Genomic DNA, 57,671 nt, shown 5'->3' on the forward strand with positions numbered 1-57,671 from the left:
ACGAACTCGTCGGTGTTGAACTGCAGCGGCTCGCCTTTGCGTTGCGGAATCGCGATCGGCACGATTTCGTCGTTGAAGCGACCGGCCTTCTGCGCAGCTTCCGCCTTGTTCTGCGACAGCGCCGCGAATTGATCCTGCGCTTCACGCGTAATGCCGAATTCGCGCGCGACGTTCTCGGCGGTCGTGCCCATGTGATAGTTGTTATAGACGTCCCACAGGCCGTCGACGATCATCGAGTCGATGAGCTTCGCATCGCCCATGCGGAAACCATCGCGCGATCCCGGCAGCACGTGCGGCGCCGCGCTCATGTTCTCCTGACCGCCCGCGACGACGATCTCCGCATCGCCCGCGATGATCGCGTTCGCCGCCAGCATCACCGCCTTCAAACCCGAGCCGCAGACCTTGTTGATCGTCATGCCCGGAACCATGTCCGGCAAACCCGCCTTAATGACCGACTGACGCGCCGGATTCTGACCGGAGCCCGCGGTCAACACCTGACCCATGATGACTTCGCTCACCTGCTCCGGCTTCACGCCCGAGCGCTCGAGCACCGCGCGAATCACTGCTGCACCGAGATCCGGCGCCGCGATTTTCGCGAGCGAGCCGCCGAACTTGCCGACCGCTGTACGCGCGGCCGATACGATCACTACGTCAGTCATTTCAGTTTCCTTTGGCATCGAATGTTAATGCCGTTTCGTGAGTGCCTATGCGGCTTCGCGCACAGTCGCCATTTCCGCCTGCGCGCCGATCAGCTGTCGCGCTCCAAGACATAACGGCCTGGCGCGGCCTCGATAACGGGATGATCTTTCGACCCGAGCGATGCGCCCGGCTTCACCTGCTCGCCCGCGTTCGCGGCGAGCCATTCCGACCACGTCGGCCACCAGCTTCCCGGATGCTCGCTCGCGGCTTCGAACCACGCGTCCGGGTCGTCGGGAAGTTTGCCGTCGGCGCTGTCGATCTGCCAGAAGCTGCGCTTGTTCTTCGACGGCGGATTGATCACGCCCGCGATATGCCCCGACGCGCCGAGCACGAACGTCTGCGGCCCCGAAAGGATGGGCGCCGAAGCATACGCCGATTTCCACGGCACGATATGGTCTTCGCGCGAACCGTAGATGAACGTCGGCACGTCCAGCTTCGACAAGTCGATGGACTCGCCGCACACGGTCAGCGCGCCCGGCTCGCGCAGCTTGTTCTCGAGGTACGTGTTGCGCAGATACCAGACGCACATCGGGCCGGGCAGATTCGTCGAATCGCTGTTCCAGAACAGCAGGTCGAACGCTTGCGGCGTGCGGCCCTTCAGGTAATTGTCGACGACATAATTCCACACGAGATCGTTCGGCCGCAGGTACGAGAACGTGTTGGCGAACTCGATGCCGCGCATCAGTCCCGCCGGCGCGCCGTTCTTGCCGCCGATCGCCTGTTCGCGCATCTGCACGTGCGCCTCGTCGACGAATACGTCGAGCACGCCGGTGTCGGAGAAATCGAGCATCGACGTGAGCAGCGTCATGGATGCCGCCGGCTCGTTGCCGCGCGCCTTCTCCACCGCGAGCGCCGTCGCGAGCAGCGTTCCGCCGATGCAGAAGCCGAGCGTGTTGATCTTGTCCGCGCGCGTGATGTCCTTCACGACGGCCATCGTTTCGATCACGCCCTGCTGCACGTAGTCGTCCCAGCTCTTGTCCGCGATCGACTGGTTCGCGTTGCGCCACGACAGGATGAACACCTGCTGCCCCGATTCGAGCGCGTAGCGCACGAGCGAGCCTTCCGGCGAAAGATCGAGGATATAGAACTTGTTGATGCACGGCGGCACGATCAGCAAGGGCCGCGCATAGACCTTCGGCGCGAGCGGCTTGTATTGAATCAGTTGCACGAGTTCGTTCTCGTACACGACCGAGCCTTCCGTGGTCGCGATGTTCTTGCCGACCACGAACCGCGATTCGTCCGATTGCGAAATCTTGCCGCGCTGCAGGTCGCCGAGCAGATTCAGCATGCCCTGACGCAGACTCTCGCCCTTGCTTTCGATGAGCGCTTTCTGCGCTTCCGGATTGAGCGCGAGGAAATTGCTCGGCGAGGCCATCGCCGCCCATTGCTGCACGGTGAAGCGGATGCGCTCGCGCGTCTTCGGGTCGCTCTGGATCGCGTCGGCGAGTTCCTGCAGATAGCGCGCGTTCAGCAGATACCACGCGGCGGTGAATGCGAAGGCGGGCGTCGATTGCCACGCGGTGTCGGTGAAGCGCCGGTCTTTAAGCGCCGATGCGTCGATGTTCTGTTCGCTCGCCTGCTTGAGCAGCTCGGTGACATCGCGCGTGTAATCGCTTTGCAGCTGATGCAGGCGCTCGGGCGGAATGGCTGCGGTCGGAATCTTCGGCAAGGTCGGCAAGCCCTGCATCGCCGCGCCGAAACCCGGCATGCTGCTCGCGAGCTTCGCGAATTCCGCGAGGCCGTTCATCTTCGTCATGTCCGGCATCTGCGGCATCTGCGGCATGCTGGCGATGGTCGGAAATCCGTTCGGAAAGGCATTCGGCAAACCGCCGAAACCCGGAAACGGCAAAGCGCCCAATCCCGGCATGCCCGCTTTCGCGCCGTCGGCCGCGTTCGCCGTGAATGCGCTCGCCGCCTGATTCGTCTGCTCAGTGATTTTGGCCCATTGACCGGGATCGGCCACGGATCGCCACGCGTTGAGCCATTGCTCGAACGCCTGCTGTACGCCAGTCGCATCGGCTGATGAAGGTGCCGCGTTGCTGTCGGCCGTACTGGAGCGGGAAGATGAAGAAGAAGTTTTGGAAGCCATACCCGCCTTTGACCTCTGAGTCTCGCAAGACTGATTGTGATGCAGGCATTGCCGGGCGTCTCGACCAGCGCGCAAATATGGGTGCGCCTCAAATGCGCGTGGCAAGAATTGCCTTGCTACGCCGTGCCCGATTGAATGAATTCCGGGAACATTCTTGCTCTAGGGTGTCGAGCATGTCAATGCTTCGTCCCGATTTTGCCGCAGTGCGATATTTTTATAATTATCGTTTTCCCCCATCGGAGAAAAGGCTTCTCCAAGGGGGTCGAAAATCGTCAATCGAATGGCGGACGAATTAATCGGCAAGCCAGATCATTGCTGCCATGCGGCCGGTTATGCGGTCGCGCCGATACGAATAAAACCGCTCCTTTTCCGTGACCGTGCAACGCGTGCCGCCATGAATGCGCGCCGCGTCGAGGCCCAGACCGGCGAGTCGCAGGCGCGCGAGCGCATAAATGTCCGCCATGTATTTGCCTTCGCTGCCTGTCGGCTGGAACGCGGCCGCGGTGGTATCGCGATGAATCGGGTCCGACACGGCGACGAACGCATCCAGCACGTCTTCGCCGACTTCGAACGCCTTCGGTCCGATGGCCGGCCCGAGGTACGCATTCAGTTTCGATGCCGGCGCGCCCGCCAGCGCGGCAACGCGCTCTCCCGTTTTTTCGACGATGCCCGCAGCCAGTCCGCGCCACCCCGCGTGCGCCGCGCCGACCGCGCGGCCTTCGTCGTCGCAGAAAAGCACGGGCAGGCAATCGGCCGTCATCACGACACACACGACGCCCGCGCGATCCGTCACGCTCGCATCCGCGCTGACGGGCTTCGATGCGCCGATGACCGCGTGCGCGTCCTCGACCTCTGCGCTGTGGATCTGCTGCAGCCACGCAGCATGCCGCGCGCCGGTGAGCGCGAGCGCGCGGCGGCGGTTTTCCTGCACGGCGTCGGGCGCATCGCCGGTCGAAAGGCCGAGGTTCAGGCCGCCCGCGCCGGGCGCGCCGCCGTCATAGGGCGCGTCGCTCACGCCGCCTGCGCGCGTCGTCACGAATGCGCGAACGCGCGGCGACACGCGCCAGTCGGGCCACAGGCAATGCCGGGGGTCGAGCGCGTCGCCCGCGCGGGTGTCCGAATCGGTCATGCTTCGTCGTCCTCGTAATCGTCGTCTTCGTCCCAGTCGCTTTCGTCATCGCCGATCTCGTAGACCTGCGCGAAGTCGTCGTCTTCGTCGTCGAATTCGATGTCGTCGTCGCGTCCGAATCCCAGTTCGGCGGAAAGCGTCGCCATGTCGTCGGGCACGTCGGCGCGCCAGTGCACGTCCTTGCCCGTCAGCGGATGAATCAGCCCGAGCCGCCACGCATGCAGCGCCTGACGCGCGAAGCCGTTCGGCAGCGGCGTCACGGAACGCTTGCCGCGCGCGCGTCCGTAGACCGGATCGCCCAGAAGCGGATGGCCGACGTGCGCGCAATGCACGCGAATCTGATGCGTGCGGCCGGTTTCGAGATCGCAATGAATGGCGCTCACGGGCTGGCCCTTCCAGACCGCGCGGTCGATGGTCCGAAAGTGCGTGCGCGCCGGCTTGCCTGCCGCGCTCTGCACGACGGCCATGCGCGTGCGCTCGCGCGGATCGCGGCCGATGGGCGCGTCGATCGTGCCGTCCTCGCGCATGTTGCCCCACACGAACGCGACGTACCGGCGCTTCACCGTGCGCGCCTGCAACTGGCGCACGAGGTCGGTTTGCGCTTCGAGCGTGCGCGCGACGACCATCAGCCCGGACGTTTCCTTGTCCAGCCGATGCACGATGCCCGCGCGCGGCAGACCGGCCGCGGCGGCGCCGTATCGGTGAAGCAGGCCGTTCAGAAGCGTGCCGCTCCAGTTGCCCGCCGCCGGATGCACGACCATGCCCGCCGGCTTGTTGATGACGACGAGCGCGTCGTCTTCATACACGATATGCAGCGGAACCGGCTCCGGCGTGAAGGCAAGCTGCTCGGGCAGCAGGTCCGGCACGAGCGAAATGGTCGCGCCGAGCGGCACGGGCTGGCGGACCTTGGCGCTCGCGCCATCCACGAGCACGCGCCCTTCCTCGATCCAGCCCTGCAAGCGGCTGCGCGAGAACTCCGGGAAGACCTTGGCGAGCACCTTGTCGAGCCGCTCGCCCGCGAGTTCGTCGGGGACGCGGGCCGTGCGCGTATCGACGGCGGATGCCGCCGGGTCCGCGCCGCGCGCCGATTCGGGCAAAGCCGAGTCGTCGGCTGCATCGCATCGGCTATAATCTTTGGGTTGTTCTTTGGTACGACGAGTACTTGAGCGGGTCATTTGAAGAAGATTTACGGGAACATCCCGAAGAACTGTTCCGGTGAAGTAGCGCGTGGTCGATGACTGCAGTGACGTTTCAACGTCGTCGCGCATTCTGGAAGTCGCGGTCGACCGGACGGCAGCCAACGGCACCGAAGGGCATGCCGCGCAAAGAGACTGCACCGGAATCACAGCTGCAAACAGCGAGAATCAGCCAGTAATAGCCAGGACAAGCAAGCACTGATGCGAGCCTTCAACACCATTCATCAATCGATGCGGCAATCGATCAAGTATCTGGCGCTGGCCGCGAGCGTCGCCATCGTCACGGCCTGCCACGGCCTGCCTGAGAAGACCGACGAAACGGCACTCTGGAACAACAACAAATTATATACGGAGGCCCAGGACGCGCTATCCGGCAGCGACTGGGGCAAGTGCGCCAAGTACTTCGAGGCGCTCGAAGGGCGCGATCCGTTCGGCCACTTCGCGCAGCAGGCGCAGATCAACGTCGCGTACTGCAACTGGAAGGACGGCGAGACCGCCGCGGCCGACCAGGCCATCGACCGCTTCATCCGTCTGCATCCGGATCATCCCGAGATTTCCTACGCGTACTATCTCAAGGGCATGATCCACTTCAACGACGACCTCGGTCTCTTCGGCCGCTTCTCCGGTCAGGACATGAGCGAGCGCGATCCCAAGTCGCTGCGCGAGTCGTATGACGCGTTCAAGGTCGTCGTGGACAAATATCCGCAAAGCAAGTTCGCGCCGGATTCCGCGCAGCGCATGCGCTATATCGTGAACGCGCTCGCGTCGCATGAAGTGCACGCCGCCGATTATTACTATCGCCGGGGGGCGTATGTGGCGGCGATCAACCGGGCCCAGCTTGCCATTCGCGAATACAAGAACGCGCCGGCAACCGAGGACGCGCTGCACATCATGATGATGTCGTACCAGCGTCTCGATCAGCCCCAACTCGCCGACGACACCAAGCGCGTGCTCGCCGCGACGTTCCCGGACAGCCCGTATGTCACCGGCAAGCGCCGCGCGGGCTCCGACAAGCCCTGGTATCAGATCTGGTAATCTTCGCGGAAACAGCCGGCGCCTCGCGCCGGCCTTTCGACAAGGGCGTTCGATCGCCCTATTTTTTTGCTCAGAATTTTGACTTTTGGCAACAAAATTTAGCAATCCTCAGATTGCAGTCAGGCATCGAACGCGTGATGGCGCGTCGTCTGAGCATGACAGGTTTTGACAAGAGATCAGCATGGCAACACCCGCTACCGGCGACGAAACGCTGCCGACGACTCATCCGATGCGCACGCAACGCGGCGAATTCCTCGACACGATGGACCATCTGCTGCCGTGGCCGAGCTTGTGCGCGATCGTCGAACGGCACTGTGCAAACGGCGCACAGGACGGCGATGCGCAGCTTTGCGCCGATGCCGTCGAGCGCATGTTGCGCGTGTGCTTCGTTCAGAGCTGGTTCGGTTTGTCCGATCGCGGATGCGCGGACGCGCTCATCGACAGCATCGCGGTGCAGCGCTTCACGCGTATCGATGCCGCGAGCGAACCGGCGCCCGACGCACGCACGATCCAGCAGTTTCGGGATTTTCTGCAGTCGCAGGGATTGGCCAAGCCTTTGCTGGCCGAAGTGAACGGCGTGCTCGCGGCGAACGGCATCCGCATCAAGGCGGGCGTGAGCACGAACGCGCGCATCGTCGCGGATATCGCGGGCGCGCCGGCCGTGGCCGAGAAGCCTCGCCTCAAATCGAACGACCGTCCCGCGAACCGCAGGCCGCAGCAAGAAAAGCCGACCTACGGCGACGCCTACGGCAGTCAGTCGATGCGCTTCCGGCACGCGTCGAAGCCCACGCCATCCGGACCGGACGCCAGCGCGCGGATCGCTCAGGCGATCGCCAATATCGAGCGCATCGCCAACCGCGCTACTCGGCCAGTTCCACTGCCGAACTCGGCGAATCGCTGAAGAACGCGCGCACCACGTCGAGTTCGCGCGTGCGCTTGAACGGCGGCAAACTCTGCCAGATGCGCCGGCCGTAGGGTTTGTCGACGAGACGCGTGTCGCAGATCATCAGCACGCCGCGATCCGTTTCCGCGCGAATCAGACGACCCGCGCCCTGCTTGAGCGTGATGACCGCCTGCGGCAACTGATGCACGGCGAACGGGCTCAGCCCTTTCTTCGTGAGCGCGTCGAGCCGGGCGGCGAGCACGGGATCGTCGGGCGGCGCGAACGGCAGCTTGTCGATGACGACGAGCGACAGCGCATCGCCGCGCACATCGACGCCTTCCCAGAAACTCTGGCTGCCGACGAGAATCGCGTTCCCATACGCACGGAAACGGTCGAGCAGTTCGGTGCGGCTCGCATCGCCCTGAACGAGCAGCGGATTGTCCCAGCCGCGACGCTCCATGACATCGCGCAGGCGCGTCGAAATGCGATCCACCGCGCGCAGCGTCGTGCACAGCACGAACACGCCGCCGCCCGCCGCCTCGATGACCGGCAGCGCCGCTTCGAACACGGCGTCCGTGAATTGCGGCGACGACGGCTGCGGCAGGTTGCGCGGCACGTACAACAGCCCCTGCGACGGGTAGTCGAAGGGACTGGGCAGTGTCATCGAGCGGCGCGCGTTCAGACCCATCTGCGCCGCGTAGTGCGTGAAGTCGCCGCGCACCGACAACGTCGCCGACGTGAAAATCCACGCGCGCGGCACGCCGGCGCGCTGTTTCGCGAAGATCGGCGCAACCGACAGCGGCGTCTCGTGCAACTGAACCGTGTGCGAGAACACTTCGATCCAGCGCACCATCTCGTTCGGCTCCTCCTTCGCGGCTTCCTTCGCAGTCGCCTCGTCCGCAACGACGGCGCGCTCCAGCGGCGTCGGCGGCGTGGTCCAGCCCGAAAGCTGATCCTGCAATTCGCGCGCGCGACGCACCAGCGCCTGCAACGATTCCGCCCGTTCCGCATGCGACGAAAGCGCCGCGGTGAGCGCATCGAGATGCGTCTCCAGCGTGTCGAGCGCGTCGAAGAGCGGGTGATTGTCCGGAAGCTGGCCGAGCGAGAAGCGCGCCGAATCTTCCTTGAACGCGAGCCGCAAGTCGCGCGCGGCGCGTTCCAGCGCGGCGCCGAGTTTCGTCCAGTCGGCGGCGTCGCGGGCGTGGCTCAGCCCTTCGGCGACGGTATCGCGCGCGAGTTCGAGGAATTGCGTCGTCGAAAGCGTGTCGCCGAAGAAGAGCGTCGCGGTTTCGGGCAACTGATGCGCTTCGTCGAAGACGATGGTGTTCGCCATCGGCAGAAGCTCGGCCATGCCGGTATCGCGCAGCATCACGTCGGCGAAAAACAGATGGTGATTCACGACGACCACGTCCGCCTGCTGCGCCTCCTTGCGCGCCTGCATCACGAAGCAATCCTTGTAATGCGGGCATTCCTGGCCGAGACAGTTGTCGCGCGTGGACGTGACCATCGACCAGACGGGCGAATTCTCGGGCACGCTCGCGAGCTCGGCCTTGTCGCCGGTGCGCGTGATCTTCGCGAAGCGCACGATTTCCTGCAGATGCGACGTGTCCTGGCGCGACGGCAGGCGGCCGTTGTCGGCGGTGCGCTCCAGATAGTAATGACAGAGGTAATTCGCGCGGCCTTTGAGCATGGCCACGGACACGGGCACGGCGAGCGCGTCGCGCACGGTCGGGATGTCGCGCTGAAAAAGCTGATCCTGCAGATGCTTCGTGCCGGTCGAGACGATGACCTTGCCGCCCCAGAGCATCGCCGGGACGAGGTACGCGTAGGTCTTGCCGGTGCCCGTGCCGGCTTCCACGATCAGCGTGTTCTCGCCGCCGTCGATCGCCGCTTTCGCGCTCGCGATGCCGACGTCGTCGGCGGGCGGCTCGTCGGGCGCGTGCGGCTTGTCCGATGGCCCGAGCTTGCGCGCTGGACGGCGCTGCGCTTCGAACATCGCGGGCTCGGGCATCGCGCGGCCGGAGGCTTCCATCGCGGCCGCGACGGAGCGCGCCATTTCGATCTGCGATGCGCGCGGCCGGTAGCCGTCGATGGCGCGCGCGAGCAGGCCATCGGCGGAGAAGATCGCATCGAGTTCGACGCGGCGCTTGTCGGTCAGCGCGAACGGCGTGCTCTCGGGATCGGGAGTGGGGACGGGAGTGTTCAAAGGGAGCTAGATCCTGCGGATACTGCGGGTTTCGTGCGATGCGCCGCGCCGCCGGCGGTGCGTACCGCCGGCGAACGCCTGCTTCGGCACGTCGTCAGGCGGTTCAGTGCGGGTCCGTGTCCAACTGCAATTGCAGCAGAAGGATCGTGTCCTTGACCTTGAGCTTGCGCTTTTTCAGGCGGCGCAACTCGAGATCGTCGATGCCGGACAGCTTGCCGATCAGCGTGTCCAGGCCGTGATGCTCTTCCTGCAACTGCGCGATGCGATCGCGAAGCAAAGCGGCATCGACGGCGGATTGTCGGGGTGCGTTCAAGCGCTGCTGCATGCTCGCCTCCTGTCGGCCAGAGCGAGTGCTTCGGCACCCGGCTCCGATCTATCGATCTGGCGCTACTTGCCCTGCTGCTGTTGCTGCTGTTGCTTCAACTGTTCCTGACGCTGCTGTTCCTGCTGCGCCTGCTGTGCTTTTTCTTGCTGCTTGCGCGCGGCTTCTTTCTGGCGCGCTTCCACTTCGGCGCGATGCTGCGCGGCTTCCTGCTGCTTCTGTTCGAAACGCTGCGCTTTCTGGTCGCGTTCCTGTGCTTCCGCAACGCCGCGCGCACGCGCCTCGTCGAGCTTCTTCTGGTAATCCGCCTGCTTCTGGTCGTAGGCCGTCTGGTTGGCCGCGCGCTGCGGCGCTTCGGCCGTGCGCTGCGCGGCGGCGAGCGCGTTTTGCCGCTGCTTGTCGTCGTACGCCTGCTGATTCGCCTTCTCGTTGGCCGCGCGTTGCGGCGCTTCCGCGTCGTATTGCGCCTGCTTCAGCGCGCTTTGCTCATCGCGCTCTTTCGCGCGCTCGGTGCGCTGCTCGTCGTCGAGCGCGAGTTGCTCCTGCCGGATCTGCTGACGCGCCTCGCGCATTTCCGTGCGCGCATTGTCGAGGCAATGATTCACGAAGAACTTGCTGTAGCAGTCGTGCTGCTTCACGCCGTAGCGGTAATCGTTCTCCGACGTGCGCTTGTCGAGCGCCTTCTGACGCCGGTCATAGTCTGCACGCAGCGCCTCGTCCGCTTTGTCGGCGCTGCTGGCGGCCGCATCGAGCGGCTGCGCGCTCACGGCGGTCGACGGATCGATCGGCCTGGCCGTCTGCGCGATTCCCGGCTGCGTCACGAGAGCGACGAGCACGCCGATCGACGATACGGCCACGGCCATCGGCGCGGCCTTTGGAAGGCGAAAATTGAGCAAATTGATGAACGGCAACGTGATAAGGAATCAGGTGCGCGAAGGCGGATAAAGGGCTTGCGCGGTCCCGAAATTCTATCACCGCGCGCCGGAGCGCTCCGGCATTTATGGCAAAATGCCCCGTTCAGCAACCCGGCCCATCGCTCGTCACGGCGCCCGGTGGCGCTTGCGGCGCCGCAGGCCCACGCAGTTCCACGCACGCCGGTCCCCGCGCCGCCGCCGCATCCCTGACGAGCCAGCAGACAGCGCAGAATCATGACGGAAACCGTAGCACTCAAGATCGTACAGCGCATCGCCACCGAACTCACCGTGCAGCCGCGCCAGGTCGCCGCCGCCGTGCAGCTTCTCGACGAAGGTTCGACTGTCCCGTTCATCGCCCGGTATCGGAAGGAAGTGACCGGCAATCTCGACGACACGCAACTGCGCACGCTCGAAGAACGCCTGATGTACCTGCGCGAGCTGGAAGACCGCCGCGCGGCGATCCTGCAGAGCATCGACGAGCAAGGCAAGCTGACCGGCGAACTGCGCGGCGCGATCGAAGGCGCCGACAGCAAGCAGGTGCTCGAAGACCTCTATCTGCCGTACAAGCCGAAGCGCCGCACGCGCGCGCAGATCGCCCGCGAGGCCGGTCTGGAGCCGCTCGCGCAGGCGCTGCTCGCCGACCCGACGCTCGATCCGCAAGCCGAAGCCGCGAAGTTCGTCGATGCCGAGAAAGGCGTCGCCGATACCAAAGCCGCGCTCGACGGCGCGCGCGACATCCTTTCGGAGCAGTTCGGCGAAACGGCCGAGATTCTCGGCAAGCTGCGCGACTATCTGTTCAATCAGGGGCGCGTGATGTCGAGCGTGATGGACGGCAAGGAAGGCGAGGAAGGCGAGAAGTTCCGCGATTACTACGACTACAGCGAAACCATCCGCACCGTGCCGTCGCACCGCGCGCTCGCGCTGTTCCGCGGGCGCAACGCCGGCGTGCTGTCGGTCAAGCTCGGGCTCGGCGAGGAACTGGACGTGCAAGTGCCGCATCCGGGCGAAGCGATGATCGCGCAGCACTTCGGCATCGCGAATCGCGGGCGCGCCGCCGACAAATGGCTCTCCGACGTCTGCCGCTGGTGCTGGCGCGTGAAGGTGCAGCCGCACATCGAAAACGAACTGCTCACGCAGTTGCGCGAAGAAGCCGAGCACGAAGCGATTCGCGTCTTTGCCCGCAATCTGAAGGACTTGCTGCTCGCCGCGCCGGCCGGACCGAAGGCGGTGATCGGTCTCGATCCGGGCCTGCGCACGGGCGTGAAGGTCGCGGTCGTCGATCGCACCGGCAAGCTGCTCGCCACCGACACCATTTATCCGCACGAGCCGCGCCGCGACTGGGACGGCTCCCTCGCGAAGCTCGCGCGGATCGCCCGTGAAACGCAGGCGGAGCTGGTGTCGATCGGCAACGGCACGGCGTCGCGCGAGACGGACAAGCTCGCGAGCGAACTCATCGCGAAGCATCCGGATTTGAAGCTGCAGAAGATCGTGGTTTCGGAGGCGGGCGCGTCGGTGTATTCGGCGTCCGAACTCGCGGCGAAGGAGTTTCCGGAACTGGATGTCTCGCTGCGCGGCGCGGTATCGATCGCGCGGCGTCTGCAGGACCCGCTCGCCGAACTCGTGAAGATCGAGCCGAAGGCCATCGGCGTCGGCCAGTATCAGCACGACGTGAATCAGCGCGAACTGGCGCGCTCGCTCGATGCGGTCGTCGAGGACTGCGTGAACGCCGTCGGCGTCGATGCGAACACGGCGTCCGTCGCCCTGCTCGCGCGCGTGTCGGGACTGAACGCGACGCTCGCGCGCAATATCGTCGACTATCGCGATGCGAACGGGCCGTTCCCGTCGCGCGAACATCTGCGCAAGGTGCCGCGTCTCGGCGACAAGACGTTCGAGCAGGCCGCGGGCTTCTTGCGCATCAACAACGGCGAGAATCCGCTCGACCGTTCTTCGGTGCACCCGGAGGCGTATCCGGTCGTTCAGCGCATTCTCGCGAAGATCAACAAGCACGTCGGCGATGTGCTCGGCAAGCGCGAAGCGCTCTCGGGCCTTTCGCCGGCCGAGTTCGTCGACGATCGTTTCGGTCTGCCGACCGTGCGCGACATTCTCTCCGAGCTGGAAAAGCCGGGCCGCGATCCGCGCCCCGAATTCAAGACCGCGACGTTCCGCGAGGGCATTGAGAAAATCTCCGATCTCGCGCCGGGCATGGTGCTCGAAGGCGTCGTGACGAACGTCGCGGCGTTCGGTGCGTTCGTCGATATCGGCGTGCATCAGGATGGCCTCGTGCACGTATCGGCACTGTCGACCAAGTTCATCAAGGACCCGCACGAAGTCGTGAAGGCGGGCCAGGTCGTCAAGGTGAAGGTGCTCGAAACCGATGTGAAGCGCCAGCGCATTTCGCTGACCATGCGTCTCGACGACGACTTCGCGCCGGCATCGACGGGCGGCGGCGCGGGATCATCAACGCGCGGCGGGCAGGATCGCCGCTCTTCCGGCGGCGGGCGCGATGCGCGGTCCGGTCAGCGCCGTGAGCAGGAACCGGCCGGCGCAATGGCCGCTGCATTCGCGAAACTGAAACGTTGAGAACGTACGCTGGCAAATAAAAAACCCACGCTTCGGCGTGGGTTTTTTATCGTTGGAACGAAACGCGCAGGCGCTCAGATCTCGATCTTCGTCCCCAGCTCCACCACACGATTCGCGGGAATACTGAAGAAGTCCGTCGGCTTCGCGGCGTTCTGATGCATCCACGCGAACACGCGCTCGCGCCACACCGACATGCCCGGCAGCTCCGTCGGCACCACCGTTTCGCGCGCCATGAAGAACGACGTGTCCATCAGTTCGAAGGTCATCGCGTGCGTGCGCGTGATCTGTTCGAGGACCGCCTTCACGTCGGGCGTTTCGTTGAAACCATACGCGGCCTTCACGAGAAACAGCCCGCCCGAAACATCCTTCACTTCCAGCCGATGCGCGTCGTCCACATAAGGAATGTCGCGCGTGATGAAGTTGAGGAAGATGGTCCGCTCGTGCAGCACCTTGTTGTGCTTCAGGTTGTGCAAGAGGCTCACGGGCACGAGCGAATCGCTGCCCGTGAGATAAATGGCCGTACCCGACACCCGATGCGGCGGATGCGCAAGCAAACCTTGCAGGAACGGCATGAGCGGGATACCGTCGGCGGCCGTGCGATCCTTCACGATCATGCGGCCCTTGTACCAGGTCATCAGCAGGAAGAAGAGCGCCCCGCCGATGCACAGCGGCAGCCAGCCGCCCTGCTCGATCTTCAGCAGGCTCGCGCCGAAGAAGCCGATATCGATCACGAGAAACACGGCGATCATCGCGCCGACGAGAAAGCGGTTCCATCCCCACAGATTCGTCATCACGACGGACACGAGGATGGTGGTCACGAGCATCGTCGCGGTCACGGCGAGACCGTAAGCGGCGGCCAGATTCTCCGAGCTTTTGAACCCGACCACGATGCACAGGATGATGAAGAGCAGCATCCAGTTGACGAGCGGAATATAGATCTGCCCGATCGCCAGTTCCGACGTATGCAGGATTTTCATGCGCGGCACGTAGCCGAGCTGAATGGCCTGACTCGTCAGCGAATACGCGCCCGAGATCACGGCTTGCGATGCGATCACGGTGGCGATCGTCGAGAGAATCACGAGCGGCAGCAGCGCCCAGTCCGGCGCGAGCAGAAAGAACGGGCTTTCGATGGCCTTCGGCGAATGCATCAGGAGCGCGCCCTGCCCGAAATAATTCAGCAGGAGCGACGGCATCACGAGCCCGTACCAGCCGCAACGAATGGGACTGACGCCGAAGTGACCCATGTCCGCGTAGAGCGCTTCCGCGCCCGTCAGCACCAGCACGACCGAGCCCAGCACGATATACGCCTGCAGCACGTGCTCGGCCATGAACGAGAACGCATAATACGGATTCAGCGCGACCAGCACGCCCGGCGCGATCGCGATGTGATAAGCGCCCAGCCCGGCGAGCGTCACGAACCACACGAGCATGATCGGTCCGAAGAGCTTGCCGACGACGGCGGTGCCATGACGCTGGATCCAGAACAGCATGACGAGGATCACCATCGTGATGGGGATCACGTAGGGAGAGAGCTTCGGCGCGGCGATCTCGAGACCTTCGACCGCCGATATCACCGACATCGCCGGCGTGATGACGGCATCGCCATAGAACATGCATGCGCCGAAGATGCCGAGCATCATCAGCACACCGGACAGACGGCCGGGATCTTTCACGCTGCGCAGCGCGAGCGTCATCATCGCGAACACGCCGCCTTCGCCGTTGTTGTCGGCGCGCATGACGAAGAGCACGTATTTGACGGCCACCACCATGACGATGGCCCAGAACAGCAAGGAGATGACGCCGAGGATGGAGGCTTCCGAAAGCGCGATGCCGTGGGTTGGGCTAAAGGCTTCCTTCAGAGCGTAGAGGGGACTCGTGCCGATGTCGCCGAAGACGACGCCGATGGCCGCGAGCGCAAGCGATGGCAAAGGCTGTTTGCGCTCTTGCGCGTGAGTCATGTTAGTCATAAAAGCGAGATATCCGTCCAGAGCGGAAGAAAACCGAACGCCATTCTATCTAACGTCGCACGCATAGACGCCCTCTCGTATGTTGCGGACGCGCCACGAGAGACGCGAGTGAGAGTTTAGCATCGTGCCCCGCGGGTGTCGGCGGGATCGCGCGTGAGTTGCATCGCGTTTGCATCGCGTTTGCTTCGAAAGGCCGCCGAAAAGCAAAACGCCGTTGCGTCGAGCGAAACGCCCGGCGCAACGGCGATGTCTCGATGCTTCGATACGTGTTACACGCGGCCGTTTTGCGTGCCGCGCTTGATCCACGCGCCGAGATTATGCGGACGCACGGTGTCCCATTCCTCGAACGGCTGATGAATCCACGGGTTCGTTTCGAGAAACTGCACGTGGTAGTCGGGCTTGACCTTCGAGCACGCCTTGTACCACAGCACCGCCGAGCGCACCGCCGTGATCGCGGGATAACGCTCCTTCAGATGATCCTGCACGCGCGCGAGCGTGACGCCGGAATCGACGAGATCGTCGACGAGCAGCACGTTGCCCGACAGCTCGCCGCGCGTCATCGTGATGTACTGCGCGATGTCCAGGTCGCCCTGTTGCGTGCCCGCCGCCTCGCGATACGAGCTCGTCGCGAGAATGGCGAGCGGCAGGTCGTAGATGCGCGAAAGCTGGTCGCCGACGCGCAGGCCGCCGCGCGCCAGGCACAGGATTTTGTCGAACTTCCATCCCGAGTCGTGCACGTTCAGCGCGAGAAGTTCGATCAACCGGTGATATTCGTCCCAGTTGACCCAGAGGTTCTTGTCGTCGTTACGCGGGTCGGTCATCGCGATCATGGTGAGGCTCTTTCAATTGCGTACTGCGGTTATATACGAAATGTGGCCGCGCTAAGCGGCCACATTCTTTTACAGCGTCCGATCGAAGTCGAAGCTCGGTAGCTCAGACCTTGAACGGATGACGAAGCAGAATGGTCTCGTCGCGGTCAGGCCCGGTCGACACCATGTCGATCGGCACGCCCGCCACTTCCTGCACGCGCGTGAGATACGCGCGCGCGTTCGCGGGCAGGCTGTCCCACTGCGTGATGCCGACGGTGCTTTCCTTCCAGCCGCCGAACGTCTCGTAGACCGGCTCGCAGCGCGCCACTTCCGATGCGCCGCGCGGCAGGATGTCGACCGGCTCGCCGTCGAGCGTATAGCCGACGCACAGCTTCACTTCTTCGAGGCCGTCGAGCACGTCGAGCTTGGTCATGCACAGGCCGGTGATGCCGTTGATCTGGATCGAACGGCGCAGCGCGGCGGCGTCCAGCCAGCCGGTGCGGCGCGGACGGCCGGTGACCGAGCCGAATTCCTTGCCGACGGTGGCGAGCGTCACGCCGACCTGTTCCTGGCGATTCGGATTGTCCGCGTCGTACAGTTCGCTCGGGAACGGGCCCGCGCCCACGCGCGTGCAATACGCCTTCGTGATGCCGAGCATGTAGTTGAGCTTCTGCGGACCGACGCCCGCGCCCGCCGTGGCCGCGCCCGCGACGCAATTGCTCGACGTGACGTACGGATACGTGCCGTGGTCGATGTCGAGCAGCGTGCCTTGCGCGCCTTCGAACAGCAGATTGCGGCCGGCGTGGTTTTCGTCGTAGAGACGGCGGGAAACGTCCGTGACCATCGGCGCGAGACGGTCGGCGTAGCCGAGCATCGTGTCGAGCGTTTCCTGATAGTCGACTTCGGCTGCGCCCAGATATTTCGTCAGCACGAAGTTGTGGAAATCCAGCACTTCACGCAGGCGCTCGGCGAAGAGCGGTGCGTCGAACAGATCCTGCACGCGCAAACCGCGGCGCGCGACCTTGTCTTCGTATGCCGGGCCGATGCCGCGCCCCGTCGTGCCGATCTTGCCGGCGCCGCGCTTGGCTTCGCGCGCCTGGTCGATGGCGACGTGGTACGGGAGAACGAGCGTGGCGGCTTCGGAAATGAACAGACGCTTGCAGACATCGATGCCCGCAGATTCCAGTTCGTCGATTTCCTTGAACAGCGCTTGCGGCGACAACACGACGCCATTGCCGATGTAGCAGGCCGTGCCCGCGCGCATGATGCCCGAGGGGATGAGGCGCAAGATGGTTTTCTTGCCGCCGATGATGAGCGTGTGGCCGGCGTTGTGACCGCCCTGGAAGCGCACGACGCCCTGGGCGTGGTCCGTCAGCCAGTCGACGATTTTGCCCTTGCCTTCGTCACCCCACTGGGTGCCCACCACGACGACGTTGCGCCCCGGGTTCACATTCACTGCACTGGCAGACATGTTGATTCGTTAGCTGGTTAAAAACGCATTTTACCTATGTTCGCGGTCGTTTCCGAGTTTTTCGGGATGCGCTCCGCGATTCGGTCGCCTTTGCGCGATTAGACGCACGAAGGCGAAAGTCCTTGGCCGTCAGGCGCCGGCAGGAGCCGGATTCACGCGCTCCTCGACCGCCCATTGCCCGTCGCGCTCGACGAGCACGCGATCGAACGCGAATTCGTCGAGATCGTGTTCGTGGCCCGGCAGCGCCTGAATGACGACCTCGCCCGCATCGCGCAGCGCCGCGACGGCCGCGCGCAACGGCTCTTCGTGCTTCCACGGCGCGAGAATCGCGCTGCCGCGTGCATCGACGGGCGAAATGCGCGCCACTTCGCGCAGGTCCAGCGAAAAGCCCGTCGCCGGACGCGCGCGGCCGTATGCCGAGCCGACGTCGTCGTAACGGCCGCCGCGCGCAACCGCGTTCGGCACGCCGTCGACGTAAGCGGAGAACATCACGCCGCTGTGATACGCGTAGCCGCGCAAATCGGCGAGATCGATCATCAGTTCCGCGCCGTCCGCCCGGGCCGCGAGGAACGCGAGATCGTCGAGCGCGCGGGCGATCACCGGCAGATTCGGCAGACGCGCACGCGCCATTTCGAGCACGGACGCATCGCCATACAGCGACGGCAGCGCGCGCAGCGCGTCGCGCGGCACGTGGCCGAGATGCGCGGTCAGTTCGTTCAGGCGCGGCACGTCCTTGCTGGCGAGCGCGTCGTACAGCGCTTCTCCGAGCGATGCCGCCGCCGGTTCCAGTTCGAGGAGCGCGGCCAGCACGCCCGCGTGACACAGATCGAGGCGCACTTTCGAGAGCCCCGCGAGATGCAGCGAATCGAGCATCAGTTGCTGGATTTCGAGATCCGCTTCAAGCCCGGCGTGACCGTAGATTTCCGCGCCGATCTGAATCTGCTCGCGCGTCGCGTGCAGCCCGCGCGGACGCGTGTGCAGCACGACGCCCGCGTAGCAAAGACGCGTGACGCCCTGCCGGTTCAAGAGATGCGCGTCGATGCGCGACACCTGCGGCGTGATGTCCGCGCGCAGTCCGAGCGTGCGGCCGGACAACTGATCGACGAGCTTGAACGTGCGCAGATTGAGGTCGCTTCCGCCGCTCGTCAGCAGCGATTCGAGATATTCGAGCATCGGCGGCATCACGAGCTCGTAGCCGTAGGAGCGGAACCGGTCGAGCAGGCGGCGGCGCAGCTCTTCGATCTTGCGGGCCTCCGACGGCAACACGTCGGCGATATTTTCGGGAAGTAACCAGGTGGACATCGATACGTTTCCTGCTTGGTCGCGCTTCGCGGCGCGGGTCGCATGAGCGAATAGGGAAAAGATAGGCTAAATGGCGGATCGCCGCCGGGCGCGCTGTTCCGCGAACGGAATCACGTGGCGATCCACAGCAGGATCAGCCCCAGCGCCATGGCGATCAGCCCGCCGATGCGGATGTGATGCGGCGGCCGCTCGGCGATACGGCGGAACGTGTCGCGCCAGGCCGTGGGAAACACGAAGGGAAACATGCCTTCGATAATCAGCATCAACGCAAGAGCGAGCAGTATCGTCTCGACCATGTCTATGGGAAGAAGGCGCCGCGCGATCGTTCATGCTTCGTGACGCGCGGCGCGGGTGCGTCAGCGTTTCGCCGCGGCAGCGGATGTATCCGCGCCGCCGTTCGGGCTCTTCATGAAACGGAAGAAATCGCTGCTCGGGTCGACCACGATCACGTCGCCGGACTTGAACGTCTTCTTGTAAGCCTCGAGGCTCTGATAGAACTGGTAGAACTGGGGATCGCGGCCATAGGCGTCCGCTGCGATGGCCGCCGCCTTGCTGTCCCCTTCGCCGCGGATGGACTGCGCCTGACTGTAGGCATCGGCGAGGATTTGCTGCTGCTCGCGTTCCGCGTCGGCCTTGATCTTGTCCGCATCCGCCGTGCCCTTCGCGCGTTCGTTCGCCGCCGCCTGCTGGCGCGCCGCGATCATGCGCTTGTAGACCGAATCGGCCACCGCCGACGGAAAGTCGATGCGCGTCATCTGCAAATCGACGAGCTGCACGCCGAACGCGGCCGCCGCGCCTTCCACGGCCTTCAGCGCTTCCGTTTCGATCGCCTGCTGGTTGCCGAGCGCGTCGGTCAGCGAGCGATTCGCGAACGCGCTCGCAAGCGCCGTGCGGGCAAGCGCGATCAGCCGCTCCTGCGCGGTCTGCGTGTTCTTCTCGTTGCTGACGAAGAGCTTGAGCGGATCGGCCACGCGGTATTTGACCACCGTGTTGGCCAGCACTTCGTTCTTGTCCGACGTGGTGAAGCGGTCAGCGCCGCCCTCATCGATGGTGAGCGTGCGCGTATCGATGAGCGTGAGCGTCTGGAACGGCGGCGGCAGCTTGAAGTGCAGGCCGGGGCCGTCGAGACGCGGATTGCTGTCGCCATGAGCGGCGACGACGGCGGCATGCCGTTCGTCGACGGTGAAAACCATGGACGAGCCGATGAACAGCACGATGACGACCGCGACGACGAGCGCAATGATTCGATTCATGTTCGCGCTCCTTACTGCAGGTCGTCTTGACGGCTGCGCGAGCGGAACGCATCGCGCGAGCGTAGCGGATCGCCGCTGGCCGCACTGGCGCCGCTGGCCACGCTTGCGGGCGCTGCCGTCGACGGCGCGGACGCCGCGTTTTGCGAACGCAGCTGCGCATCCGGCGACGTCGCCGCATTCGGCGCGCTCGCCGCCGCGCCATTGGCCGCGTTGCCGGCTGCGTCCTTCGCCTGCTGGCGATTCGCGTCGACCAGTTTGTCGAGCGGCAGATAAATCACGTTATTGCCTGCCTTGCTGTCCACGAAGACCTTCGTGGTGCGCGAGTAGATCTGCTGCATCGTATCCAGGTACATGCGTTGACGAATGACGGCCGGCGCCTTCGAGTATTCCGCGTAGACCTCCTTGAAACGCTCGGCGTCGCCCTGAGCCTGCGTGACTTCGCGGTTGCTGTATGCATTCGCTTCCGCGATCGTCTTCGCCGCGTCCGCCTTCGCGCGCGGCAGCAGTTGATTCGCGTAGGCCTCGGCGGTATCGCGGGCGCGTTCGTTATCCTGCCGCACGCGCGATGCCTCCTCGAACGCCGCCTGCACCTGCGTCGGCACCTGCACGCTCTGCACGGTGACGCCCGTCACTTGCAGGCCGGTGCGGTACGCGTCGAGCGAGCGCTGGATGGCTTCGGCAAGACGCGCGCGCAATGCTTCGCGGTCCTTGTAAAGCAGGTCGTCGGTCATCGCGGCGCCGGCGATTTCGCGGATCGCGGCCTGGCCCGCCTCGGTGACGCTCTGGTCGGGATCGAGACTGCGGAACAGGAAGTCGGTCGGCGACTTGATCTGATACTGCACCGAGAAGCGCACGTCGAGGATGTCCGCCTCGTTCGTCAGAAGCGATGCATCGCGCACATTGCCTTGCGACAGCGCCGCGCCGCGCCCAATCTCGACGGAGCGAACCTGCGACGTATCGACAATATCGTGCGACTGGAACGGGTAAGGCAGCCGCCAGTGGATGCCTTGCGCGACCGTCTGCCGATACTGGCCGAACTGCGAGATCACGCCGACATGCCCGTCCTGCACGACGAACACGCCGCTGCCCAAATAGATGGCGATGAGCACGCCGATGACGATGCCCACGCCGATGCGCGTGCCGCGTCCATTGTCGCGCGGCATGCCGCCGCCGGGCTTGCGGCCGAAGAAACCCGCGATCCGGCGATTGAACTCGCGCCACATTTCGTCGAGATCCGGCGGGCCTTCTTCCTTGCCGTTGCCGCGCTTGCCGTCCTGCGGACGCTTGGAGTCGTTCTTCACGCCATCGCCGTCGCCCCGCCCCCAGCGCGGATCGTTGATCGAAAAGACGGCACGCATGCGTTGCCTGTTAGTCCGCTCGTTGTAATCGTTCACTCGGTGATTCACCATTAGACAGCCGGTTCGATGCCGCGTCGGTAATACGGAGCAGTTCAGTGTCCGTGCTCGGGAACCTCGTGGCCTTCGCGTTCTCCGGCTGGCCGGTGGTCCTCCGGCTGCGCGTTCGCGTCGTGTGTTTCGTTCGGCCCGGACTGCGTGGATTGCGTGGCTTCTGACGTCTGTGCCGGCTCGCCCGTTTCGGCGAATACGCTCGGCATGCTTTCTTCGGATTCGCCTGATTCCGCCGTAGCGATTTCGGCGATGGCGGCGCGCAGCGCGTCGAGTCCCTGACCCGTGCGTGCGCTCAAAAAGACGCGCGAAATATTACCATACTCATCCCTTTCAACCGCGTCGCCGCGGGCCGCGAGTTCGGGCACGGCGTCGATCTTGTTGAAGACGAGAACCTGGCGGATGCCGTCCGCGCCGATGCTCCGCAATACCTCGTTCACCTGATCGATCTGATCCAGGCGCACGGCGCTCGATGCATCGACCACGTGCAGCAGCAAATCCGCGTGGATGGTTTCCTCGAGCGTCGCGCGAAAAGCCGCGACGAGTTGGTGCGGCAGCTCGCGGATAAAGCCGACCGTATCCGACACGACGACATGCCCCGCTTCCTCGCCGAGGAACACGCGGCGCGACGTGGTGTCGAGCGTGGCGAACAACTGGTTGGCCGCATACGCCTGCGCTTTCGTCAGCGCGTTGAACAGCGTGGACTTGCCCGCGTTCGTATAACCGACGAGCGACACCGACATCGTCTGATTACGCTGCCGCTGGCGGCGCTGCGTGCCGTGCTGGCGGCGCAATTTGGCAAGACGCGTCTTGAGCGCCTTGATGCGCTCGCCGATCAGCCGGCGGTCCGTTTCGAGCTGCGTCTCGCCGGGGCCGCGCAAGCCGATACCGCCTTTCTGACGTTCGAGGTGAGTCCATGCGCGAATCAGCCGCGTGGACAAATATTGCAATTGCGCGAGTTCCACCTGCAGCTTGCCTTCGTGGCTGCGGGCGCGTTGCGCGAAAATATCGAGGATGAGACTCGTGCGATCCACCACGCGGCGATTCAACGCCATTTCGAGATTGCGTTGCTGCGCGGGCGCGAGGGCGTGATTAAAAATGACGAGTTCGACGTCGTTCGCTTCGCAGGAAAGGCGCAATTCTTCGACCTTTCCGCTGCCAATGAACATTTTGGCGTCCGGGCTCGAGCGACGGCCCGTGAGCGTAACGGCAGGATGGGCGCCCGCACTTTCTGCGAGCAGACTGAGTTCTTCAAGACTGGCTTCGAAATCGATCTTTCCGAAGTCGATGCCGACAAGCGCTGCGTTGATCAAATTAGATTTGGACAGTTTTTGAAGCGACCGGCGAGTTGCTTAATATTCGCATTGAAATGGCAACAGCGCGCCGGTCGCAACGAGGTTAGGACGATTCAGCGTCCGGGTGGAAATTCACCGGGCGGGCAGGCACGACCGTGGAAATGGCGTGCTTATAGACCATCTGGGTGACCGTATTTCGGAGCAACACGACGTACTGGTCGAACGATTCGATGTTCCCTTGAAGCTTGATGCCGTTGACCAAATAGATCGACACCGGCACGTGCTCTTTACGCAGTGCGTTCAAAAACGGGTCTTGTAACAATTGCCCTTTGTTGCTCATAGCAAACTCCGTGTTTTTTTGCAGGTTAGAAGTATTGTGGACGAAGAAAAAGAGATCCGCCGACAATCGCTACACTATAGCCGATTTTCGTTTCCGCACCAGATCGGCCATCTGGCCAATCGGGCCGAAACGCTTGCTCCGCGCGGCTCTCAGTCCTTGTCCGCGTAAGGGTTCTTGCTCGAACGGAACTCTATTCGCAATGGAGTGCCGGCCAGTCCGAAAGTTTCGCGGAAACGCCCTTCCAGATACCGTTTATAAGTATCGGTAATGGCATCCAGCGCATTGCCGTGCACGACGATGATCGGCGGATTCTGCCCGCCCTGATGCGCGTAGCGCAGTTTCGGCCGAACCGGCCCACGGCGGCGCGGCTGCTGAAACTCCACGGCCTCGATGAGCGCGCGCGTGAGCTTCGGTGTCGGCAGCTTCGCCATCGCGGCGGCGTAGGCGTCGTCGACCGATTTCATCAACGCGCCGATGCCCGTCTTTTCGAGCGCCGAAACGTAATGAAATTTAGCAAAGTCCAAAAACTTGAGCTTGCGCGTGAGATCCGCCTTGGTGCGCTCGCGCACATGCGAATCCAGCCCGTCCCATTTGTTCACGCCGACGACGAGCGCGCGACCCTGCTCCACCACGAAACCCGCGATATGCGCGTCCTGGTCGGAGATGTCCTGCTGCGCGTCGAGCAGCAGGATAACGACGTTCGCATCCGAGATCGATTGCAGCGTCTTCACCACGGAGAACTTCTCGATGGCTTCGAACACCTTGCCGCGGCGGCGCAGGCCCGCCGTGTCGATCAACGTGTATTTGCGGCCTTGCCGCTCGAAATCGACGTAAATTGAATCGCGCGTGGTGCCGGGCATGTCGAACGCAATCACGCGTTCTTCGCCGATCAGCGTATTCACGAGCGTCGACTTGCCGACGTTCGGCCGTCCGACGATCGCGATCTTGACGCCGTGCTGCGCCTTCTCTTCCTCGGTTTCTTCCGGCTGATCGGCATAGGCGATGTCGAGCGCGTCGTTGATCATCTCGGTCACGCCGTCGCCGTGAGCCGCCGAAATCGCGCGCGGGTCGCCCAAGCCCAGCTCGTAGAAGTCCGACGCGACCGCCGTGTACTTCATCCCCTCGGCCTTGTTGACGACGAGGAAGAGCGGCCGTCCCGTCTTGCGCAGATAGTCGGCGATCGACTTGTCCTGCGGCGCGAGCCCGTTGCGTCCATCGACGATGAACACGACGATGTCCGCTTCCTCCACGGCCTGTCGCGTCTGACGCGCCATTTCGTGCAGGATGCCGTCCTTCGCGACCGGCTCGAAGCCGCCCGTATCCACGACGAGATACGGACGCTCGCCGCCGACGCGTCCTTCGCCGTAGTGGCGGTCGCGCGTAAGGCCGGGCAAGTCGGCGACGAGCGCATCGCGCGAACGCGTCAGCCGGTTGAAAAGAGTCGATTTCCCCACATTGGGGCGCCCGACGAGGGCAATCACGGGTTTCATCAGATGTTGTTCACAGTTGAACGCAAGGCGAAGTGCGAAACGTGCGGTGCAGCGTGTTCGCCGCATGCGCTGCGCAAAGACTGCGCTTGTCGAAAATTAGCATGGATTCGGCCTGCCGCTTCGCGGCTCGCGCCGCTGTCAGGCCTTCGGCGCGATGCGCCGCTTGTTGCCGGTCGTTGTTTCCCGCGGGCTGTTGTCGCGCGGCGTTGGCGCGCTTTCTTCTCGTGCCCTGTTGGCCGCCCTGGCTTGTCGAGCGAAACGCGTGTCGCGCTCTCTTATTGCAACGCTGCCCGGGCTGGCGGCGCCGTTCGCTGACGGCGCCTGTGCTGCTCGCGCTCCGGCCCGGCGGGACGGAGCGCCGTGAAGCTTACTGCGGACGGAAGCCGTAGATCCCGCCGTCACGCGTCTGGACGACGAGCGTATTGCCCGCCAGCACCGGCGCGGCCGTGATTTCGCTGCCATCGGTCGGTGCGCGGCCGACGATCTCGCCGTTGTCCACGTTCAGGAAATGCACGAAGCCCTTGTAGTCGCCGACGACGACCGTGCGGCCCAGAATGAACGGCACGCTGACCTGACGGTTTTTCAGCTTGTCGTTCTTCCAGACGGGCGTGCCGTCCGACGCGCGGAAGGCGTTCATGACCGACCAGTCGTCGCCGGCCGCGACAATTTGCTCGTCCTGCGCGAGACCGCTATCGCTCGAAAAATTCCGTTCCCAGACCGAACGGCCCGAGTTCGCGTCGAAGCAGCCGATCTTGCCCTGGAACGTCACCGCGCACGTCTGCGCGCCGACCAGGCCCGGCGCGCCGGTCACGTCGTTGATGCGTTCCACTTCGGTCACGCCCTTCGGATACGACACCGGCGCTTGCCAGTACGCATCGCCCGTTTGCAGGTTGATCGCGGCGAAGTTGCCGCCGGGGAAGCCCGCGAGCACCGCCTGATTGCCGGCGAACGTCATGCCGGCGGCGACGCGCAGGTTCAGCGGAACGGCGCGCAATTGGAAGACCCACTTCTGCTCGCCGGTCTGCGCACTGAACGCGATGACCTTGCCGTCGATGGTCCGCACGACCACGAGATCGTTGCCGACGAGCGGCGGCGAGATGATTTCGCCCGGCGCCGTGGCCGTCCACAGTTGCTTGCCGTCCGGTCCGAGCGCGTACACCGCGCCCTTGAGGCCGCCGACCGCGGTCAGATTGCCGTCGCTGCCGACGCCCGCCGACAGATCGTCCTTGAGCTTCGTGCGCCAGACTTCCTGGCCGGTCTTCGCGTCGATTTTCGCGACGCTGCCGTTCTCGCCCGCGGCGTAGACCGCGTCGCCCACGGCGACCGGCGCGAACAGGTAGCGCCCGGCCTTGCCGACGCTCGCCTTCCACGCCTGGTTGACGTTCAGCACCGGCTTGATGTCGACGAGCGGTGTCGGCACGCGGCGCTCATCCTTGGTCGATGCGCAGGCGGCCAGCAGGACGGTCATCGCACAGGCGAAAGGCACGGCGTAGCGTTTCAAATGAATCATCGGTGGACGCAATATGAATGGGTGGATTCGGTTGACCGGCGCAGCCGCGATTCGCTCGGTGGCGACGCGCGGCGCGGCGGCTTGATGGGCGACATTGCTTCGACGCTCGAACGACGCGCGGCCCGAAGCCGCGGCCGGTCAGCCGCCAAGCGCATCGAGCTTGAACTGGACCAGTTGACGCGTGGCCGTGTCGTTCTTCGGCAAGGTGTCGAGCGCCGTCTTGTACGCGGTGCGCGCGTCGTCGCGCTTGCCTTGCGCCGCGAGCAAATCGCCACGACGATCGGCGATGACGCCCTTGAACGCTTCCAGCGGCGCATCGGCGAGCAGCTTCAGGCCGGCGTCGTAATTCTTCTCGTCGAGCAGCACGAGCGCCATGCGCAGCTTCGCGATCTGCTTGTACTCGTCGTCCTTCGCGTGGTCGATGGCCCATTGCAACTGCGCCTTCGCGCCTGCCGTGTCGCCCGCCGCGTACAGCGCTTTGGCCGCCGTCAGCGCCGACATCTGCGCGTATGCCGTGCCGCCGAACTTGTCTTCCATGTCCGACGCCACTCGCGCGACGAGCTTCTGATCGTTGCCGTTCGCGGCCTGCTGAAGCTGGTCGTAGAGCACCGAAGCCTCGGCCGCCTGATGGCGCTGCCAGTAGTTCCAGCCGTTGAAACCGGCCGCGGCGACGAGCGCCACGAGCACGATCCACGTCGTGGCGTTACCCCATTTGGCCCACCAGGCCTTGACACTTTCCAGCGATTCTTGTTCGTCGTGGTAACTCATCGTCCAGCTATTCCTTCCTGCGTCTCATTGCCCATCGTGCCGTGCGCGATGGCGGGATCGAACCGATTCCCACGATGCGCGTAGCCATTCGACCCGATCGATGCCTATCTTTTAGGCATCCTCGTCGTCGGCGGATGCAACCATCGCATTGATTAGGTATTCGGTCAAGTCTTCCGCCGGAACGTTCACTTGCGCGTTCTTTTGCCCATCGGCCGATTCCTCGCCGATGCGGCGCAGCGGCTTCACGCCGATCGTCCCTTGCGCGAGTTCGTCCTCGCCGAGCACGACCGCGAACGCCGCGCCGCTCGCATCCGCTTTCTTCATCTGCGACTTGAAGCTCGCGGGCGCGCCGTCCGGGCTGCAATGCAGAATGACGTCGAGGCCCGTGTCGCGCAGCCGTTCCGCGACGATGAACGCCTGCTCCGCCGCCTTCTCGCCCTGATGCACGACGTAGACATCCGTGCCTTCCGCTTCCGGCACCAAATCTTCTTCCTTCAGCAGTTCGAGAATGCGCTCGACGCCCATCGCCCAGCCGCATGCCGCCGTCGGCTTGCCGCCCAGTTGCTCGATCAGCGGATCGTAACGGCCGCCGCCCGCCACCGTGCCTTGCGCGCCGAGCTTGTCGGTGACCCACTCGAACACGGTCAGGTTGTAATAGTCGAGGCCGCGCACGAGACGCGGATTGATGGTGAACGGAATGTTGTTCGCCTTGAGCAGCCGCTGCACGCCCTCGAAGTGCTTGCGCGATTCCTCGCCCAGAAAATCGACGAGCTTCGGCGCGTTCTGCGCGATTTCCTGCATCGCCGGATTCTTCGTGTCGAGCACGCGCAGCGGATTCGTGTAGAGACGGCGCTTCGCTTCCTCGTCGAGCGCATCGACGTGCTTTTCGAGATACGCGATCAATTCCTGGCGATGCGCCGCGCGCTCGTCCGCCTGACCGAGCGAGTTCAGTTCGAGGCGGATGCCCGTCAGCCCGAGGTCGTCCCACAGGCGCTGGCACATCATGATGATTTCGGCGTCCGTGTCCGGACCCGCGAAGCCGAGCGCCTCGACGCCGACCTGATGGAACTGCCGATACCGCCCGCGCTGCGGACGCTCGTGACGGAACATCGGGCCGATGTACCACAGGCGCTTCGGGCCGTCGTACAGCAGGTTGTGCTCGATGCTCGCGCGCACCACGGCCGCGGTGTTCTCCGGGCGCATGGTGAGATGCTCGCCGTTGAGCGCGTCGGTAAAGCTGTACATTTCCTTCTCGACGATATCGGTCACTTCACCGATGCCGCGCGTGAAAAGCTGCGTATGCTCGACGATCGGCGTGCGAATGTTCTGATAGCCGTATGCGCGCAGCATCGACTTGACGGTGCTTTCGAAGAAGTCCCACAACGCGGCATCCTGCGGGAGGATGTCGTTCATGCCCTTCACGCCGCTCAGTTTCGCGAGCCGTTTATTCTGTTCAGTCATCTGTATTTATAGTGATGCTGCGGACGTCTCGACGCGCTGGCCGTAAGTGCGCTCGACGTAATCGCTAACGATTTGCTGGAATTCCTGGGCGATGCGCTCGCCGCGCAGCGTCTTGACCTTCACGCCGTCGACGAACACGGGCGCGGCCGGATTCTCGCCCGAACCTGGCAGGCTGATGCCGATGTTCGCGTGCTTCGATTCGCCCGGTCCGTTGACGATGCAGCCCATCACCGCGACGTGCATCTTTTCCACGCCGGGATACTGGTCACGCCAGACGGGCATCGAATTGCGCAGATAGCTCTGAATCTGCGACGCCAGTTCCTGGAACAGCGTGCTCGTGGTGCGGCCGCAGCCGGGACACGCGATGACCATCGGCGTGAACGAGCGCAGGCCCATCGTCTGCAAAATTTCCTGGCCGACGACGACTTCGCCCGTGCGCGCGCCGCCCGGCTCGGGCGTCAGCGAAATACGGATGGTGTCGCCGATGCCTTCCTGCAGCAGCACGGAGAGCGCCGCCGTCGAAGCGACGATGCCCTTCGAGCCCATGCCCGCCTCGGTCAGCCCGAGATGCAGCGCGAAGCTGCAGCGCTTCGCCAGTTCGCGATACACGGCGATCAGATCCTGAACGCCGCTCACCTTGCACGACAGAATGATCTTATCGCGGCCCAGACCCAGTTCCACGGCACGCTCCGCCGAGCCGATGGCCGACTGGATCAGCGCTTCGTACATCACGCTCTGCAGTTCCCACGGCTGCGCGCGGGCAGCGTTTTCGTCCATCATGCGCGCGAGCAGGTCCTGGTCGAGACTGCCCCAGTTCACGCCGATGCGAACCGGCTTGTCGTACTTGACCGCGGCTTCGATCATTTGCGCGAATTGCGTGTCGCGCTTCGCGCCCTGACCGACGTTGCCCGGATTGATGCGGTACTTCGACAGCGTCTCGGCGCAAGCGGGATGATCGCGCAGCAGCAAGTGGCCGTTGTAGTGGAAGTCGCCGACGAGCGGCACCGTCACGCCCATGCGGTCCAGTTGCTCGCGGATATGCGGCACGGCGGCCGCGGCTTCCGGCGTGTTCACCGTGATGCGCACCAGTTCGGAGCCCGCCTGCGCGAGTTCCTTGATCTGGATCGCGGTGCCGATGGCGTCGGCGGTGTCGGTGTTGGTCATCGACTGGACGCGCACGGGCGCGTCGCCGCCGATCGTCACGAGCTGGCCGCCCCAGCGCACGTCGACCGCATGCGACGAACGGCGCGGCAACGGACCGCCGAAGACCGGCTCGGTCGAACAAATCTTGCTGTTGATCAGGGATTGAGCTTCGGATTGCATCGAAAAACCCTTTGGCAACCGACGGCTGCGCTTGTGCAGCGACCGTCGCTTGTTTGAAACCTCAAACGGGCGGCACGGCTCGAACCGTGACGCCCCTCGTTTTCCCGCGCTGAACCGCCGACGCTAACTCTAGCCCGCTCTCGTTGCCGTTTTAGGGCAACGAGAGCCGCGCGACGTTTCCGCGTGCGGCGGAGTACTTCTTGGCATCGACAGGCTGATTGTCGATCGACAGCGATTCGACGCCCTTCGCGTTGCCGACGGTCACCTTGAACGGCGCCTCGCCCTGCACGCGCTGCGTGCTGCCCGCGCGGACGAGCCCGGAGAACACTTCCTTGCCGTCCTTGCCGCGCACGCTGAACCAGCTATCTTCCTTCACCTTGAGTTCGATGGCGTTCGCGCCCGTGCCCGTGCTGCCGACCGTCGCAGCCGGAGCCGCCGTGGCCGATGCCGCCGCAGCAGCAGCCGGTGCACTCTTGCCCGTCGATGCGGGAGCCGGCGCCGCTGCCGACGCGCTCGCGCCTTGCACCGCCGCGATCGTCGACGACGAAGCCGGCAGCGCGTTCGTGCCGAGCGGGCGCGGCATCGGCTGTTCGCCGGGCGCTGCGGCCACTTCCGGCAGCGATGCCTCGCCGGTATTGGCCGCGGCCGCTTCGTCCGGCGTCGCCGTTTGCGACGCGGCGGGCTTCTCGCTCGACATAGTCGCGGAACTCGCGCCGGCTTTCAGGCGCGCCAGCCACGCCGACGAATCGCCGCCGGTATGCCACATCACGAGCGCGGCCAGCACGACGATCACCGCCGCCAGGCCCCACAGCCAAGACCGCTTGCGGCCCGAAGAGTTGCCGAGCGGCACGGATACGCGCCCACGCGGCAAACCCGCGCCGGACGACGCCGGCACCTTCAAATTGTGCTCGACCGGCACGCCGTCACGACGAAACGCCTGCGTGAACGGTGCCGGATCGGCGCCGAGAATCTTCGCGTAGCTGCGCACGATGCCCGCTGCGAACGTGCGGTCCGGCAAATGGCTGATGTCGCCTTCTTCGAGCGCGGCCAGCTTTTGCGGCGAAACCTTCAGACGCGCCGATACGTCGTCGATCGACCACGCCTTCGCCTGCCGAAGCTGCGCGAGACGCCCGCCCACTGCCTGCAGCGAGTCCAGGGGCCCCGCCTGGCGCTCGTCCGATGCCGCCCCGCCGACTCGCGTCCGGGCGTCGCGCTGATCGCCAGAAAGGTCGCCGGTATGACTGCCGAAAGGCGTCGGGTGTTGCGGCTCACTCATCCCAAATTCCTCGTATCGAATCTCTTATATAGCGCGGTTGCGCCGTGAAGTGCAAAAAGCACTGAACGATACAACTGCGGCGCTATGGCAGACCGCTTTATAACAAAATGTTCGGCTTTGCGCGCCCTGTGGAGCGCTGGCTTCGTTCTTGTCTGCGTGCGTCCGGTGCGGCGACCTTGTTCGATGCCGTCAGACCGCCCGCACCTCGATGACCTTGCTTCCCGTGCGGTTCGTGCGTTCCGCGAGCCGCGTGCGATCCTGCACCGCGCCCGCGAGCTGGCCGCACGCCGCGTCGATGTCGTCGCCGCGCGTCTTGCGCACCGTCGTGACGACGCCGGCATCGATCAAAACCTGCGCGAACCGCTTGATCTGCTCGTTCTTCGAGCGCGTCAGGCCCGACTCCGGGAACGGATTGAACGGAATGAGGTTGAACTTGCACGGCACGTCGCGCGTGACGGCGAGCAGTTCGCGCGCGTGCGCTTCCGTGTCGTTGACGCCGTCCAGCATGCAGTATTCGAACGTGATGAAATCGCGCGGCGCGACCTTCAGGTAACGCTGACACGCGGCCATCAACTCGCGCAACGGGTACTTCTTGTTGAGCGGCACCAGCATGTCGCGCAACGGATCGTTCGGCGCGTGCAGGGAAACCGCGAGCGCGACGGGCAAATCCGCCGCGAGCCGGTCCATCATCGGCACGACGCCGGACGTTGACAGCGTGACGCGCCGGCGCGACAGGCCGTAGGCGTTGTCGTCGAGCATCAGGCGCATGGCCGGCACGACGGCGTCGTAATTAAGCATGGGTTCGCCCATGCCCATCATCACGACGTTCGTGACGACGCGCTCGCCCTTGCCCGGCCCGCCGACGTCGCGTCCGAGCGACCTGCGCAGCGCGAACTCCGCCATGCGCAGCTGGCCGATGATTTCCGCCGTCGTCAGATTGCGGGAGAAGCCTTGCTTGCCGGTGGAACAGAACCGGCAGTTGACCGCGCATCCCGCCTGCGACGACACGCACAGCGTGCCGCGCGTTTCTTCGGGGATGAACACGGTTTCGACCGCGTTGCCGTTGCCGACGTCGATCAGCCACTTGCGGGTGCCGTCGGAGGAAACGTGATCGCGGATGATGTCGGGCATCGCCAGCGTGGCGCGGCCCTTGAGTTTTTCGCGCAGCGATTTCGCGAGATCCGTCATGCCGTCGAAGTCGTCGGCACCGAATTGATGGATCCAGCGCTGCAATTGCTTGGCGCGAAACGGCTTTTCGCCGAGGCTGCCGCAATAGGCGACGAGCCCGGCGGCGTCGAGATCGAGAAGATTGACGGTGCTGCTGCTCGTCATGTCGAGTTCTGCCATTTCCAGATTGCGAAGCCCGGACCGGTTTGGTGGTGTGCTCAAACCGTTGTCCGGGACCGTTCGCGCCAATTCCTGCTTTTTAACAACTATTTCTGCGTGCGGCGCGATTGACCGCGCCGTTGGTCCGGCGCGGCGACCAACGCATGTCTCAGGCGTGATTAACGCGAGTAGACGTTCACTGCCGGGAAGAAGAACGCGACTTCCTGCGCTGCCGTTTCCGCAGCGTCCGAACCGTGAACGGCGTTCGCGTCGATGCTGTCGGCGAAGTCGGCGCGGATCGTGCCCTTGTCCGCCTTCTTCGGATCGGTCGCGCCCATCAGGTCACGGTTCTTCAGGATGGCGTTTTCGCCTTCCAGCACTTGAATCATGACCGGGCCCGAGATCATGAATTCCACGAGGTCCTTGAAGAACGGACGTGCCGCGTGCACAGCGTAGAACTTTTCCGCGTCTGCGCGCGACAGGTGAACCATGCGCGACGCAATGATCTTCAGACCAGCGTTCTCGAAACGGCTGTAGATCTGGCCGATAACGTTCTTTGCCACTGCGTCCGGCTTGATAATCGACAGGGTGCGCTCGATCGCCATGAAAAACTCCAAAAAATGAACGGTTTACGGATTAAAACGAATCGACAATTGTAGCACGAAGCAAGGTATGATTGCGATTGAAACCTTACGGCATCGTAAGGATCAAACGATGCGAAGACGGCGATGGCAGACTATATGGAATTCGGCGGCGAGCCATTGAATTCGGCGCGCGCCGGGGTCATATTGGAGCAAAAGACGGCGTTGCAATCACCGGCGCCGAATAGCAGGCACGGAATCGCAGGCGCTGAAACGCTAAGAATGGCTTAAGTCGGCGACCTTATCATCCGCATGTGACGCATTTAACGCATGTTGCCGTTGAACGAACGACAGACAATTGGAGCAAGGAGAAACCATGAACGAATCGCCCTACAGCTTTGGCCGTAACGGCAGTGTCACCTCGGTCGAGGTGCGCAACAAGGTGCTGCGCAATACCTACTGGCTGCTCGCGCTTTCCATGGTGCCGACGGTTCTCGGCGCCTGGGTCGGCGTGGCGACGGGATTCTCGCTGTTCGCCGCCACCAGCCCCGCAATGAGCTTCATCGCGTTTCTGGCCATTGCGTTCGGCTTCATGTTCGCGATCGAGAAGACGAAGGAAAGCGGCATGGGCGTGGTCGTCCTGCTCGGCTTCACCTTCTTCATGGGCCTGATGCTTTCGCGGCTGCTGAGCTTCATTCTCGGCTTCTCGAACGGGCCGCAGCTCATCATGATGGCGTTCGGCGGCACAGGCGTGATCTTCGCCGCGATGGCCACCATCGCCACGGTCAGCAAGCGTGACTTCTCCGGCCTCGGCAAGTGGCTGTTCATGGGCGTGCTGGTGATTCTGCTGGCCGCGTTCGCGAACATCTTCCTGCAACTGCCGGCGTTGATGTTGACGGTCTCCGTGCTCGCCATCGTGATCTTCTCGGCGTACATGCTCTTCGACGTGCAGCGCGTCGTGAACGGCGGCGAGACGAACTACATCAGCGCGACGCTCGCGATTTATCTCGATCTGTACAACGTGTTCACGAACCTGCTGGCGCTGCTCGGCATCTTCGGCGGCAACCGCAACTGATCGGGCAAACGCCTGCTGCAATGAAAAAACCGGCCTTCGGGCCGGTTTTTTTGCGCCTGCTGAAAACGTGCGACGCGTCAGTCGCGCTCGAACAAGGCGATCGATTCGACGTGCGACGTATGCGGGAACATGTTGACCACGCCCGCGCCCTTCATGCGATAACCCGCCTCGTGCACGAGCAGGCCCGCATCGCGCGCGAGCGTCGCCGGGCTGCACGACACATAGACGATGCGCTTCGGCAACGGCCCGTCGCCGCTTTGCGCGATGTCCGCGAGCGCCTTCGATACCGCGAGCGCGCCCTCGCGCGGCGGATCGATCAGGAATTTGTCGAACGCGCCGAGCGCGCGGAAGTCGTCGGCGGTGACTTCGAACAGATTGCGACACGCGAACGACGTGTACCCGTCGACGCCATTGGCCTTCGCGTTCTCGAGCGCGCGCGCCGTCAGCGCCTCGCTTCCCTCGATGCCCACGACCTCGCGCGACACGCGCGCGAGCGGCAGCGTGAAATTGCCGATGCCGCAGAACAGGTCGAGCACGCGATCCGACGGCGCCGGCGCGAGCAGGCTCAACGCACGCGCCACCAGCACGCGGTTGATCTGGTGATTGACCTGCGTGAAATCCGTCGGCTTGAACGGCATGCGGATATCGAATTCCGGCAGCGTGTACGCCAGTTCGCGATCGAGCGGATAGAACGGATACACCGTGTCAGGACCTTTCGGCTGCAGCCAGAACTGGACGTTGTGTTCGTCGGCGAAGGTGCGGATCAGCGCTTCGTCGGCTTCCGTGAGCGGTTCGAGAATGCGCAGCACGAGCGCCGTCACGTCGGACCCCACCGCCAGTTCGATCTGCGGCATGCGATCGCGGATCGACAGCCCCCCCACCAGATGCCGCAGCGGCACGAGCATCGCGGAGACGTGCGGCGGCAGCACTTCGCAGCTCGTCATGTCGGCGACATAGCTGCTCTTGCGCTCGTGAAAGCCGACGAGTACGCCGCCCTTCTTCTCGACGTGCCGCACCGTCAGGCGCGCGCGATAGCGATAGCCCCACGACGGCCCGTGAATCGGACGGAACATGGTCTCGGCGCGCAGCTTCGCCAGATGCTGGAGATTGTCTTCGAGCACGCGCTGCTTGACGGCGATCTGCGCGCGTACGTCGAGATGCTGCATCGAGCAGCCGCCGCAAGTGCCGAAGAACTGGCACTTCGGCTTTGCGCGGATCACGCTCTCGCGCAGCACCTTGACCACTTGCGCCTGCTCGAAGCTCGGCTTCTTGCGGTAGCTCGAATAGCTCACCCGTTCGCCGGGCAGCGCGCCTTCGACGAAGATCACCTTGCCCGGCTCGCCGTCCTCGTTGACCGTGCGGCCGACGCCGCGCGCTTCCATATCGAGCGACTCGATTTCGATTTCAGGCGCGACGAACGAGGGATCGGGCGTGACGGACTTCGCCGGCGCGGCGCGGCGGCGATGCGGATTTTTTCGAGCGGCTTCAGACACCTGCGTACTTCCTGACTGACGTGATGGCAAATGCGAGATTGTAGACGAACGTCACGAAGTCATTGTCCGAACGCGGCGAGATACTCGGCCCAATGCGGCGACGCTTCCTGCGCGAGCGCGTTCTTCACGAAGCTGATTTCGTCCGTGTACTCGTCGGGCGTGAAACCGCCTCGCATCATCTGAAATCGGCAATACATCAGATACGTGTTGACGACGTCGGTCTCGCAATAGTTGCGGATTTCGTCGATCTGGCCGTCGCAATACGCGTCCCACACCTTGCCGCCGTCCATGCCGAGCTTGCCGGGAAAGCCGCACAGCTTCGCGAGCGCATCGAGCGGTGCGTTCGCGCGCGCCTGATACATCGCGAGCACGTCCATCAGGTCGATGTGCCGCATGTGATAGCGGCTGATGTAGTTGTTGAACTTGAACTCGCGGTCGTCCTGGCCGAGGTCCCAGTAGCGCGGCGCGGCGATGCCATGCACCAGCGCACGGTAATGCAGCACGGGCAGGTCGAAGCCGCCGCCGTTCCACGACACGAGTTGCGGCGTGTATTTCTCGATCACGCGATAGAACGACTGAATGAGCGCCGCTTCGCCGTCGGTCGTCGTGCCGAGCGAACGCACGCGAAAGCCGTTGTTGTCGCGGAACACGCAGGAAATGGCCGCGACGCGCTGCAGATGATGCGGCAGGAAATCGTTGCCGACACGCTCGCGGCGCGCGGCGAACGCGTGATCCGCGACTTCGCGGTCGGAGAGGTCGTCGGGTAAATCTTCGAGACGGCGAATGCCGTCGACATCGGGGATCGTCTCGATGTCGAATACGAGAATCGGTGTCATTGAATCCTGCGAAATACGGCGATGCGACGCCCTCGCGGGCGCCGATCAAAGCGTTAAAGCACAGCGTCCTTGCGAACGCCGTTGGATGCGAAAAAGCGTTTCAGCCGAACGAGCGCCTCTTGCTGAATCTGACGCACGCGCTCGCGCGTGAGACCCATTTCGTCGGCGAGCTCTTCGAGCGTCGCGGGCTCGATGTGATTGAGTCCGAAACGTCGCTCGATCACGTGACGATGCTTGTCCGACAGACGCGACAGCCACAGCCGCGTAAGCGATTCCAGTTCGCGATGCTGCACTTCGGCGTCGGGCGACTGGCTCTGGTCGTCCGACAGCAGATCGAGCAGGCTGCTGCCCGGATCGAGATCGAGCGGCGCGTCGAGCGACGCGGTGTGTTCGTTGAGCGCGAGGATGTCGGTGACTTCCTCCGGCGTCTTGCCCGTGAGATACGCGATATCGTCGATGCTCGCGTCACGTCGCTCGGGCGCGACGGCGTCGTTCGAATTGGCGGAATTTTTTTCCAGATGGCGTTTCGCGCGCAGCACCTGATTCAGCTCGCGGATCACGTGCACCGGCAGCCGCACCGTGCGCGCCTGATTCATGATCGCGCGTTCGATACTCTGGCGAATCCACCACGTGGCATAGGTCGAAAAACGGAAACCGCGCGTCGGATCGAATTTCTCGATGGCGTGCATGAGGCCGAGATTGCCCTCTTCGATCAGATCGAGCAGCGGCACGCCGCGATTCAGATATCCCTTCGCGATGCTGACGACCAGCCGCAGATTGCGCTCGATCATCACTTGACGCGCCTCGAACTCGCCGGCCTTCGCGAGACGCGAATAGCGCTGCTCTTCCTCGACGGTAAGCAGCGGCTTCACGCTGATGCGGTTCAGGTAATGCTGAATGGTGTCGGCCGTGAGTTCGGCCTGCAAAAGCGAGCGGAAGTCGTCGGCGTCGGGGGCGGAATCGTTTGCGCTTTCGGCGCTTTGTTCGCTCTTGTCCCGGCTTCCGCCTTCTTCTTCGGAATCGACATCGACCTCGATGTTCTCGGCGTCGTCATCATGGGCCGAAGCGCCGTCTTCCGCCGACACTTGCAAAGGTCGGCTGATCGTCTCAGTCTCGGCTTGCGGCAGGCGGCGCTTCGTTTTCGGCATGATGGCTCGCTTTATTGCGGCGGCAAATACTTCAGTGGGTCAACAGGTTTACCCTGCCGGCGAACTTCGAAATGCAACATCACACGGTCCGAATCGCTGTTGCCCATCTCAGCGATCTTCTGCCCTTTAGTCACCGCGTCTCCTTCTTTTACCATCAAAGCGCGGTTATGTGCATATGCCGTGAGAAAAGTAGCGTCGTGCTTGATGATAATGAGATTGCCGTAGCCGCGCAGCCCATTTCCGGAGTAGACCACGCGTCCATCCGCCGAAGCGTTGACCGCGTCTCCCGCCGCACCGCCGATATTCAAGCCCTTGTTCTTCGCTTCGTCGAACGTACCGATGATCGGACCGCGCGCCGGCCAGATGAACGCCGGCTGCGTGGCCGCGGCCGCGCTGTTGTCGACGCCCGGCACGCTGGCCGCTTCGCCCGGCGCCGCGCCCATGCCCGAACTCGGACCGTAGTACGGCGGCTGCGCTCCGGCGCCCGGCGTTGCGCCGGCTGTCACGCCCGGCTGCTGCGCGCCGCCGAGCGGCTGCGACTGCACCGCGCCGCCGCCGATCGGAGCCGTCGCCACGCCCGGCGTCGCGGCGGCGAGATTCGCCCCCGGAGGCGCGACGCGCACGAGCTGGCCCACTTCGATCTGATTCGGGTTGGTCAGGTTATTCCACGTGGCGATGTCGTGATAATTCTGACCGTTTTCCAGTGCGATCCGATATAGGGTGTCGCCCGGTTTCACGCGGTAATAGCCGGGCGGCGGCGGCACGTTTGCGGCGGCGGCGGCCTGGGCCGCATCGGTGGGAATGGCCGCGCCCGTTCTGTCGACGACCGGCGCCATGTCCATGCGCGTCGAACAGGCGGCCAGCACGGAGAGCGCCAGTACGCAGACGCCGCGCTGCGCCGCCGTCAGGCGAACGTCCGCGCTCCCTTCTCGCAAAGCACGCAAGATACTCATCGGTGTCAAATCACTCCGGATTTTAAAGGTACAAAGAAAACGCGATCCAGCTGCGACTCCCGCCACTGCGTCGCCGAAACGCGCGTGACGAGCGTCAGCACTTGCGACTGCGCAGCCTGCGATCCGACCGGCGCGACGAGCTTGCCGCCGACCGCCAGTTGATCGAGCAAGGCCTGCGGCACGTCGAGGCCCGCGCATGCGATCACGATCGCATCGAACGGCGCCGCCGCCGGCAGACCCAGGCGGCCGTCGCCGTAGTGCAGCCGGATGTTCGGCACGCGCAGCGGCCGAAGATTGAGCTTCGCGCGCTCGGACAACGGCCGAACGCGCTCGATGGAATACACCTCTTTCGCGACCTGCGACAGCACCGCCGCCTGATAGCCGCAGCCGGTGCCGATCTCCAGCACCTTCTCGAGCGTGCGCCCCGCCGCGACGAGTTCGATCATGCGCGCGACGACCGACGGCTTCGAGATGGTCTGGTGATGACCGATCGGCAGCGCGGCGTCCTCGTAGGCCTGAGCGGCGAGCCCCGGATCGACGAACATGTGGCGCGGCACGACCGACATGGCGTTCAGCACGCGCGGATCGGCGATGCCGTTTGCGCGCAGCCGTTCGACCATGCGCTCGCGCACCCGTTCCGACGTCAGCGTCTGCGTGCTCGTCAGCGCGACATTGGGCGCACCTTTACGGGCCACGGCGTTCGCGCTGCCGTTCGCGGCATCGCGCTCGACCACGCGCTGCGCGGTGCGCAATGCGCTCGTGCGCGGATGCGGCGCCTGCGCGGGACTGCGTGCGGTAGTGGGAACCGGTTTCGCGATGCCGGGCGTCGCCTTCGAAGCAAACGCCGGCGCAGATGCCGCCGCGCCGCTCTTTTGCGCACCCGCCGCCGACCGCAACGCGCCCGGCTTGCCCGACGATGCCCCCGCTGCCGGCTTCGCGCGCGACGCATCGGCGCGGCCGGCGGGCTTGCGCGGCTCGCGTACCAGATCCGCGAGCGCCAGCGGGAAGCGCTTGGCGCGCTCGTCGGTCATGAGCGGCGGCTCCCCGCGCGCGCCCATTCGCGCGTCTCGGCCATGAGCCTCGTGTGCGTGAGGTCGAGCTGAAGCGGCGTGATGGAAACGAAGCCGTTCGCCACGGCGTGGAAGTCGGTGCCTTCGCTGGCGTCGAGCGCATCGCCCGAGGGGCCGATCCAGTAAATCGGATTGCCGCGCGGATCGGTCTGGCGGATGACAGGCTGCGAAGGATGGCGCTTGCCGAGACGCGTCACGCGCCATTCGCCGAGCTGGTCGTACGGCAAGCTGGGAATATTGACGTTCAACAACGGATGGCCGGGCATCGGATGCTCGAGGAAATGCGCGACGATTTCCCCCGCCACGCGCGCCGCATCTTCGAGATGCAGCCAGTCGCGTCCGACCAGCGAAAACGCGATGGCCGGAATGCCGAACATGAAGCCTTCGGTGGCGGCGGCGACGGTGCCGGAATACAGCGTGTCCTCGCCGACGTTCTGCCCGTTGTTGATGCCCGACACGACGAGATCCGGCCGGTTATCGAGCATGCCCGTGAGCGCGATATGCACGGAATCGGTCGGCGTGCCGTTCACGAAATTGAAACCGTTGGCCGCGCGATGAATGCTCAACGGCCGCGACAGCGTGAGCGAGTTCGACGAGCCGCTGCAGTTCTGCTCCGGCGCCATCACGGTCACTTCGCCGAGCGGCTGCAAGGCGTCGTGCAGCACGTTGATGCCGCGCGCCAGATAACCGTCGTCGTTGCTGAGTAGGATTCGCATCCGACGATTGTAACCGAGGAAACATGGCGCGCGGACGACTCGCCGGGCTCGTCCGACGCGCGCAACGTGTCATAAACTGCGTGTTCAAAACGAAGGAGACGCTATGCGCGCCGTTCGCTGCAACCAGCATGGATTACCCAGCACGCTGACCATCGAGACGCTGCCCGATCTGCATGCCGAAGCGGGAGAAGTGATCATCGACGTCAAGGCGGCGAGCGTCAATTTTCCGGACGTGCTGATCATTCAGAACAAGTATCAGTTCAAGCCGCCGCTGCCCTTCACGCCGGGCGCGGAACTGGCGGGCGTCGTGCGCGAAGCCGGTGCGGGCGTCACGCGGTTTCGGCCCGGCATGCGCGTGGCCGCGTACACGGCGCAAGGCGCGTTCGCCGAACAGGTGCGCGCGAACGAAAGCGCGTGCATCGCGCTGCCGGATGACGTCGATTTCGCCGATGCCGCCGCGTTCACCATCGCGTATGGCACGTCGTACCACGCGCTCGTCGATCGCGCCGCGCTCAAGGCCGGCGACGCGCTGCTCGTGCTCGGCGCGGCGGGCGGCGTCGGCCTCGCGGCGGTGCAGATCGGCAAGATCGTCGGCGCGCGCGTGATCGCGGCGGCATCGAGCGCGGAGAAGCTCGCGTTCTGCAAGGCGCACGGCGCGGACGACGTCATCGACTACGCGAACGAAGACTTGCGCGAGCGCATCAAGGCGCTGACGGGCGGCGAAGGTCCGGATGTCGTATTCGATCCCGTCGGCGGCGCTTATGCGGAGCCGGCGTTTCGCGGCATCGGCTGGCGCGGGCGCTATCTCGTCGTGGGATTCGCGAACGGAGAAATTCCGAAGCTGCCGTTGAATCTCGCGCTGCTGAAAGGCGCGAGCATCGTCGGCGTGTTCTGGGGCGATCACATGCGCCGTGAACCGCAGCTTGCCGACAAGGACTTCGCCACGATGGTCGACTGGATCAAGGCGGGCAAGCTGCGCCCCGTCGTGACGAAACGCTATGCGCTCGATGAAACGCCGCAAGCGCTCGACGACATGATGAATCGTCGCGTGGCCGGGAAGATCGTGATCGAAATGTGAGGGTCAGACGTCGGGGAGGATCGTGGCCTGCGCCGTATCCACGTCGCGGCGCGCGGCCGGTCTCGCCTGATGTGCTTCGCGCGCGCTCGCGCCCTGCAAGGCGTTGAAGGCGGACATCACGCGGCGCACGGTCAAGAGCCGCTTCCAGAGCCGCTCCCTCAGCGCAGCGGACGGCACCAGCGCAGGCGGCAGCACGACGGCGCCCGGCCCCCAGCCCGGCCGCCATGACCGCGCGAGGCCGCGGCGCATGAAGAGCGTGAGCGTCGGCACGCCGAGCGACGACGCCAGATGCCCCAGCCCCGAATCGTTGCCGATGAACCAGCTCGATTCGGCGATCCACGTCGCGACATCGCCAAGACGCGGCAGCGCGTTGACTTCGTGCCCTTCGCGCGCGACATCGTTCCAGGCGCTCATTTCGGACGGCGAAACCAGAAAGCTGGGCAAGAGTTGACGACGCATGAGCGCGCGCGACAGCGCGAGGAATTTGTCGCGCTCCCACATCTTTTCGGGATGGCTGCCGGTCGGATGAATGGCGACGCGATTCGCGAACCGGCCGCGCATGACGCCGGCCGGCACGACGAGCCCGTTCGAGCGCGTCACGTCGCGAAGCTGCAGCACATGCGTCGAGACATCGACGATGCGCTCCACCATGTGCTTGCTGCCGCTGTATTCGGGAAAACGGTCGAGACTGAGCGTGCGGCCCGAACGGCTGAGCGCCGCGGCGTAGTCGGTCTTCCAGAGCTCGATCACGGTGTCGAAGGCGCCCGTGTGGCCTTCCGGCTTGCGCACGTCCACGCCGGGAAGCCAGTCCGCGAGATGTTCGGCCACCCAGCCGAACACGACCGGCCGATAACCGTTGCGGATGAGATTGTTGACGAGCACGAGCCCGATCAGGCTATCTCCGATTGGCGGCGGCAACGCCACTGCCACCGCACTGCTGGTTTCCAATCTCATTCTCGTCTTGCGCAATCGCATGAAAAGGCGCCGTGCCGGCGATGCAAGCTCGCACAGAAGCAGGAGCCAGACGGGGCCGTGCATCACGATCCCGAACACGGAAAGTCGAGCGGCATATTACAGCAATGCGCGAAGGCTCGCCGGCCGGCCGGCGCTTCGTTGCCAAAAACGACATTGCGCCCGGCGCGAGACGCCTACAGCTTCTCCGTCTCGCCGCTTTTCGGCTGCCACTTCATCAGCCGCCGTTCGACCAGCGCGACGAGTCCATCGAGCACGAGCGCGAACGCCGTCAAGACGAGAATGCCGGCGAACACCGTGTTGATGTCGAAGGTGCCCTCGGCTTGCAGGATCAGATAGCCGACGCCGCGCGCCGATCCAAGATACTCGCCCACCACGGAGCCGACGAACGCCAGCCCGACCGACGTATGCAGGCTCGAAAAGACCCAACTCGTCGCGCTCGGCAGATACACGTAACGCAGCAACTGCTTGCGGTTCGCGCCGAGCATGCGCGCGTTGGCGAGCACGACCGGACTCACTTCCTTCACGCCCTGAAAGACGTTGAAGAACACGATGAAAAACACGAGCGTCACGCCGAGCGCGACCTTCGACCAGATGCCGAGCCCGAACCATACCGCGAAGATCGGCGCGAGAATCACGCGCGGCATCGAGTTGGCGGCCTTGATGTAGGGATCGAGCAGCGCGCTCATCGTCGGGGCGAGCGCGAGCCAGAGACCGACCCCGAGACCGAACACCGTGCCGATGACGAACGCCAGCACCGTTTCGATCAGCGTCACCCACAAGTGGATGTAAATCTCGCCGCCCGTGAACCATTCCCAGATGCGCACGAGCACCTTCTGCGGCTCGCCGAAGAAGAACGCGGCCTTGTTCGCATCGTCGAAATAGAAAGGCGGCAGGAGCGTCGGACTGGTGAGCACGTACCACAGGAAGAAGCACGCGACGAGCAGCAACCACTGCCACGCCGCCAGATTCGTTCGATTCGGGCGCAGCCTATTCCACATGATCGTTCTGCCTCAACTGCTGCTGATAGCCCTTGAGCACTTCCTCGCGCAGCACGCCCCAGATCTGCGCATGCAATTCCACGAAGCGCGGATGCGAGCGAATCTCGGCGACATCGCGCGGACGCGGCAAGTCGATCGTGAATTCGCCGATCGGGTGCGTCCCCGGCCCCGCCGACAGCACGACCACGCGATCGGACATCGAAATGGCCTCGTCGAGATCGTGCGTGATGAAGAGCACCGCCTTGCGCTTGGCAGCCCAGAGATCGAGCAGCTCGTTCTCCATGAGCTGGCGCGTCTGGATGTCGAGCGCGGAGAACGGCTCGTCCATCAGGATGATGTCGGGATCGAGAATCAGCGTCTGCGCCATCGCGACGCGCTTTCTCATGCCGCCCGACAATTGATGCGGATAGCGGTCGCCGAAGCCGCCCAGGCCCACGCGCTTGAGCCATTCCTCGCCGCGCGCATGGGCTTCGTCCTGACGCACGCCCTGGAACACGAGGCCGGCGGTCACGTTGTCGAGCGCGGAGCGCCAAGGCATCAGGGCGTCGGCCTGAAACATGTAGCCCGCGCGCCGGTTGATGCCCTTCAGCGGCTCGCCGAACACGCTCACCGTGCCCGACGAAGGCTGCAACAATCCCGCCGATACGTTCAGCAGCGTGGACTTGCCGCATCCCGTCGGGCCGACGACGGACACGAACTCGCCCGGCGCGATGACGAGATTCGTATCGCGAACGGCTGTGTAGCGGTCCTTGCGGCTTTCCCGCGAGGCGAACGTGCAGGTGACATCCTGTAGCGCGAGCGCGTGAGTCGACGGTGAGCTCATCGCTTACGCCTTGACGGTCGCGAGCGCCTTCTTCACGAAGTCGTTGGTCCACGTCTTGGAGACGTCGATCGGCTTGCCCTTCACGGTTTCGTCGAACGCCTGCAGCGTCTTCAGCGACGTCGCCGGGCCGTCTTCCGGCATCAGCCCGTCCGGCGACATGGCTTCCTTCACGTGCTGCCACGAATCCAGATACAGCGCGCGATCGCCGAGCAGATAGCCTTCCGGCACCGTCGCGATCAATTCCTTGCCCGACGCCGTCTGCAGCCACTTCAGCGCGCGGACCATCGCGTTGGTGAGCGCCTGCGTCGTGTTCGGATTCTTGTTGATGAAACTCTGCGAGGTATAGAGACAGCCCGCCGGCATGTTCCCGCCGAACACGGTTTTCGTATCGGCGAGCGTGCGCGTGTCGGACACGATGCGGATATCGCCCGCGCGATCCAGCTTGGTCATCACGGGATCGAGGTTGGCCATCGCATCGATCTGGCCGGATTGCATCGCGGCGATCGCGCCCGCTCCCGCGCCCACGCCGATGAACGACACATCGCTCGCCTTGAGCCCCGCTTTCGCGAGCACGAAGCTCGCCATGATCGATGTCGACGAGCCCGGCGCCGTCACGCCGATCTTCTTGCCCTTCAGGTCCGCGACGGACTTGTAATTCGGCATCGCCTTCTTCGATACGGCGAGCACGATCTGCGGCGCGCGCCCTTGCAGCACGAACTCGCGGAAATACTGGTTCTTCGCCTGCAAAAGCAGCGTGTGTTCGAACGCGCCGGATACGACATCCGCGCTGCCGCCGACCGCCGCCTGCAACGCCTTCGCGCCGCCCGCGAAATCCGCGATTTCGATCTCGAGCCCTTCGTCCTTGAAATATCCGCGCCGCTCCGCGATGGTGAGCGGCAGGTAATAGAAGAGATTCTTGCCGCCGACCGCGATCGATACCTTGGTCTGTTCCGGCTTGCCTTGTGCAAACGCGAGCGGCAAGCCCGACATTGCACCACCCGCGAGCACGGCGCTGCTCGCGATGAACGTTCTACGTTTCATCGTTGTTCGTCTCCTATCCCCTGCAACGTTCGTTGCCGGATGTTTTTTTCGTTTGCGCGGCGTGCGCGCGCCTAGATGACCTTGGCCGCTCTCAGCCGCGCGATATCGTCAGGATGATACCCAAGCGTTTGAAGTACTTCATCGGTATGTTCACCGAGTTGCGGACCGAGCCAGCGCGTCTCGCCGGGCGTTTCCGAGAGCTTCGGCGTGACGTTCGGCAGCGCGATCTCGCGGCCGTCCTGCCACGGAAAGCGTTGCAGCATCTGACGCGCAATGTACTGCGGATCGGTGAACATGTCGGCGACGCTGTAGATGCGTCCCGCGGGCACGTCGGCGGCGTTGAGCACGGCGAGCGCTTCGTCGATGCTGCGCGTCGCGAGCCAGGCAGCGATGGCGTCGTCGATTTCCTGCGTGCGCGGCACGCGGCCATCGTTGGAGGCGAGCGCGGGATCGTCGGCGAGATCGGCGCGGCCGATCGCGGTCATCAGGCGCTTGAAGATGGGATCGCTATTGCCGCCGATCACGATGCTTCCGTCGCGGCACGGATACGTATTCGACGGCACGATGCCCGGCAGCGACGCGCCCGTGCGTTCGCGCACCATGCCGTACACGCCGTATTCCGGAACCACGCTCTCCATCATGTTGAAGACGGCTTCGTACAGCGCCACATCGACGACTTGCCCCTTGCCGCCGTTCACTTGCCGATGATGCAGCGCCATCAACGCGCCGATCACGCCGTGCAGCGCCGCGATGGAATCGCCGATCGAAATGCCGATGCGTGGCGGCGGCAGATCCGGATAGCCGGTGATATGACGCAGGCCGCCCATCGATTCGGCGATCGCGCCGAAGCCCGGCCGGTCGCGATACGGCCCGGTCTGCCCGTAGCCGGAAAGCCGCACCATCACGAGGCCGGGGTTCTCGGCGGACAGGACTTCATAGCCGAGACCGAGCTTTTCGAGCAGACCGGGCCGAAAGTTCTCGACGACGATATCGGCTTCCTTCGCCAGCCGCCGCACGATCTCCTTGCCCTCTTCCGCCTTGAGATTGACCGTCACCGATTTCTTGTTGCGCGCCTGCACCGCCCACCACAGCGACGTGCCGCCTACTTCGGGATACAGCTTGCGCCATTTGCGCAGCGGATCGCCGCCGTTCGGATCTTCGATCTTGATGACATCCGCGCCGAACTCGCCCATGAAGCGCGCGGCGAACGGCCCGGCGATGAGCGTGCCCAGTTCGAGCACCTTGACACCGGCAAGCGGCCCGGTCGTTGCGGTCATTCTCGTCTCCTTGTGTCGGCTCCGGCGTTGGAGCACCGGCCCGCCTGTTCGATTTGTTTATGTCACGAGGGCCTTGCTTCCTGAGACTTCAGAGCGGCTTGAAGCGTGGCGTGCCGTCTTCGAGCGTCTCGTCGAACATCGCGGCCGGCCGCACCCACAGGCCGCGGTCATGCGGCCAGAGATGTTCATAGACCGTCATTGCTTCTTCGGTCTCGGAATGCCGCGCGACGCCGATCACGCGATAAAGCCCGCCCTTGTAATGCCGATGCGTGGCAAGCGCGAGTGCTTCGGATTCTGTCATGGTCGATTGATCCTGCTGATTCATACGGAACGGCGATCGATCATCGCGCGCGCGATGGTGCCCGCATCGACGTATTCGAGTTCGCCGCCCACCGGCACGCCGCGCGCGAGCCGCGTCACCTTCAGTCCTTTCGACTTGAGCGTCTGCGCGAGGTAATGCGCGGTGGCTTCGCCTTCGTTCGTGAAGTTGGTGGCGAGCACCACTTCCTGCACGATGCCGTCGAGCGCGCGGTTGATGAGCCGGTCGAAGTGAATTTCCTTCGGACCGATTCCGTCGAGCGGACTGAGCCTGCCCATCAGCACGAAATAGAGCCCGCGATACGTGAGCGTCTGCTCCAGCATGATCTGATCGGCGGGTGTTTCGACGACGCACAGCAAGGCCGGATCGCGCTCTTCGTCGAGGCAGACTTCGCAGATGGTCGCCTCGGTGAACGTGTTGCACTTCTCGCAGTGGCGCAGATGCCCGGTCGCGAACAGGAGCGACTGGCCGAGCTTCTCGGCGCCCGCGCGGTCATGCTGCATCAGGTGATACGCCATGCGCTGCGCCGACTTGGGGCCGACGCCGGGCAGCGCGCGCAGCGCTTCCACGAGCGCCGACAGGGCGGAAGGTTGTTTCATGTGTCCTCATGACGCGCCCCGCTCGGAGGCGCGCAGATTTAGAACGGCAGCTTGAAGCCGGGCGGCATCGGCATGCCGGCCGTCATGCCGCTCATCTTTTCCTGCGTGGTGGCTTCGGCCTTGCGCACGGCGTCGTTGAACGCGGCGGCGACCAGGTCTTCGAGCATGTCCTTGTCGTCGGCGAGCAGGCTCGGGTCGATCGACACACGCTTCACGTCGTTCTTGCAGGTCATCGTCACCTTCACGAGACCGGCGCCCGACTGGCCCTCGACTTCGATCAGCGCGAGCTGGTCCTGCATCTTCTTCATGTTTTCCTGCATCTGCTGAGCTTGTTTCATCAGCCCGGCGAGTTGGTTCTTCATCATGGTTCGGCTCCTTCCTGAAAAGCGGATATGCGGATGGCGACAAGCGCGCCGCCACGTACGGCGGCGCGCCTTTTCTTACTGTGCTTGCTGGGCCTGCTGTGCGGACGCGCCCGATGCGAGCGGTTTGATCGAACCTTCGACGATGCTCGCGCCGAAATCGCGGATCAGCGACTGCACGAACGGATCGCGCTCGATCTCCTGCTCGGCTTCCTGCTGGCGTTTCGCGCGTTCGACGGCATCGAGCGCGGCGGCGGTGCGGCGCACCGGGCCGACGTCGACCTTGACCTCGATCGCGCGGCCGAGCTTGTCGGCAAGCGCCGCCTTGAGCTTCGCGACGTGCGAAGCGTCGGCGTACATTTGCACGGCGACCGACAGCGTGACGGAATTCGCGTCGCAGGCGGTCAGTTCGCTATTGAACGCGAGTTGATAAGCGACGCCTTTCAGCGGCAATTCGACGGCGATCGCGGCCCATTCGACTTCGACGCCGAGGGCATCGAGCGGCATGGCGGGCGGCAGCGGCGGCGTATCGATTTTCGGCGCGGCCTTGGGCGCGGGACTGGCGCTAAAGCGCATGTCATCGGGACCGCTGTCGAACGCGGGCACGAAGCCGTCATCGGGCGGCATGAAGTACTCGTCTTCCGACAACGCCGGCGGGTAGTCGTCCGGCGGCATGTCCTCCCACGGCGGAACGACCTTCGCGGCTGGCTTGGGCTGCGGTTGGGACGCGGCAGCGGGCGGCGTGGGCGCATCGCGACGCGGCGTGGGCACCGGGACTTGCACGGCTGGCTTGGCTGCGGGCTTCGGCGCGGCGGGCTTCGCGGCTGCCGGCGCATTGGCCGGAACCGCCGATCCCGCGCGCGCCCCGCGATCCGACGATAACTTCATGCCCGCGCTGCGCAGCACTTGGAGCGCGGCACTTGCACCGCTTCTGCCGGCCGGAGCGGCAGGATTGGCCGGCTGCGCTTCAGGTGAGTTTTGCGATTGATTCGCGGCGTCATCCGCTGCCTGTCGTGCGGCAGCGGGAAGCGGCGCGGATGCGGCGGGCGGAACGTCCGTAGCTTGACTCGGCTCGACTGCGCGCGTCGCGACGACTGGCGGCGCATCCTTGCTCGTTGCGACCGCGCTTGGCGCAGCCGGTTCTTCCGCCCGCGACGGCGTCACGCCAGCCGCAGGTTCAGGCCGATCGGCCGTCGCAACATTCGCGGCCTTCGTGGAAACCGGCGCCTGCGCGACCGCACGCTCCGCCATGGACCCGGCGAGCGCGGCGCTGCGCTGCGCCTTCGCCGCTTGCGGCGCGCTCACGGCGACACCGCCGCCGCCCGGCCCGCCCGCCGGCTCGAACGCCAGCATGCGCAGGAGCGTCATCGTGAAGCCGGCGTATTCGTCGGGCGCGAGGCCCAGTTCGCCGCGCCCCACCGTCGCGATCTGATAGAACAACTGCACGTGCTCGGCGGAAAGCATTTCCGCGAAGCGCCGGATGTCCGCGGCTTCCGGCCACTCGTCCAGCACCGACGACGGCGCGAACTGCGCCCATGCGATTCGATGCAGCAGGCTGGCCAGATCCTGCAGCGCCGTCGAAAACGACAGACTGCGCAGCGCCATCTCATCGGCGATGGCGAGCACGCCTGCGCCATCGCTTGCGGCGAGGGCATCGATCAGGCGAATGAGATAGCTCTGATCGAGCGCGCCGAGCATGCCGCGCACCGCTTCCTCGGTGACCTCGTTCGCCGAATACGCGATAGCCTGATCGGTCAGCGAAAGCGCGTCGCGCATGCTGCCGTCCGCCGCGCGCGACAGAAGCCGCAGCGCCTGCGGCTCGAACGTGATCTGCTCCTGCTGAAGAATGTTCTCCAGATGCGAAACGATATGTCCCGCCGGCATCTGCTTCAGATTAAACTGCAGACAGCGCGAAAGCACGGTGACCGGAATCTTCTGCGGATCGGTGGTCGCGAGAATGAACTTCACATGCGGCGGCGGTTCTTCCAGCGTCTTCAGCATGGCGTTGAAGGCGTGGTTCGTCAGCATGTGAACTTCGTCGATCATATAGACCTTGAAGCGCGCATCGACGGGCGCATAGACCGCGCGCTCCAGCAAGGCGGCCATTTCATCGACGCCGCGGTTGCTCGCCGCATCCATTTCGACGTAATCGACGAAACGGCCCTCGTCGATTTCCCGGCACGCGCGGCACACGCCGCACGGCTTCGACGTCACGCCGGTTTCACAGTTGAGCGCCTTCGCGAAGATGCGCGAGAGCGTCGTCTTGCCGACGCCGCGCGTGCCCGTGAAGAGATACGCGTGATGCAGGCGGCCGCCGTCGAGCGCGTGCGTGAGCGCCCGAACGACGTGCTCCTGGCCGACGAGCGACTCGAACGATTTCGGCCGCCATTTGCGTGCGAGAACTTGATAGGTCATGCGCGAAATTGTATCAGCAACGACTTGGGGCAAACGCCGTTCGGACGGGCGATGCAGCCGTCGGGAAAGCCCTCTTCCGGCGCAATGACGAAGACGCAAACGCGCGCGATGAAGCCGCCGCCCGGGCCGAAGACAATGATAAAGATGGGGGAGAAACTACAGAAGAAAAGCGTGCAGCAGAAAAGCGGAAGGTGACGAGCCCGACCCTCGGCACTGGTGGAAAGCGGCTGTGGCTGCTTCGTTCCCGACCTGACCAGGTTGACCGCGCCACCATGCGAGGAGGCCCGTCACGTCGAATTGTATCACGCCCCGCGCACGGCCCGGAAGCCCGAAGTCAACGCCCTCTTGCGCACCGCGGATTCGCCCTCAGATCGGTGTTGTCGGGCCGCGCTGCCATCGACCTATCGGACATCGGCAACGGATAGCAAAGTAGGCTAAGATGACACATGACTTATCCGTGACCGGCACTTTGCGCCGACAGGCGCCACGGCGTTCGGAGAACGGAGTGAGTTGCACCTGTGCAGCGAAAATCCTTTTCAGTTTTGGTGTATCGTGGCGAGCATTCCAACGCGGCCTCGAATCAATTGAGGTATTCAGACAATGAGCGAATCAATCAAGCACATCAGCGACGCTTCTTTCGAACAGGACGTCGTCAAGTCGGATAAACCTGTCCTTCTCGACTTCTGGGCCGAGTGGTGCGGTCCGTGCAAGATGATTGCCCCGATCCTCGACGAAGTCGCCAAGGATTATGGCGATCGCCTGCAGATCGCGAAGATCAACGTGGACGAGCATCAATCCACGCCGGTCAAGTTCGGCGTGCGCGGCATTCCCACGCTGATCCTGTTCAAGAATGGCGCGGTCGCCGCGCAAAAGGTCGGCGCGTTGTCGAAGTCGCAACTGACCGCATTCCTCGACAGCAACCTGTAACGGCATCGTCCGGCGCCGGCTTTCGCTCCTTCGCGGCGGCCCCGATACGATCGCACCCGCCGATGTTGTCGCGCGACAACATCGGCTGAAAAGCCCCGCCCCCGGCCTTTCCGAGGCTCGCGCGGCGTGTGCTATGCTAGAATTACAAGACTTCAAGAAGTATTAAGTCCTAGAGCGGTTCCGCTCACCTCTTCCCCAAATCTTTCTGTTGCACCTCTTCTCCCTGGCGGGAAATCCGTATGCATTTATCCGAGCTCAAGTCTCAGCACGTGTCTGCACTGATCGAGATGGCCAATGGCCTCGAGATCGAAAATGCGAACCGCCTGCGCAAGCAGGAATTGATGTTCGCGATTCTTAAAAAGCGCGCCAAGGCGGGCGACACGATTTTCGGCGACGGCACGCTCGAAGTGCTGCCGGACGGCTTCGGTTTCCTGCGCTCGCCCGAGACTTCGTATCTCGCGAGTACGGACGATATCTATATCAGCCCGTCGCAGATCCGCCGTTTCAATCTGCATACCGGCGACACGATCGAAGGCGAAGTGCGCACGCCGAAAGACGGCGAGCGTTATTTCGCGCTCGTCAAGGTCGACAAAGTCAACGGGCAGCCGCCCGAGGCCTCGAAACACAAGATCATGTTCGAGAACCTCACGCCGCTGCATCCGAACAAGCCGCTGCCGCTCGAACGCGAAATGCGCGGCGAAGAGAACGTCACGGGCCGCATCATCGACATGATCGCGCCCATCGGCAAGGGCCAGCGCGGTTTGCTGGTCGCATCGCCGAAGTCGGGCAAGACGGTCATGCTGCAGCACATCGCGCATGCGGTGAAGGCGAATCATCCGGACGTCGTGCTGTTCGTGCTGCTCATCGACGAGCGTCCCGAAGAAGTCACGGAAATGCAGCGCTCGGTGAAGGGCGAAGTGATCGCTTCCACGTTCGACGAACCCGCCGCGCGTCACGTGCAGGTCGCCGAAATGGTCATTGAGAAGGCCAAGCGCCTCGTCGAAATGAAGCACGACGTCGTGATCCTGCTCGACTCCATCACGCGTCTCGCGCGTGCGTACAACACGGTCGTGCCGGCATCGGGCAAGGTGCTGACGGGCGGTGTCGATGCCAACGCGCTGCAGCGTCCGAAGCGCTTCTTCGGCGCGGCGCGCAATATCGAGGAAGGTGGTTCGCTCACGATCATCGGCACCGCGCTGATCGAAACGGGCAGCCGCATGGACGACGTCATCTACGAAGAGTTCAAGGGCACCGGCAACATGGAAGTGCACCTGGAACGCCGCCTCGCGGAAAAGCGCGTTTATCCGTCGATCAACCTGAACAAGTCGGGCACGCGCCGCGAAGAACTGCTCATCAAGCCGGATCTGCTGCAAAAGGTCTGGGTGCTGCGCAAGTTCATTCACGACATGGACGAAGTCGAAGCCATGGAATTCCTGCTCGACAAGATCCGTCAGACGAAGAGCAATTCCGAGTTCTTCGACATGATGCGCCGCGGCGGAAGCTGATTCGTCCCGCTGCGTCACGCACGAAAAAGCCGCCTGCATCGTCAGGCGGTTTTTTTTGTCTTTCGCGCGCAGAGTCCTTCGTACAATCCGGTTTATTTCCCCGACCCGCCCGACCGATGGCCAACCTCTTCACCCGCTGGTTCGGCGCGCAACGCCGCGAGCGCGCGCTGCGCAAGTACGCAATCGACGACGCCCTCTGGCAGCGCACGCTCGACGCCTTCCCGTTCTATCGCCATCTAAGCGATGCCGATCGCCAGCGCCTGCGCGAGACGACGAGCCTTTTCATCGCGCAGAAGGAGTTTTCCACGGCGCACGGGCTCGAATTGACCGACGAGATGATCGTCTCCATCGCCGCGCAAGCGTGCCTGCCGGTGCTCAATCTCGACCTCGATCTATATAGCGGCTGGGTCGGCGTGATCGTGTATCCGGGCGAGTTCGTCATCAGGAAGACGGTGGAGGACGAGGCCGGCGTCGTCCACGAGATCGAGCACGATGCGAGCGGCGAAGCGTGGGAAGGCGGCCCGGTCGTGCTCTCGTGGGAAGACACGCAGATGGCCGACGCATCCGACGCGTACAACGTCGTCATCCACGAATTCGCGCACAAGATCGACATGCTCAACGGCGAAGCGGACGGGCATCCGCCGCTCTTTCGCCGCTGGCACGCGCCGCTCGACAACGCCGTGTGGTCCGACGTGTTCGACAACGCCTACGATCAGTTCTGCGCCCGCGTCGATGGCGTGCCGCAGCGGCGCTGGAGCCGTTTCGAGCGCGAATCGCTGATCGATCCTTATGCGGCGGATCATCCGTCGGAGTTTTTCGCGGTGTGCAGCGAGGCGCTGTTCGTCACGCCCGAGGCGTTCGAGGCCGAATACCCGGAGCTGTATCGGCTGCTCGCGCGTTATTACCGGCAGGATCCGGCGGGCGTCGGCGCGCTGGCTGCTTCGTCGGCGTGATCGGAAAAGTGTCAACCGACTGATTTTCTGGCATAATCGCCGTTTTTCGACCCTAGGCAAGTGACTCGCGAAGGCCACCGTAGAAAACGGTGCGGCGGGTTGGCTACCGCCAGATACCAGGAAAGACCATGAAAGAAGGCATTCACCCGGATTACCGCGAAGTCCTGTTCGTCGACATGTCGAACGACTTCCGATTCGTGACCCGCTCGACCATCCAGACGCGCGAAACCGCCGAATTCAACGGCAAGACCTACCCGCTCGCGAAGATCGAAGTGTCGTCGGAATCGCACCCGTTCTACACCGGCCAGCAGAAGATCATGGACACGGCCGGCCGCGTCGAGAAGTTCAACAACAAGTTCGCACGCTTCTCCACCAAGAAGTAAGTCGGGCTTCGAGTTTCAAAGAAAGGGCAGCTTCGGCTGCCCTTTTTTGTCGCTTCGCGTTATTAAGCAAGCGCTTTCGCCCGGCGTTGCGCAATCGGCTCACGGCGCGCGCTCTGCACCCCGACACGACTACAATGCCGGATGCTCCGGCCCCGCTGCACCGTCGTCGCACGTCCCAGCGGCCCGTCCTTCCATCAAGCCTTCTCGCATGCGATCTGTCGTTCGTCTGACCGCCTCCGCCACCAGCGCCCTGCCGCGCTGGCTGCTGCTCGCCATCTGCATCACTTATGCGTCGTTCGGCCTGTTCGGACGCGATCCCTGGAAAAACGAGGACGCGGCAGGCTTCGGCGTGATGTGGACGATGGCCAACGGCGACGCCCGCGACTGGCTCCTGCCGAACCTGCTCGGCAAGGCCGCGACCGGCGACGGCCCGCTGATGTACTGGCTCGGCGCATCGTTCATTCGCGTGCTGAGTCCGTGGGTCGATGCCAGCAACGCCTCGCGCGTCATCACCGGACTGCTCTTCTGTCTCACGTGCGCGTTCGTGTGGTATTCGGCCTATCTGCTCGGCCGGCGCGATGAAGCCCAGCCCTTCAAATACGCGTTCGGCGGCGAGCCGGAACCGCGCGACTACGGCCGCACGCTCGCCGACGGCGCGCTGCTCATTCTGCTCGCCTGCTTCGGCCTGGCCGAGCGCGGCCACGAAACCACGCCGCAGCTCGCGCAGTTCGCCGGCACCGCGATGCTCATCTACGGCCTCGTGCGCAGTCTCGACAAGCCGGTACACGGCGCGCTCGTGTGGGGCACGGCGATCGGCATCGTCGGGCTGTCGAGTTCGCCGGTGCTGGTGTTCGCGCTCCTGCTCTGCACGCTCGCGATGACCGTCATCGTGCGTCAGGTGCGCGCCGCGCCGCTGCTGATTTTCGGCTTGCCCGTCGCGGTCGTGCTGATCGCCGCCTGGGTGCTGCCGACGCTGCATTTCTTCCCCGACGACGGCGAATGGTGGTTGCGCCAATGGTGGCGCAACAGCTTCCACACGTTCACGGGGCCGCCGTCGCTGGAATTCGGCTACGCGATCAAGAACCTGCCGCTCTTCACGTGGCCCGCGTGGCCGCTCGCGATCTGGGCGTTCGTGAGCTGGGGCGGCATGCGCCGCTCGCCGCACGTCGCGGTTCCGCTGTCGATCATCGGGCCGCTGCTCGTGCTGGTCGTGCTTCAGGCGCACGAAACGAACCGGCTCTTCATGCTGCTTCTGCCGCCGCTTTCCGTGCTCGCGACCTTCGCGCTGCCGACGCTCAAGCGCGGCGCGATCAACGCAATCGACTGGTTCGCGATGCTGAGCTTCACGATCATCGGCTCGCTCGTCTGGCTCGTGTGGACGGCCGGCATGATCGGCTTTCCCGCGCCGATGGCCCGCAATCTCGCGCGCCTCGCGCCCGGCTTCCATCCCGAGTTCAAGCTGATCTCGTTCATCTGCGCGGTGGCGGTGACGGTCTGCTGGTTCATGCTGGCGCGCTGGCGTCTCACGCGTCATCCGAAGGTGCTGTGGCGCAGCGTCGTGCTGTCGAGCGCCGGCACCACGCTGATGTGGGTGCTGCTCATGACGTTGTGGCTGCCGGTGGTCAACTACAGCCGGACGTATCGCGATGTCGCGGAGCAGATCGCCGCGCACCTGCCGCCGGACTACAACTGCATTTCGCCCGTGCGTCTCGGCGATGCGCAGATCGCCACTTTCGCGTATTTCGGCGGCATGCAGTTTGCGTTCGACGAGGATTGCGACGTGATCCTGCGTCAGGATCGCGCGGATTACGGCGATCCGTCGTCGATATCGGCGTACCAGTGGAAGCTCGTCTGGGAAGGCCGGCGCGTCGCCGATCGCGACGAGCGCTTCCGCCTGTACGTGCGCATCGAGCGCCCGGTTCCGCCGGCGAAGAAACCCGTGCGCCCGAGAAGTCTGCGCCGGCCGCAGTAAAGGACATGACCACGATATCTCCTCTTCGCAGCGGCACGACCGGCATGTGGAGCGACGTGCGCAGAATCGCGTCGCTCGCGTGGCCGGTGCTGATCGGCCAGCTCGCGGTTATCGCGTTCGGCGTGATCGATACCGCGATGGTCGGCCGTTTCTCCGCCACCGATCTCGCCGCGCTCGGCTTGGGCTCGTCGGTGTATATCTCCGTGTACATCGGGTTGACGGGCATTCTCGTCGCGTTGCAGCCGATCGCCGGGCAGCTCTTCGGCGCGGGCCGCGAGAGCGAGATCGGCGAGGAGACGCGCCAGGCGTTGTGGCTCGCCGCGGCGTTGACCGTCATCGGCTTCGTGCTGCTCTATTTTCCCGAACCGCTTCTGAGTCTCGCGAAGGCGCCGCCCGCGCTGCACGACCGCACGGTCGACTATCTGCGCATTCTGTCGTTCGGCCTGCCCGCGAGCCTCGTGTTCCGCGTCTATAGCTCGCTGACGAACGCCGTCGGCAAGCCGCGCCTCGTGATGTTTCTGCAGGTCGGCAGCCTGATGCTCAAGTTTCCGCTCAACACCTGGTTCATTTTCGGCGGCTTCGGCGTGCCGGCGCTCGGCGGTCCCGGCTGCGCGCTCGCGAGCACGCTGATCAACTGGGCGCTCGCCGTCGTCGGCATGGCGGTGCTCGTCAAGTTCGAATTCTTTCGCCCGTTCGGCATCTTCGCGCGCTTCACGTGGCCCGCGTTCAGGCGGCAAGTCGCGCTCTTACGGCTCGGCATTCCGATGGGCCTCTCGTATCTGATCGAAGTGACGTCGTACACGTTCATGGCGCTCTTCATCTCGCGTTTCGGCACGACGACGCTCGCGGGCCATCAGATCGCGGGCAACCTCGGCGCGGTGCTCTACATGACGCCGCTTTCCATCGGCATTGCATCGTCGACGCTGGTGTCGCAAGCGCTCGGCGCACAGCGTTTCGGCGACGCCGCGTCGATCTCGCGCCACGGCATCGGCATGGCGTGCGTGCTGGCCTTCGTCTACGGCGTGGTGCTGCTGGCCGCGCGCCCGCACGTGATCGCCGCGTATACGCCCGATCCGAACGTCATCGCCGCCGCGATGCCGCTCGTGCTCATCATCTTCTTCTATCACCTCTGCGACGCGCTGCAGATCACCACCGCGTTCGTCCTGCGCGCGTACAAGGTGACCATCGTGCCGACCGCCATCTATGCCGTCGCGCTGTGGGGCATCGGGCTCGGCGGCGGCTATCTGCTCGGCTTCGATGTCGGCGGCGCGGTTCCGGCGTCGTTGCAGGGCGCGCGCGGCTTCTGGATCGCCAATTCGCTGAGTCTCGGCGTCGCGGGCGTCGGCCTTTTGCTCTACTGGCGGCGCGTCAGCGCGCGTCATCTCGGCACGGCCTGACCGCGCGAGGCGAATTCGTCGAAAAGCGTCGATACGCCGACAATCCGCAGAAAGAATGCCGTAGGCCTCCAGTAAAATCGCGCGTCGGAGAAAACCGGAGCGTGTGGATGAGCCGCGTCATCAACAAACAAAAATGGATTCTGGCCGCAACCGCCGTACTCGCCGCGCTGGCGTCCAGCGTCGCGATTCATCGGGCCGATGCCGCACGCGCCGTGAGCGTGTCGCCGCAAGGCAAGGTCGCGCAGGTGAGGCAGGTCGTCGTCAAGTTCGACGAAGCGATGACCCCGCTCGGCAACCCCAACGCCGCCGCACCGGCCAAGCTCGCGTGTGACGGCGCGCCGGCCGCGGCCACGGCGGGCAGCGCGCGCTGGATCGACCAGAAAACCTGGGCCTTCGACTTCAACGCCGACCTGCCGCCCGGCGTGCGCTGCGCGGTCGATCTCAACGCGGGCATCCAATCCGCCGATGGCAACGCGCTCGCGGGCCCGAATCACTTCACGTTCCAGACCGGCGGGCCGTTCGTCACGCGCATCGAGCCGAGTTACGGCGATATCGAGGAAGACCAGGTTTTCGTGCTGCGCCTGAACGGTCCGGCGACGCAAGCGTCCGTGCTCGATCACGTCTGGTGCGAATCGAACGCGCTCGGCAACCGCATTCCCGTGCGCATGGCCGACACCGCGACGCGCAACGCGCTCATCGAACACTTCCACTATCAGAAAGAAAGC

Annotated in this window: 50 protein-coding genes, 1 other RNA gene and 1 pseudogene (1 of these 52 running past the window's edge); 12 read left to right on the forward strand and 40 right to left on the reverse strand. The window is 64.3% G+C overall.

Going from position 1 to position 57,671, the window contains the following annotated elements:
- From NCR39_RS07590 to NCR39_RS07605, 4 genes are all read right to left on the reverse strand, one after another.
- Positions 1-659: thiolase family protein (locus tag NCR39_RS07590; RefSeq protein ID WP_284507150.1), on the reverse strand; the 659-nt coding region annotated here is incomplete at its 3' end.
- Between the two features lie 89 nt (positions 660-748).
- Complete coding sequence (gene phaC / locus NCR39_RS07595; protein ID WP_250451656.1) at positions 749-2,788, reverse strand: class I poly(R)-hydroxyalkanoic acid synthase; 2,040 nt, start codon at positions 2,786-2,788, stop codon at positions 749-751.
- Between the two features lie 292 nt (positions 2,789-3,080).
- The gene (gene pgeF, locus NCR39_RS07600; RefSeq protein ID WP_250451657.1) at positions 3,081-3,917 is read right to left on the reverse strand and encodes a peptidoglycan editing factor PgeF; all 837 of its coding nucleotides are present in this window, start codon (positions 3,915-3,917) and stop codon (positions 3,081-3,083) included.
- Positions 3,914-5,092 carry an RluA family pseudouridine synthase gene (locus NCR39_RS07605; protein ID WP_502800184.1) on the reverse strand — a complete coding sequence of 393 codons (1,179 nt, stop codon included), beginning with the start codon at positions 5,090-5,092 and terminating at the stop codon, positions 3,914-3,916. The genes pgeF and NCR39_RS07605 overlap by 4 nt, the downstream gene beginning before the upstream one ends.
- Positions 5,093-5,314: 222 nt before the next feature.
- On the opposite strand from NCR39_RS07605, the gene NCR39_RS07610 reads away from it, so the two are divergent.
- A complete protein-coding gene (locus NCR39_RS07610; protein WP_250451659.1) occupies positions 5,315-6,148 on the forward strand; it encodes an outer membrane protein assembly factor BamD in 834 nt (277 codons plus the stop codon).
- A gap of 181 nt (positions 6,149-6,329) precedes the next feature.
- Positions 6,330-7,049: a transposase gene (locus tag NCR39_RS07615; protein WP_250451660.1), complete on the forward strand. Its 720-nt coding sequence runs from the start codon at positions 6,330-6,332 to the stop codon at positions 7,047-7,049.
- Here NCR39_RS07615 and yoaA read toward each other — a convergent pair.
- The 3 genes from yoaA to NCR39_RS07630 form a co-directional block, all read right to left on the reverse strand.
- On the reverse strand, positions 7,009-9,237 hold the full coding sequence (gene yoaA / locus NCR39_RS07620; protein WP_502800185.1) for a DNA repair helicase YoaA: 2,229 nt from the start codon (positions 9,235-9,237) through the stop codon (positions 7,009-7,011). The genes NCR39_RS07615 and yoaA overlap by 41 nt on opposite strands.
- Positions 9,238-9,340: 103 nt before the next feature.
- Positions 9,341-9,562 carry a DUF465 domain-containing protein gene (locus NCR39_RS07625; RefSeq protein WP_052449838.1) on the reverse strand — a complete coding sequence of 74 codons (222 nt, stop codon included), beginning with the start codon at positions 9,560-9,562 and terminating at the stop codon, positions 9,341-9,343.
- A gap of 62 nt (positions 9,563-9,624) precedes the next feature.
- Complete coding sequence (locus NCR39_RS07630; RefSeq protein ID WP_250451661.1) at positions 9,625-10,422, reverse strand: flotillin family protein; 798 nt, start codon at positions 10,420-10,422, stop codon at positions 9,625-9,627.
- Between the two features lie 285 nt (positions 10,423-10,707).
- Here NCR39_RS07630 and NCR39_RS07635 point away from each other — a divergent pair, with 285 nt between their 5' ends.
- Positions 10,708-13,053 (forward strand): Tex family protein, encoded by a 2,346-nt coding sequence (locus NCR39_RS07635; protein WP_250451662.1) that lies wholly within the window; start codon positions 10,708-10,710, stop codon positions 13,051-13,053.
- A gap of 74 nt (positions 13,054-13,127) precedes the next feature.
- On the opposite strand, the gene NCR39_RS07640 is transcribed toward NCR39_RS07635, so the two are convergent.
- From NCR39_RS07640 to ndk, 17 genes and pseudogenes are all read right to left on the reverse strand, one after another.
- On the reverse strand, positions 13,128-15,020 hold the full coding sequence (locus tag NCR39_RS07640; protein ID WP_250451663.1) for a potassium transporter Kup: 1,893 nt from the start codon (positions 15,018-15,020) through the stop codon (positions 13,128-13,130).
- A gap of 269 nt (positions 15,021-15,289) precedes the next feature.
- Entirely contained in the window at positions 15,290-15,850 is a 561-nt protein-coding gene (locus tag NCR39_RS07645; RefSeq protein ID WP_250451664.1) for a phosphoribosyltransferase, read from the reverse strand.
- A gap of 103 nt (positions 15,851-15,953) precedes the next feature.
- Positions 15,954-17,300: an adenylosuccinate synthase gene (locus tag NCR39_RS07650; RefSeq protein ID WP_250451665.1), complete on the reverse strand. Its 1,347-nt coding sequence runs from the start codon at positions 17,298-17,300 to the stop codon at positions 15,954-15,956.
- A 129-nt stretch (positions 17,301-17,429) separates the two neighbouring features.
- The gene (locus NCR39_RS07655) at positions 17,430-18,602 is read right to left on the reverse strand and encodes an ATP phosphoribosyltransferase regulatory subunit (RefSeq protein WP_250451666.1); all 1,173 of its coding nucleotides are present in this window, start codon (positions 18,600-18,602) and stop codon (positions 17,430-17,432) included.
- 110 nt (positions 18,603-18,712) lie between these two features.
- Positions 18,713-18,898: a DUF2065 domain-containing protein gene (locus tag NCR39_RS07660; RefSeq protein WP_244794619.1), complete on the reverse strand. Its 186-nt coding sequence runs from the start codon at positions 18,896-18,898 to the stop codon at positions 18,713-18,715.
- A 60-nt stretch (positions 18,899-18,958) separates the two neighbouring features.
- Positions 18,959-19,855: a protease modulator HflC gene (gene hflC, locus NCR39_RS07665; RefSeq protein ID WP_250451667.1), complete on the reverse strand. Its 897-nt coding sequence runs from the start codon at positions 19,853-19,855 to the stop codon at positions 18,959-18,961.
- 11 nt (positions 19,856-19,866) lie between these two features.
- Positions 19,867-21,249 carry an FtsH protease activity modulator HflK gene (gene hflK, locus NCR39_RS07670; protein ID WP_250451668.1) on the reverse strand — a complete coding sequence of 461 codons (1,383 nt, stop codon included), beginning with the start codon at positions 21,247-21,249 and terminating at the stop codon, positions 19,867-19,869.
- Positions 21,250-21,491: 242 nt separating this feature from the next.
- Positions 21,492-22,574, reverse strand: a pseudogene (gene hflX, locus NCR39_RS07675) (GTPase HflX); the annotation flags it as partial.
- Positions 22,575-22,659: 85 nt separating this feature from the next.
- A complete protein-coding gene (gene hfq / locus NCR39_RS07680; RefSeq protein ID WP_006999489.1) occupies positions 22,660-22,896 on the reverse strand; it encodes an RNA chaperone Hfq in 237 nt (78 codons plus the stop codon).
- Positions 22,897-23,045: 149 nt separating this feature from the next.
- On the reverse strand, positions 23,046-24,386 hold the full coding sequence (der, locus tag NCR39_RS07685; protein WP_040050131.1) for a ribosome biogenesis GTPase Der: 1,341 nt from the start codon (positions 24,384-24,386) through the stop codon (positions 23,046-23,048).
- Positions 24,387-24,753: 367 nt separating this feature from the next.
- Positions 24,754-25,896: an outer membrane protein assembly factor BamB gene (bamB, locus tag NCR39_RS07690; RefSeq protein WP_250451670.1), complete on the reverse strand. Its 1,143-nt coding sequence runs from the start codon at positions 25,894-25,896 to the stop codon at positions 24,754-24,756.
- 138 nt (positions 25,897-26,034) lie between these two features.
- Positions 26,035-26,664 (reverse strand): tetratricopeptide repeat protein, encoded by a 630-nt coding sequence (locus NCR39_RS07695; protein WP_250451671.1) that lies wholly within the window; start codon positions 26,662-26,664, stop codon positions 26,035-26,037.
- Positions 26,665-26,775: 111 nt separating this feature from the next.
- Complete coding sequence (hisS, locus tag NCR39_RS07700) at positions 26,776-28,125, reverse strand: histidine--tRNA ligase (protein WP_250451672.1); 1,350 nt, start codon at positions 28,123-28,125, stop codon at positions 26,776-26,778.
- Between the two features lie 6 nt (positions 28,126-28,131).
- Positions 28,132-29,448: a flavodoxin-dependent (E)-4-hydroxy-3-methylbut-2-enyl-diphosphate synthase gene (ispG, locus tag NCR39_RS07705; RefSeq protein WP_250451673.1), complete on the reverse strand. Its 1,317-nt coding sequence runs from the start codon at positions 29,446-29,448 to the stop codon at positions 28,132-28,134.
- A 151-nt stretch (positions 29,449-29,599) separates the two neighbouring features.
- Positions 29,600-30,724, reverse strand: a complete 1,125-nt coding sequence (locus NCR39_RS07710; RefSeq protein WP_250451674.1) for a RodZ domain-containing protein — start codon at positions 30,722-30,724, stop codon at positions 29,600-29,602.
- A 189-nt stretch (positions 30,725-30,913) separates the two neighbouring features.
- Positions 30,914-32,056 carry a dual-specificity RNA methyltransferase RlmN gene (rlmN, locus tag NCR39_RS07715; protein WP_250451761.1) on the reverse strand — a complete coding sequence of 381 codons (1,143 nt, stop codon included), beginning with the start codon at positions 32,054-32,056 and terminating at the stop codon, positions 30,914-30,916.
- A gap of 173 nt (positions 32,057-32,229) precedes the next feature.
- Entirely contained in the window at positions 32,230-32,655 is a 426-nt protein-coding gene (ndk, locus tag NCR39_RS07720; RefSeq protein ID WP_250451675.1) for a nucleoside-diphosphate kinase, read from the reverse strand.
- 352 nt (positions 32,656-33,007) lie between these two features.
- On the opposite strand from ndk, the gene NCR39_RS07725 reads away from it, so the two are divergent.
- Positions 33,008-33,706 (forward strand): Bax inhibitor-1/YccA family protein, encoded by a 699-nt coding sequence (locus NCR39_RS07725; protein ID WP_250451676.1) that lies wholly within the window; start codon positions 33,008-33,010, stop codon positions 33,704-33,706.
- 77 nt (positions 33,707-33,783) lie between these two features.
- Here NCR39_RS07725 and rlmD read toward each other — a convergent pair whose 3' ends face one another.
- Genes rlmD through surE form a run of 6 tightly spaced genes read right to left on the reverse strand, consistent with a single transcriptional unit; the run spans position 33,784 to position 39,922 of the window.
- Positions 33,784-35,199: a 23S rRNA (uracil(1939)-C(5))-methyltransferase RlmD gene (rlmD, locus tag NCR39_RS07730; RefSeq protein WP_502800186.1), complete on the reverse strand. Its 1,416-nt coding sequence runs from the start codon at positions 35,197-35,199 to the stop codon at positions 33,784-33,786.
- Between the two features lie 59 nt (positions 35,200-35,258).
- Positions 35,259-36,035 (reverse strand): 3'-5' exonuclease, encoded by a 777-nt coding sequence (locus tag NCR39_RS07735; RefSeq protein WP_250451677.1) that lies wholly within the window; start codon positions 36,033-36,035, stop codon positions 35,259-35,261.
- Positions 36,036-36,088: 53 nt separating this feature from the next.
- Complete coding sequence (rpoS, locus tag NCR39_RS07740; protein ID WP_250451678.1) at positions 36,089-37,183, reverse strand: RNA polymerase sigma factor RpoS; 1,095 nt, start codon at positions 37,181-37,183, stop codon at positions 36,089-36,091.
- Between the two features lie 11 nt (positions 37,184-37,194).
- Positions 37,195-38,136 (reverse strand): peptidoglycan DD-metalloendopeptidase family protein, encoded by a 942-nt coding sequence (locus NCR39_RS07745; protein WP_250451763.1) that lies wholly within the window; start codon positions 38,134-38,136, stop codon positions 37,195-37,197.
- Positions 38,137-38,141: 5 nt separating this feature from the next.
- Entirely contained in the window at positions 38,142-39,194 is a 1,053-nt protein-coding gene (locus NCR39_RS07750; protein WP_250451679.1) for a protein-L-isoaspartate(D-aspartate) O-methyltransferase, read from the reverse strand.
- The gene (surE, locus tag NCR39_RS07755; protein ID WP_250451680.1) at positions 39,164-39,922 is read right to left on the reverse strand and encodes a 5'/3'-nucleotidase SurE; all 759 of its coding nucleotides are present in this window, start codon (positions 39,920-39,922) and stop codon (positions 39,164-39,166) included. The genes NCR39_RS07750 and surE overlap by 31 nt, the downstream gene beginning before the upstream one ends.
- 103 nt (positions 39,923-40,025) lie before the next feature.
- Between surE and NCR39_RS07760 the strand changes: the two genes are divergently transcribed.
- A complete protein-coding gene (locus NCR39_RS07760) occupies positions 40,026-41,000 on the forward strand; it encodes an NADPH:quinone oxidoreductase family protein (RefSeq protein WP_250451681.1) in 975 nt (324 codons plus the stop codon).
- A 3-nt stretch (positions 41,001-41,003) separates the two neighbouring features.
- Here NCR39_RS07760 and NCR39_RS07765 read toward each other — a convergent pair whose 3' ends face one another.
- The 10 genes from NCR39_RS07765 to ffs all read right to left on the reverse strand — a co-directional run bounded on the left by NCR39_RS07765 (position 41,004) and on the right by ffs (position 50,098).
- Positions 41,004-41,954: a glycosyltransferase family 9 protein gene (locus NCR39_RS07765; RefSeq protein ID WP_250451682.1), complete on the reverse strand. Its 951-nt coding sequence runs from the start codon at positions 41,952-41,954 to the stop codon at positions 41,004-41,006.
- Positions 41,955-42,148: 194 nt separating this feature from the next.
- Positions 42,149-42,973, reverse strand: coding sequence for an ABC transporter permease (locus NCR39_RS07770; RefSeq protein WP_250451683.1), 825 nt, complete (start codon positions 42,971-42,973; stop codon positions 42,149-42,151).
- Positions 42,963-43,796, reverse strand: a complete 834-nt coding sequence (locus tag NCR39_RS07775; RefSeq protein WP_250451684.1) for an ABC transporter ATP-binding protein — start codon at positions 43,794-43,796, stop codon at positions 42,963-42,965. Before NCR39_RS07775 ends, NCR39_RS07770 begins: the two co-directional genes overlap by 11 nt.
- Before the next feature lie 3 nt (positions 43,797-43,799).
- A complete protein-coding gene (locus NCR39_RS07780; RefSeq protein WP_250451685.1) occupies positions 43,800-44,837 on the reverse strand; it encodes an ABC transporter substrate-binding protein in 1,038 nt (345 codons plus the stop codon).
- Positions 44,838-44,908: 71 nt separating this feature from the next.
- Complete coding sequence (locus NCR39_RS07785; protein WP_250451686.1) at positions 44,909-46,114, reverse strand: CaiB/BaiF CoA transferase family protein; 1,206 nt, start codon at positions 46,112-46,114, stop codon at positions 44,909-44,911.
- An 88-nt stretch (positions 46,115-46,202) separates the two neighbouring features.
- Entirely contained in the window at positions 46,203-46,415 is a 213-nt protein-coding gene (locus NCR39_RS07790; protein WP_250451687.1) for a DUF1653 domain-containing protein, read from the reverse strand.
- Between the two features lie 20 nt (positions 46,416-46,435).
- Positions 46,436-47,032, reverse strand: coding sequence for a recombination mediator RecR (gene recR / locus NCR39_RS07795; protein WP_250451688.1), 597 nt, complete (start codon positions 47,030-47,032; stop codon positions 46,436-46,438).
- A 38-nt stretch (positions 47,033-47,070) separates the two neighbouring features.
- Positions 47,071-47,397, reverse strand: coding sequence for a YbaB/EbfC family nucleoid-associated protein (locus NCR39_RS07800; protein ID WP_014191628.1), 327 nt, complete (start codon positions 47,395-47,397; stop codon positions 47,071-47,073).
- Between the two features lie 75 nt (positions 47,398-47,472).
- Positions 47,473-49,809, reverse strand: coding sequence for a DNA polymerase III subunit gamma/tau (dnaX, locus tag NCR39_RS07805; protein ID WP_250451689.1), 2,337 nt, complete (start codon positions 49,807-49,809; stop codon positions 47,473-47,475).
- 190 nt (positions 49,810-49,999) lie between these two features.
- Positions 50,000-50,098: signal recognition particle sRNA small type (gene ffs / locus NCR39_RS07810), an RNA gene on the reverse strand.
- Between the two features lie 311 nt (positions 50,099-50,409).
- Between ffs and trxA the strand changes: the two genes are divergently transcribed.
- The 7 genes from trxA to NCR39_RS07845 all read left to right on the forward strand — a co-directional run.
- Positions 50,410-50,736 (forward strand): thioredoxin TrxA, encoded by a 327-nt coding sequence (trxA, locus tag NCR39_RS07815; RefSeq protein ID WP_008349330.1) that lies wholly within the window; start codon positions 50,410-50,412, stop codon positions 50,734-50,736.
- 239 nt (positions 50,737-50,975) lie between these two features.
- Positions 50,976-52,241 carry a transcription termination factor Rho gene (rho, locus tag NCR39_RS07820; protein ID WP_040050151.1) on the forward strand — a complete coding sequence of 422 codons (1,266 nt, stop codon included), beginning with the start codon at positions 50,976-50,978 and terminating at the stop codon, positions 52,239-52,241.
- A gap of 116 nt (positions 52,242-52,357) precedes the next feature.
- Entirely contained in the window at positions 52,358-53,194 is an 837-nt protein-coding gene (locus NCR39_RS07825; RefSeq protein ID WP_250451690.1) for a M90 family metallopeptidase, read from the forward strand.
- A 128-nt stretch (positions 53,195-53,322) separates the two neighbouring features.
- On the forward strand, positions 53,323-53,577 hold the full coding sequence (locus NCR39_RS07830) for a type B 50S ribosomal protein L31 (RefSeq protein WP_040050153.1): 255 nt from the start codon (positions 53,323-53,325) through the stop codon (positions 53,575-53,577).
- Between the two features lie 208 nt (positions 53,578-53,785).
- On the forward strand, positions 53,786-55,549 hold the full coding sequence (locus tag NCR39_RS07835) for an ArnT family glycosyltransferase (RefSeq protein WP_250451691.1): 1,764 nt from the start codon (positions 53,786-53,788) through the stop codon (positions 55,547-55,549).
- Positions 55,550-55,593: 44 nt separating this feature from the next.
- Positions 55,594-56,946: an MATE family efflux transporter gene (locus tag NCR39_RS07840; RefSeq protein ID WP_250451764.1), complete on the forward strand. Its 1,353-nt coding sequence runs from the start codon at positions 55,594-55,596 to the stop codon at positions 56,944-56,946.
- A gap of 107 nt (positions 56,947-57,053) precedes the next feature.
- Positions 57,054-57,671 carry the beginning of an Ig-like domain-containing alpha-2-macroglobulin family protein gene (locus tag NCR39_RS07845; protein WP_250451692.1) on the forward strand. Its footprint extends 5,415 nt past the window's final position, so 618 of the gene's 6,033 nt are visible here — the first part of the coding sequence; its start codon is at positions 57,054-57,056; its stop codon lies beyond the right edge, outside the window.

This window comes from Caballeronia sp. ATUFL_M2_KS44 (genome assembly GCF_023630965.1).
GTDB lineage: Bacteria > Pseudomonadota > Gammaproteobacteria > Burkholderiales > Burkholderiaceae > Caballeronia > Caballeronia concitans.

Excerpts from the sequence above, each read along its gene's own strand:
- phaC (WP_250451656.1), bottom strand. The coding sequence starts at position 2,788 with ATGGCTTCCAAAACTTCTTCTTCATCTTCCCGCTCCAGTACGGCCGAC.
- pgeF (WP_250451657.1), bottom strand. The coding sequence starts at position 3,917 with ATGACCGATTCGGACACCCGCGCGGGCGACGCGCTCGACCCCCGGCAT.
- NCR39_RS07605 (WP_502800184.1), bottom strand. The coding sequence starts at position 5,092 with ATGACCCGCTCAAGTACTCGTCGTACCAAAGAACAACCCAAAGATTAT.
- NCR39_RS07610 (WP_250451659.1), top strand. The coding sequence starts at position 5,315 with ATGCGAGCCTTCAACACCATTCATCAATCGATGCGGCAATCGATCAAG.
- NCR39_RS07615 (WP_250451660.1), top strand. The coding sequence starts at position 6,330 with ATGGCAACACCCGCTACCGGCGACGAAACGCTGCCGACGACTCATCCG.
- NCR39_RS07625 (WP_052449838.1), bottom strand. The coding sequence starts at position 9,562 with ATGCAGCAGCGCTTGAACGCACCCCGACAATCCGCCGTCGATGCCGCT.
- NCR39_RS07630 (WP_250451661.1), bottom strand. The coding sequence starts at position 10,422 with ATGGCCGTGGCCGTATCGTCGATCGGCGTGCTCGTCGCTCTCGTGACG.
- NCR39_RS07635 (WP_250451662.1), top strand. The coding sequence starts at position 10,708 with ATGACGGAAACCGTAGCACTCAAGATCGTACAGCGCATCGCCACCGAA.
- NCR39_RS07640 (WP_250451663.1), bottom strand. The coding sequence starts at position 15,020 with ATGACTAACATGACTCACGCGCAAGAGCGCAAACAGCCTTTGCCATCG.
- NCR39_RS07645 (WP_250451664.1), bottom strand. The coding sequence starts at position 15,850 with ATGATCGCGATGACCGACCCGCGTAACGACGACAAGAACCTCTGGGTC.
- NCR39_RS07650 (WP_250451665.1), bottom strand. The coding sequence starts at position 17,300 with ATGTCTGCCAGTGCAGTGAATGTGAACCCGGGGCGCAACGTCGTCGTG.
- NCR39_RS07655 (WP_250451666.1), bottom strand. The coding sequence starts at position 18,602 with ATGTCCACCTGGTTACTTCCCGAAAATATCGCCGACGTGTTGCCGTCG.
- NCR39_RS07660 (WP_244794619.1), bottom strand. The coding sequence starts at position 18,898 with ATGGTCGAGACGATACTGCTCGCTCTTGCGTTGATGCTGATTATCGAA.
- hflC (WP_250451667.1), bottom strand. The coding sequence starts at position 19,855 with ATGAATCGAATCATTGCGCTCGTCGTCGCGGTCGTCATCGTGCTGTTC.
- hfq (WP_006999489.1), bottom strand. The coding sequence starts at position 22,896 with ATGAGCAACAAAGGGCAATTGTTACAAGACCCGTTTTTGAACGCACTG.
- der (WP_040050131.1), bottom strand. The coding sequence starts at position 24,386 with ATGAAACCCGTGATTGCCCTCGTCGGGCGCCCCAATGTGGGGAAATCG.
- bamB (WP_250451670.1), bottom strand. The coding sequence starts at position 25,896 with ATGATTCATTTGAAACGCTACGCCGTGCCTTTCGCCTGTGCGATGACC.
- NCR39_RS07695 (WP_250451671.1), bottom strand. The coding sequence starts at position 26,664 with ATGAGTTACCACGACGAACAAGAATCGCTGGAAAGTGTCAAGGCCTGG.
- hisS (WP_250451672.1), bottom strand. The coding sequence starts at position 28,125 with ATGACTGAACAGAATAAACGGCTCGCGAAACTGAGCGGCGTGAAGGGC.
- ispG (WP_250451673.1), bottom strand. The coding sequence starts at position 29,448 with ATGCAATCCGAAGCTCAATCCCTGATCAACAGCAAGATTTGTTCGACC.
- NCR39_RS07710 (WP_250451674.1), bottom strand. The coding sequence starts at position 30,724 with ATGAGTGAGCCGCAACACCCGACGCCTTTCGGCAGTCATACCGGCGAC.
- rlmN (WP_250451761.1), bottom strand. The coding sequence starts at position 32,056 with ATGACGAGCAGCAGCACCGTCAATCTTCTCGATCTCGACGCCGCCGGG.
- ndk (WP_250451675.1), bottom strand. The coding sequence starts at position 32,655 with ATGGCGATCGAGCGCACCCTGTCGATTATCAAGCCGGACGCAGTGGCA.
- NCR39_RS07725 (WP_250451676.1), top strand. The coding sequence starts at position 33,008 with ATGAACGAATCGCCCTACAGCTTTGGCCGTAACGGCAGTGTCACCTCG.
- NCR39_RS07735 (WP_250451677.1), bottom strand. The coding sequence starts at position 36,035 with ATGACACCGATTCTCGTATTCGACATCGAGACGATCCCCGATGTCGAC.
- rpoS (WP_250451678.1), bottom strand. The coding sequence starts at position 37,183 with ATGCCGAAAACGAAGCGCCGCCTGCCGCAAGCCGAGACTGAGACGATC.
- NCR39_RS07745 (WP_250451763.1), bottom strand. The coding sequence starts at position 38,136 with ATGAGTATCTTGCGTGCTTTGCGAGAAGGGAGCGCGGACGTTCGCCTG.
- NCR39_RS07750 (WP_250451679.1), bottom strand. The coding sequence starts at position 39,194 with ATGGGCGCGCGCGGGGAGCCGCCGCTCATGACCGACGAGCGCGCCAAG.
- surE (WP_250451680.1), bottom strand. The coding sequence starts at position 39,922 with ATGCGAATCCTACTCAGCAACGACGACGGTTATCTGGCGCGCGGCATC.
- NCR39_RS07760 (WP_250451681.1), top strand. The coding sequence starts at position 40,026 with ATGCGCGCCGTTCGCTGCAACCAGCATGGATTACCCAGCACGCTGACC.
- NCR39_RS07765 (WP_250451682.1), bottom strand. The coding sequence starts at position 41,954 with ATGAGATTGGAAACCAGCAGTGCGGTGGCAGTGGCGTTGCCGCCGCCA.
- NCR39_RS07770 (WP_250451683.1), bottom strand. The coding sequence starts at position 42,973 with ATGTGGAATAGGCTGCGCCCGAATCGAACGAATCTGGCGGCGTGGCAG.
- NCR39_RS07775 (WP_250451684.1), bottom strand. The coding sequence starts at position 43,796 with ATGAGCTCACCGTCGACTCACGCGCTCGCGCTACAGGATGTCACCTGC.
- NCR39_RS07780 (WP_250451685.1), bottom strand. The coding sequence starts at position 44,837 with ATGAAACGTAGAACGTTCATCGCGAGCAGCGCCGTGCTCGCGGGTGGT.
- NCR39_RS07785 (WP_250451686.1), bottom strand. The coding sequence starts at position 46,114 with ATGACCGCAACGACCGGGCCGCTTGCCGGTGTCAAGGTGCTCGAACTG.
- NCR39_RS07790 (WP_250451687.1), bottom strand. The coding sequence starts at position 46,415 with ATGACAGAATCCGAAGCACTCGCGCTTGCCACGCATCGGCATTACAAG.
- recR (WP_250451688.1), bottom strand. The coding sequence starts at position 47,032 with ATGAAACAACCTTCCGCCCTGTCGGCGCTCGTGGAAGCGCTGCGCGCG.
- NCR39_RS07800 (WP_014191628.1), bottom strand. The coding sequence starts at position 47,397 with ATGATGAAGAACCAACTCGCCGGGCTGATGAAACAAGCTCAGCAGATG.
- dnaX (WP_250451689.1), bottom strand. The coding sequence starts at position 49,809 with ATGACCTATCAAGTTCTCGCACGCAAATGGCGGCCGAAATCGTTCGAG.
- trxA (WP_008349330.1), top strand. The coding sequence starts at position 50,410 with ATGAGCGAATCAATCAAGCACATCAGCGACGCTTCTTTCGAACAGGAC.
- rho (WP_040050151.1), top strand. The coding sequence starts at position 50,976 with ATGCATTTATCCGAGCTCAAGTCTCAGCACGTGTCTGCACTGATCGAG.
- NCR39_RS07825 (WP_250451690.1), top strand. The coding sequence starts at position 52,358 with ATGGCCAACCTCTTCACCCGCTGGTTCGGCGCGCAACGCCGCGAGCGC.
- NCR39_RS07830 (WP_040050153.1), top strand. The coding sequence starts at position 53,323 with ATGAAAGAAGGCATTCACCCGGATTACCGCGAAGTCCTGTTCGTCGAC.
- NCR39_RS07835 (WP_250451691.1), top strand. The coding sequence starts at position 53,786 with ATGCGATCTGTCGTTCGTCTGACCGCCTCCGCCACCAGCGCCCTGCCG.
- NCR39_RS07840 (WP_250451764.1), top strand. The coding sequence starts at position 55,594 with ATGTGGAGCGACGTGCGCAGAATCGCGTCGCTCGCGTGGCCGGTGCTG.